43 protein-coding genes are annotated in these 42,932 nt (G+C 52.4%); 26 read left to right on the top strand and 17 right to left on the bottom strand.

What is annotated here, in order from left to right; all coding sequences use genetic code 11:
- From V3W49_RS12350 to V3W49_RS12325, 6 genes are all read left to right on the top strand, one after another.
- A partial coding sequence (locus V3W49_RS12350) for a type VI secretion system Vgr family protein (protein WP_500145816.1) occupies positions 1-1,590 on the top strand: 1,590 nt, incomplete at its 5' end.
- A 13-nt stretch (positions 1,591-1,603) separates the two neighbouring features.
- On the top strand, positions 1,604-1,987 hold the full coding sequence (locus V3W49_RS12345) for a hypothetical protein (RefSeq protein ID WP_500145815.1): 384 nt from the start codon (positions 1,604-1,606) through the stop codon (positions 1,985-1,987).
- 79 nt (positions 1,988-2,066) lie between these two features.
- Positions 2,067-4,607, top strand: a complete 2,541-nt coding sequence (locus tag V3W49_RS12340) for a DUF2169 family type VI secretion system accessory protein (protein WP_500145814.1) — start codon at positions 2,067-2,069, stop codon at positions 4,605-4,607.
- Complete coding sequence (locus tag V3W49_RS12335; RefSeq protein ID WP_500145813.1) at positions 4,604-5,674, top strand: pentapeptide repeat-containing protein; 1,071 nt, start codon at positions 4,604-4,606, stop codon at positions 5,672-5,674. The genes V3W49_RS12340 and V3W49_RS12335 overlap by 4 nt, the downstream gene beginning before the upstream one ends.
- A 10-nt stretch (positions 5,675-5,684) precedes the next feature.
- On the top strand, positions 5,685-6,290 hold the full coding sequence (locus V3W49_RS12330) for a DUF3540 domain-containing protein (protein WP_500145811.1): 606 nt from the start codon (positions 5,685-5,687) through the stop codon (positions 6,288-6,290).
- Positions 6,291-6,299: 9 nt separating this feature from the next.
- Positions 6,300-6,692: a DUF4150 domain-containing protein gene (locus V3W49_RS12325; RefSeq protein ID WP_138095123.1), complete on the top strand. Its 393-nt coding sequence runs from the start codon at positions 6,300-6,302 to the stop codon at positions 6,690-6,692.
- A 13-nt stretch (positions 6,693-6,705) separates the two neighbouring features.
- On the opposite strand, the gene V3W49_RS12320 is transcribed toward V3W49_RS12325, so the two are convergent.
- Both V3W49_RS12320 and V3W49_RS12315 read right to left on the bottom strand, forming a co-directional pair.
- A complete protein-coding gene (locus V3W49_RS12320) occupies positions 6,706-8,271 on the bottom strand; it encodes an ATP-binding cassette domain-containing protein (RefSeq protein ID WP_500145809.1) in 1,566 nt (521 codons plus the stop codon).
- Positions 8,272-8,535: 264 nt separating this feature from the next.
- Positions 8,536-9,399 (bottom strand): YicC/YloC family endoribonuclease, encoded by an 864-nt coding sequence (locus V3W49_RS12315; RefSeq protein ID WP_500145808.1) that lies wholly within the window; start codon positions 9,397-9,399, stop codon positions 8,536-8,538.
- Positions 9,400-9,523: 124 nt separating this feature from the next.
- Between V3W49_RS12315 and rph the strand changes: the two genes are divergently transcribed.
- Both rph and pyrE read left to right on the top strand, forming a co-directional pair.
- On the top strand, positions 9,524-10,240 hold the full coding sequence (rph, locus tag V3W49_RS12310; RefSeq protein WP_500145807.1) for a ribonuclease PH: 717 nt from the start codon (positions 9,524-9,526) through the stop codon (positions 10,238-10,240).
- Between the two features lie 93 nt (positions 10,241-10,333).
- Positions 10,334-10,975 carry an orotate phosphoribosyltransferase gene (pyrE, locus tag V3W49_RS12305; protein WP_500145806.1) on the top strand — a complete coding sequence of 214 codons (642 nt, stop codon included), beginning with the start codon at positions 10,334-10,336 and terminating at the stop codon, positions 10,973-10,975.
- A 17-nt stretch (positions 10,976-10,992) separates the two neighbouring features.
- Here pyrE and V3W49_RS12300 read toward each other — a convergent pair whose 3' ends face one another.
- The 5 genes from V3W49_RS12300 to coaBC form a co-directional block, all read right to left on the bottom strand.
- Positions 10,993-11,532 carry a zinc-binding dehydrogenase gene (locus V3W49_RS12300; RefSeq protein WP_500145819.1) on the bottom strand — a complete coding sequence of 180 codons (540 nt, stop codon included), beginning with the start codon at positions 11,530-11,532 and terminating at the stop codon, positions 10,993-10,995.
- 83 nt (positions 11,533-11,615) lie between these two features.
- On the bottom strand, positions 11,616-12,632 hold the full coding sequence (locus V3W49_RS12295; protein WP_500145805.1) for an SMP-30/gluconolactonase/LRE family protein: 1,017 nt from the start codon (positions 12,630-12,632) through the stop codon (positions 11,616-11,618).
- A gap of 152 nt (positions 12,633-12,784) precedes the next feature.
- Positions 12,785-13,381, bottom strand: a complete 597-nt coding sequence (slmA, locus tag V3W49_RS12290) for a nucleoid occlusion factor SlmA (protein WP_500145804.1) — start codon at positions 13,379-13,381, stop codon at positions 12,785-12,787.
- 116 nt (positions 13,382-13,497) lie between these two features.
- Complete coding sequence (gene dut / locus V3W49_RS12285) at positions 13,498-13,956, bottom strand: dUTP diphosphatase (protein WP_500145803.1); 459 nt, start codon at positions 13,954-13,956, stop codon at positions 13,498-13,500.
- Positions 13,934-15,145 (bottom strand): bifunctional phosphopantothenoylcysteine decarboxylase/phosphopantothenate--cysteine ligase CoaBC, encoded by a 1,212-nt coding sequence (gene coaBC / locus V3W49_RS12280; protein WP_500145802.1) that lies wholly within the window; start codon positions 15,143-15,145, stop codon positions 13,934-13,936. Before coaBC ends, dut begins: the two co-directional genes overlap by 23 nt.
- A gap of 183 nt (positions 15,146-15,328) precedes the next feature.
- Here coaBC and radC point away from each other — a divergent pair, with 183 nt between their 5' ends.
- The 4 genes from radC to mutM all read left to right on the top strand — a co-directional run bounded on the left by radC (position 15,329) and on the right by mutM (position 17,505).
- The gene (gene radC / locus V3W49_RS12275; protein ID WP_500145800.1) at positions 15,329-15,994 is read left to right on the top strand and encodes a RadC family protein; all 666 of its coding nucleotides are present in this window, start codon (positions 15,329-15,331) and stop codon (positions 15,992-15,994) included.
- A gap of 215 nt (positions 15,995-16,209) precedes the next feature.
- Positions 16,210-16,446 (top strand): 50S ribosomal protein L28, encoded by a 237-nt coding sequence (gene rpmB / locus V3W49_RS12270; RefSeq protein WP_000091955.1) that lies wholly within the window; start codon positions 16,210-16,212, stop codon positions 16,444-16,446.
- Between the two features lie 13 nt (positions 16,447-16,459).
- Positions 16,460-16,627 carry a 50S ribosomal protein L33 gene (rpmG, locus tag V3W49_RS12265; protein ID WP_013094893.1) on the top strand — a complete coding sequence of 56 codons (168 nt, stop codon included), beginning with the start codon at positions 16,460-16,462 and terminating at the stop codon, positions 16,625-16,627.
- Between the two features lie 68 nt (positions 16,628-16,695).
- A complete protein-coding gene (gene mutM, locus V3W49_RS12260; RefSeq protein WP_500145789.1) occupies positions 16,696-17,505 on the top strand; it encodes a bifunctional DNA-formamidopyrimidine glycosylase/DNA-(apurinic or apyrimidinic site) lyase in 810 nt (269 codons plus the stop codon).
- On the opposite strand, the gene coaD is transcribed toward mutM, so the two are convergent.
- Both coaD and waaA read right to left on the bottom strand, forming a co-directional pair.
- Positions 17,502-17,984, bottom strand: a complete 483-nt coding sequence (coaD, locus tag V3W49_RS12255; RefSeq protein WP_500145788.1) for a pantetheine-phosphate adenylyltransferase — start codon at positions 17,982-17,984, stop codon at positions 17,502-17,504. The two genes, mutM and coaD, sit on opposite strands and share 4 nt — an antisense overlap.
- 8 nt (positions 17,985-17,992) lie before the next feature.
- Positions 17,993-19,270, bottom strand: a complete 1,278-nt coding sequence (gene waaA / locus V3W49_RS12250; protein ID WP_500145787.1) for a lipid IV(A) 3-deoxy-D-manno-octulosonic acid transferase — start codon at positions 19,268-19,270, stop codon at positions 17,993-17,995.
- A gap of 410 nt (positions 19,271-19,680) precedes the next feature.
- On the opposite strand from waaA, the gene rfaQ reads away from it, so the two are divergent.
- The 5 genes from rfaQ to rfaY all read left to right on the top strand — a co-directional run bounded on the left by rfaQ (position 19,681) and on the right by rfaY (position 24,933).
- A complete protein-coding gene (gene rfaQ, locus V3W49_RS12245) occupies positions 19,681-20,739 on the top strand; it encodes a lipopolysaccharide core heptosyltransferase RfaQ (protein WP_500145786.1) in 1,059 nt (352 codons plus the stop codon).
- Positions 20,736-21,860 carry a glycosyltransferase family 4 protein gene (locus V3W49_RS12240; protein WP_500145785.1) on the top strand — a complete coding sequence of 375 codons (1,125 nt, stop codon included), beginning with the start codon at positions 20,736-20,738 and terminating at the stop codon, positions 21,858-21,860. The genes rfaQ and V3W49_RS12240 overlap by 4 nt, the downstream gene beginning before the upstream one ends.
- Positions 21,853-22,650, top strand: a complete 798-nt coding sequence (gene rfaP / locus V3W49_RS12235) for a lipopolysaccharide core heptose(I) kinase RfaP (protein ID WP_500145783.1) — start codon at positions 21,853-21,855, stop codon at positions 22,648-22,650. The genes V3W49_RS12240 and rfaP overlap by 8 nt, the downstream gene beginning before the upstream one ends.
- Positions 22,651-23,181: 531 nt before the next feature.
- Positions 23,182-24,195, top strand: coding sequence for a lipopolysaccharide 3-alpha-galactosyltransferase (waaO, locus tag V3W49_RS12230; RefSeq protein ID WP_500145781.1), 1,014 nt, complete (start codon positions 23,182-23,184; stop codon positions 24,193-24,195).
- An 18-nt stretch (positions 24,196-24,213) separates the two neighbouring features.
- Positions 24,214-24,933 carry a lipopolysaccharide core heptose(II) kinase RfaY gene (rfaY, locus tag V3W49_RS12225; protein WP_500145780.1) on the top strand — a complete coding sequence of 240 codons (720 nt, stop codon included), beginning with the start codon at positions 24,214-24,216 and terminating at the stop codon, positions 24,931-24,933.
- A 1-nt stretch (position 24,934) separates the two neighbouring features.
- On the opposite strand, the gene V3W49_RS12220 is transcribed toward rfaY, so the two are convergent.
- Positions 24,935-25,906 (bottom strand): glycosyltransferase family 52, encoded by a 972-nt coding sequence (locus V3W49_RS12220; RefSeq protein WP_500145778.1) that lies wholly within the window; start codon positions 25,904-25,906, stop codon positions 24,935-24,937.
- 436 nt (positions 25,907-26,342) lie between these two features.
- Here V3W49_RS12220 and V3W49_RS12215 point away from each other — a divergent pair, with 436 nt between their 5' ends.
- Positions 26,343-27,356: a glycosyltransferase family 8 protein gene (locus V3W49_RS12215; protein WP_500145776.1), complete on the top strand. Its 1,014-nt coding sequence runs from the start codon at positions 26,343-26,345 to the stop codon at positions 27,354-27,356.
- A 44-nt stretch (positions 27,357-27,400) separates the two neighbouring features.
- The gene (locus V3W49_RS12210; RefSeq protein WP_500145775.1) at positions 27,401-28,690 is read left to right on the top strand and encodes an O-antigen ligase family protein; all 1,290 of its coding nucleotides are present in this window, start codon (positions 27,401-27,403) and stop codon (positions 28,688-28,690) included.
- Positions 28,691-28,704: 14 nt separating this feature from the next.
- Here V3W49_RS12210 and V3W49_RS12205 read toward each other — a convergent pair whose 3' ends face one another.
- From V3W49_RS12205 to rfaD, 4 genes are read right to left on the bottom strand one after another with little or no spacing between them, the layout of a single operon-like run.
- Positions 28,705-29,697, bottom strand: a complete 993-nt coding sequence (locus V3W49_RS12205) for a glycosyltransferase family 2 protein (RefSeq protein ID WP_500145774.1) — start codon at positions 29,695-29,697, stop codon at positions 28,705-28,707.
- Between the two features lie 25 nt (positions 29,698-29,722).
- The gene (rfaC, locus tag V3W49_RS12200; RefSeq protein WP_500145773.1) at positions 29,723-30,691 is read right to left on the bottom strand and encodes a lipopolysaccharide heptosyltransferase RfaC; all 969 of its coding nucleotides are present in this window, start codon (positions 30,689-30,691) and stop codon (positions 29,723-29,725) included.
- Between the two features lie 3 nt (positions 30,692-30,694).
- Positions 30,695-31,741 (bottom strand): ADP-heptose--LPS heptosyltransferase RfaF, encoded by a 1,047-nt coding sequence (gene rfaF / locus V3W49_RS12195; protein ID WP_500145772.1) that lies wholly within the window; start codon positions 31,739-31,741, stop codon positions 30,695-30,697.
- 15 nt (positions 31,742-31,756) lie between these two features.
- Positions 31,757-32,689 carry an ADP-glyceromanno-heptose 6-epimerase gene (gene rfaD, locus V3W49_RS12190; RefSeq protein WP_500145770.1) on the bottom strand — a complete coding sequence of 311 codons (933 nt, stop codon included), beginning with the start codon at positions 32,687-32,689 and terminating at the stop codon, positions 31,757-31,759.
- Positions 32,690-32,919: 230 nt separating this feature from the next.
- On the opposite strand from rfaD, the gene kbl reads away from it, so the two are divergent.
- The 3 genes from kbl (at position 32,920) to V3W49_RS12175 (ending at position 36,464) form a co-directional block, all read left to right on the top strand.
- Positions 32,920-34,116, top strand: a complete 1,197-nt coding sequence (gene kbl / locus V3W49_RS12185) for a glycine C-acetyltransferase (protein ID WP_500145769.1) — start codon at positions 32,920-32,922, stop codon at positions 34,114-34,116.
- Between the two features lie 16 nt (positions 34,117-34,132).
- Positions 34,133-35,158, top strand: coding sequence for an L-threonine 3-dehydrogenase (gene tdh / locus V3W49_RS12180; protein ID WP_500145767.1), 1,026 nt, complete (start codon positions 34,133-34,135; stop codon positions 35,156-35,158).
- 268 nt (positions 35,159-35,426) lie between these two features.
- Entirely contained in the window at positions 35,427-36,464 is a 1,038-nt protein-coding gene (locus tag V3W49_RS12175) for a glycosyltransferase (protein ID WP_500145766.1), read from the top strand.
- On the opposite strand, the gene V3W49_RS12170 is transcribed toward V3W49_RS12175, so the two are convergent.
- The 3 genes from V3W49_RS12170 to gpmM are packed head-to-tail and all read right to left on the bottom strand — an operon-like array spanning position 36,447 to position 40,283.
- Positions 36,447-37,436, bottom strand: coding sequence for a divergent polysaccharide deacetylase family protein (locus V3W49_RS12170; RefSeq protein WP_500145765.1), 990 nt, complete (start codon positions 37,434-37,436; stop codon positions 36,447-36,449). The genes V3W49_RS12175 and V3W49_RS12170 overlap by 18 nt on opposite strands.
- Before the next feature lie 3 nt (positions 37,437-37,439).
- Positions 37,440-38,726, bottom strand: coding sequence for a murein hydrolase activator EnvC (gene envC / locus V3W49_RS12165; RefSeq protein WP_500145764.1), 1,287 nt, complete (start codon positions 38,724-38,726; stop codon positions 37,440-37,442).
- 9 nt (positions 38,727-38,735) lie between these two features.
- Entirely contained in the window at positions 38,736-40,283 is a 1,548-nt protein-coding gene (gpmM, locus tag V3W49_RS12160) for a 2,3-bisphosphoglycerate-independent phosphoglycerate mutase (RefSeq protein ID WP_500145762.1), read from the bottom strand.
- A 251-nt stretch (positions 40,284-40,534) separates the two neighbouring features.
- On the opposite strand from gpmM, the gene V3W49_RS12155 reads away from it, so the two are divergent.
- From V3W49_RS12155 to gpsA, 4 genes are all read left to right on the top strand, one after another.
- Entirely contained in the window at positions 40,535-40,972 is a 438-nt protein-coding gene (locus V3W49_RS12155) for a rhodanese-like domain-containing protein (RefSeq protein ID WP_500145761.1), read from the top strand.
- A gap of 23 nt (positions 40,973-40,995) precedes the next feature.
- The gene (gene grxC / locus V3W49_RS12150; RefSeq protein WP_500145759.1) at positions 40,996-41,247 is read left to right on the top strand and encodes a glutaredoxin 3; all 252 of its coding nucleotides are present in this window, start codon (positions 40,996-40,998) and stop codon (positions 41,245-41,247) included.
- A gap of 125 nt (positions 41,248-41,372) precedes the next feature.
- Entirely contained in the window at positions 41,373-41,843 is a 471-nt protein-coding gene (gene secB / locus V3W49_RS12145; RefSeq protein ID WP_500145757.1) for a protein-export chaperone SecB, read from the top strand.
- Positions 41,843-42,856, top strand: coding sequence for an NAD(P)H-dependent glycerol-3-phosphate dehydrogenase (gene gpsA / locus V3W49_RS12140; RefSeq protein ID WP_500145755.1), 1,014 nt, complete (start codon positions 41,843-41,845; stop codon positions 42,854-42,856). Before secB ends, gpsA begins: the two co-directional genes overlap by 1 nt.
- Positions 42,857-42,932 lie beyond the last annotated feature (76 nt).

Raw genomic sequence — 42,932 nt, 5'->3', positions numbered from 1 at the left:
GTAAGCCTGGACGACTACGACTTCCGCAAGCCCAACGCCTGGCTGTTCCAGGCGCGGCAGAACCCGGCGTCGCCGACGCCGGGCAGCATCGACGTGTACGACTGGCCGGGACGCTACGTGGAGCACGGTCACGGTGAATTCTATGCCCGCATCCGTCAGGAGCGCTGGCAGGTGGAGCATCAGCAGATTCAGGGTACCGGAACGGCGATCGGGCTGGCACCGGGGTATACCTTCGCGCTGCTGAACGCGCCGTTCTTCAGCGATAACGGTGAATACCTGACCACGGCGGTGGATTACCAGTTTGAAGAGAACCGCTACGCCAGCGGGGACGGCGGAGAAACCGTCCACCGGCTGGACTTTATGGTGATCCCGTCGTCGGTGGTGTTCCGCCCGGCGCAGGTGACGGCGTGGCCGCGCACCTACGGCCCACAAACTGCAAAGGTGGTGGGGCCGAAAGGGGAATCGATCTGGACAGATAAATATGGCCGGGTGAAGGTGAAGTTCCACTGGGACCGTCAGGCGAAAGGGGACGACACCAGTTCGGGCTGGGTGCGGGTATCCAGCGCCTGGGCGGGTCAGGGCTTTGGCGGGGTACAGATCCCACGGGTGGGTGACGAAGTGGTGATTGACTTTATCAACGGCGACCCGGATCGCCCCATCGTCACAGGCAGGGTGTATAACGAAGCCAGTATGCCGCCGTGGGCGTTACCGGCGGCGGCCACCCAGATGGGCTTTATGACCCGCAGCAAGGACGGGCATATGGATAATGCCAGCCATCTTTACTTTGAAGATAAACCCGGCGCTGAAATGCTTTCGATGCACTCGGAAAAGGATATGCGGGTGACTGTCGAGAACAATCAGGATGTGACCATTGACGGCAACCGTACCACCACCATTCTGAAAGAGCAGAAGGATGAGGTGACGAAGGCGGCGACCTTTGATTATTTCGATACCCGTACCACGACGGTGGTGAAGAAAGAAACTAAAACCTTTAAAGACGGTGAGAAAACGACTATTACCAATGGGCGTGAGCTGGAGATCACCAGTGGAGGATATCAGAGTAAAATTAAAGGGGATAAAACCCTGAAACTGGATGGTAATAAATCTAGCAAAATTAATGGACACGAACATAGGACCATAAAAAAGAAAAGAGATATTACTATAGATGAAGGCGATAAGTTAACAGTAAGTGCTGGTGGACAAAAACAGGATATAACTGGAGATGTTAAAGTGAACATTTCCGGGCTGATGTCTTATAAAGTGTCAAAGAAAATCAAGATTGATTCTGATGCAGATGTTTTAATAAAGAGTGCGACTAAGGTTATTATCGATTCACCTCATTTTGAACGCACTGATATTAACAAGAAAACTTTTGCGCAAAATGTTACTGATTTTCTTGGGCAGCATATATCTGTATCATCAGGTAGCTTAACTTTTAAGGGTATTAGTTACGCCATGACTGGTGCTAACATTTCTCATAATGCATTTTCTTTTGGCAAAACAATAATAAATGCACAAAAAGTTGAAGCTGCTAGAGTTGAAAGTGGTAGTTTGCGTACAGCCCTTTTCGCACTAACCATGATCATGTGAATAAAGAGGAATTATGTCAATTTCTGGTATTGTTAACATTGTTCTGACAGTATTAATTATTGCTGGTTGCTATTATTTGGCTAATAGAGTAATTCGCAACTCCCAACAGCATGAGCAGAGTGTTATGAATATAGGGGAGGATGTGTATGTTACTATATTGTCAATGAAGCAGAATGGTTTATTCTTAAATAATAACCCTGTGATTGAAATGAGTTTGCGCATTGAGGATCCCAATACAAAAGAAACATGGATGCTTGAAAAGTATAATGAAACTGTTTTATTAATTGCTCTTGATGCTTATCAGGTTGGACATAAATATCAGGCGAAAATTGATGATAAGAAGAACATTATCTTTGTTAAAGATAATAGTGGAAAACCGCTCCCTGTTGAGCAGTGAAACTATATGCTTAAGTTGGAAGTGGATGGATTTTATTACATCTATCTGTATTAAATATGCCAGCCAGTGATGATCACCAATGAAAATCATTAAACCCCTGCGCCTAAGCGTATTAAATCGACCTTACCGCTGGCAGGGCCATAATCACCTGGGCGTGTCGGTGATGGCGCTGGCGGATATGGGCGATGCGCCGCAACTGCGCCCAGAGGTCGAGCTGTGGCAGTTGGCTGCCGATGAGCTGCAGACCAGCGGTGGGGTGATCGATATGGCGATCCCCAAATCCCGGGCGGAGTTTTTAGCCACGGGATATGCATACAGCCATCACCAACCTGACAAAACTGTCGTTGCGGCGCGTATTGATATTGAAGGCCTGAGTAAAACTCTGGAAGTGTATGGCGATCGCTTCTGGGCGGGGGATAAGCCAACGCCGCCGCAGCCCTTTGAGCAGATGCGCCTTGACTGGAGCCGCGCCTGGGGCGGCGAAGGCGATGAAGAAAATCCTCACGGTATTGGCCGCCATCCGGTGGCGGTGGGCGGCTACCAGTTGCGTCCGCTACCCAATATTGAGTCGCCGCACGAGCGTATGACGGCTGTGCATCAGCATCCGGAGCCAGCGGGTTTTGGCGCGCTGGATCTGCTGTGGCCGCGGCGCTTTAAGCGGATGGGTAAAAAATATGATGCCCGCTGGCTGAAGCAGGAGTTCCCCGGCTTCGCCCGGGATATCGACTGGCGGGTATTTAATGCGGCCTCTCCCGACCAGTGGTGGCACGATCGCGATGCGTTGCCGCCCCGGGCTCGCTGGCGCATCTGGAATATGCATCCGGAACAGCCGCTTCAGGAAGGGACGCTACCGCCGTGGCAGGCCCGCTGTTTTATCAACCGGCAGCGCGGTGACGAGACGCTGTTTGAAGAAGTCGCGCTGCGTGCCACCACCGTCTGGTTCTTTCCCCATCTGCAACAGATGATCCTGATCTGGCAGGGGAATATCCGTATCAATGAAGATGATGCTGCCGATGTGTTGCAACTGATGCCGGCACTGGAAAACATCGGCGCTCCCCGTTCGACCAGCCACTATCGTAAAGTGCTGAGCCAGCGTATGGATAAAGAGCGCGGCGCGCTGTTTGCCTTTCGGGAAAAAGATCTGGTGCCGGAAGCGGCTATTGGCCCCTGGATTGATAGCGAGGTAGAACAGGGCGAGAGCCCGATGCGTGATAACATGAAAAATCGCGCGAATCTGTTACGCGAACAGCATCGGGCAAGGCTGGAAGCTCAGGGGGGTAGCGTAGATGAGCTATTGCCAGCGTTTGAAGAGCCGGAAATCCCGCCGCTGGATGAACTGCCGGAATTTATCGACAAACTGGAGCGGCAGGCGGAAGAGCAGCGCCTTGAAGCCGAAGCGCGTAAGCGTGAGATGGAGGCTCGCTTCCCGGACGCGGCAGATGATGAAAACCGGCCCCGGGGGCCGGAATCGATGCAGCGTATGCAGCAGATGCTGCATCAGAATAAGGATGCCCTTAGCGAGAAGAAACTGGCCCAGAGTCAGGCGGCATTGCACCAGATGTATCTGCTGTCGGTACAGAGCCAGCCTCCGGCTCGACGCCTGAAGGGCGACCTGGCGCAGATCATTCGCGACCGCGCTCAGCGAACCCTGGCGCAGGGAGGCGATTTTAGCGGAATGGATCTGACCGGCGCTGATTTTTCCGGTATGGATTTACGCGGCGCTAACTTCAGTCGTGCGCTGCTGGAGTGCGCGGATCTCAGCCACTGTCAACTGGATGGCGCTAATTTTCATGAGGCAATGCTGGCGCGCTGCGAACTTCATCACAGCTCGCTACGGGAATGTAGTCTGGAAGGGGCCAGCCTGGCGCTGGCCCAGTGTTGCCACAGCGACTTCAGCGGCGCGCGCTTTAAAGAGACTCAGCTTCAGGAAACTCTGTTCGATGACTGCCTCTTTGACGATGCGGTTCTGGATGGTCTGCTGCTGCGTGAAACCTGGATGACCCGCTGCCGGTTCCGACAGGCGCGGCTCGATGGCTGCGTGTTTATGGAACTGACGCTACCGGCGCTCGATTTCAGCTCGGCCCGTCTGCATAAAACCACGTTTCTGAAAACCACGCTGGAAGCGGTCAGCTTCCGCGGCGCCAGTCTGGAAAGCTGCTCCTGGGTGGAAAGCCGCGCAGAGCAGGCGTGCTTCGACGGCGCCAGCCTGGTAACCTGCGCGGCGGCATCAGAGAGCGTGCTCGACGGTGCCGATTTCAGCAATGCCACTCTGAAGCAGTGCAACCTGCGTCAGACGTCGCTGCGCGGCGCCAGGTTCACGCTGGCATTGCTGGAAAATAGCGATCTCAGCGAAGCCTGTTGTCAGGGGGCCGACTTCCGGCGAGCGAATCTGGTAGGCAGCCTGTTTGTGCGCAGCGATTTCCATCAGGCTGATTTTAGTGATGCCAATTTGATGGGCGCTATTTTGCAAAAGAGTTTGCTGGGCGGCGCTTGTTTTCGCGGCGCCAACCTGTTCCGGGCCGATCTTTCTCAGGCCGTGACTGATACTGAAACCAGCCTGGACGGCGCCTGGACCAAACGGATTAAAACCCTGCCCGGTCGTGATGGAGAAACGGTATGACCTCCCTTAGCGCTACAGATCTACAGCAGCGGGTGAAAGGCGGTGAAACGATCACCGAGCTGGCGCTGGACGGCCTGGACCTGCGTCACTGCGATCTGTCCGGCGGTATCTTTCAGGAAGTCACGCTAAACGGTGCCGATCTGCGGGGGGCTAACCTGCATGAAGCGGTATTTACCGAGTGCGAACTGAATGATATTCAGGTCAGTGGGGCAACGCTGACGCAGACGGTGTTTAACCAGTGTGTAATGGCAAACCTCCGGGCTGACAATACGGCGCTGTGCGAAAGTGTCTTTAACGAATGTGGGCTGGCGGGCAGCGACTTTTCTGACAGCAAGTTGGATAAAACCCAGTTTATGCGCTGTGAGCTGCAACGCAGCCGCTTTAGCCATAGCGAGCTGGATCGCAGCACCTTTTTTGAAACGCCGCTCGATGAGGCGCAGTTTGCGCAATGTCGTCTGCTGCTGACCACCTTTTATGGTATCGACCTGCGTCCTGTAGATTTCAGCGCTGCCACCTTCGAACGGGTGGTGTTCTTCGAATGCGATCAGCGTAATAAAAGCTATGCCCGCCAGCATTTTACCGGCTGCCAGTTTACCGATAACCGCCTCGACGAGGCTGATTTCAGCGGGGCGCAACTGACTCAGTGTAATTTTAAAGGCGCTTCGCTACAGCGGGCCAGCCTGCGCCAGGTCGATGCCCGCCAGGCGCTGTTTATGGAAGCCGATCTGAGTGGCGCACAGTGCCAGGCTGGCGTGTTTGATCAGGCCATGATGGTTGGCGCGCTGCTTAACGGAGCTGATTTCAGCCAGAGCCGACTGTTTCAGACCATTTTGCAGCAGGCGGTCGCTGTGGGAACCTGCTTCCGGCACTGTGATTTGACTTACAGCGATTTTTCCGGCGCCGATCTGCGCCAGGCGGATTTTACCGATGTCCGGTTTTCCCGGACCCGCTTTCACCGTGCACGCCAGGAAGGCGCGCACATCCCGAATCGCAGAGGGATGCTGGAATACGATGAAGAATTACTGGCCGCCGAAGCCTGGAGCGCACAGCGCCAGAGCCGCGGTTAAAGGAGAGGTGATGAACAATATTAATCATAAACTGGCTCCGGCTGCGCAGCCGCCGCTACAGGCCGCGGGGCGAGTAACCCACTGTTTTGCCGACGGCAGCCTGATGGTGGAAAGCGAAGGGCGCGGCTGGCACTGTCGTCGGGCGGCGAGCTGCCTGATTGTTCCGGCCACGGGTGACAGCGTGCTGATTGCCAGCGCTGCGGATCGGGCATGGCTACTGGCCGTGCTGGAGCGAGCCGATGAAAGCAGCGCCGAACTGTCGCTGCCGGGGGATCTGCATATCCGCAGCGCCGGAGAGCTGAACCTGAGCGGCGCCACCCTGAAGGTGGATGCACAGCAGGGGGACTGTCATATCAGCGAGATGAACTACAGCGGCGATAAGCTTTCCGCCTGGGTTGGCCTGACCCGGCTGGTCGGCAAACGCGTTGAATCGGTGTGGCAGACGGTGACCCAAATCAGCCACAACCTGTTTCGCCATACCCGTAATACCGAGCAGGTTCGGGCCGGGCAGGTGGATATCCGGGCCGATGATTACGCCCGTCTGCATGCGCACAATACGGTGATTACCTCTAAGGCGATCACCAAAGTCGATTCTGAACAGATCCATATGGGCTAAGGAGCCGTTATGTTCGCGAACTGTCAACTGAGCGGTATGGATCTGGCGTTCCCGGATGTCTGCCTGACGCCCACGCCCGCCCCAACGCCGATACCTTATCCGGATATCGCGCTGGGCCCGACGGCGATCCCCAACGCCCTGAACATTCTGTTTATGGGGATGCCGGCCCACAATATGGCCACGGTAACGCCGCTGACCAACGGCGATAACCCCGGGGTTGCTACCGGGGTGGCATCCGGCACCGTGATGGGGCCATCACGACATCTGACCGGCGCTTTTACCGTGCTGCTAAAAGGCACGCCAGCGACCCGTCTGACCAGCGTTTCACTTCAGAATTCCACCAATGCGGTGGGGATGCGTATCGTTCCCAGCCAGTTTAAGGTGTTGATGCTGGCGCCATAAGGCGCCAGCCATATTACGCCAGTACCATTTCCCCTGTCAGCTGGCATTCCCTGGCAAAGTCATCATCGTGGGTGACCAGAATCAGAGCCCCGGGCCAGGCGGCAAGCGCCTGAGCCAGAGCCGATCTGGCATCGAGATCGAGATGATTATCCGGTTCATCCAACAGCAGGAGCGGCGTGTCGGGCTGATGACTGACGATAAGCATCGCCAGTTTCATTTTTTCACCGCCGCTCAGCTCCGCGACTTGTTGTTGAACCTGTTCACGACGAAAACCCGCCTGGGCCAGTAGCGTCCGGCGCAGGCTCTCTGCCTTTATCATCCCTTCTGACAGGGCTTCCAGCAGGCTGAGTTGTGGATTCAGTAGCTGGTAATGCTGATCCAGATAGCTACACCCCCCGCCCAGCCACAGACTTCCTGCCTGTAACGATATCTCCTGCCTTAACACTTTTAACAGCGTTGATTTACCACAGCCGTTATTACCACGCAGACGCAGCTTTTCCCCCTGCCGTAGGGAAAAACTCAGGGGCGACTGTTGCCCGAAGGGCAGTATCCCCTCGCGCATTTGTACCAGCATGTGCTTCCCGGTTTCCGCTTCTCCTGGCGTTATTTTCAGCGCGGGCGTTGCTACCTGACGCGCTTTGAGTTCGGCGAGCCGTGATTGTAGCTGGCGCTGCTGGTTTTCGCTGCGGATTACCCTGGCGGCGGCGGCTGCGCCTGCCTGTTCCTTTTTACCATCAAGCAAAATCTTTGCCTGGCTGCCGCTGCGCGCCAGTTTGTTACCCTGGGCGGCGCGGCGCTCGGCTTTTTCTTTGCTGAGCTGCGCCTGACGGCGAGCCTGCTGTAACGCCTTGTCGGCGCTGGTAAGCTGCCTGTCGAGTGCCGCCTGCTGTTGATGCTTCTGGGTTGCGAAAATGTCGTAGTTGCCGCCATAGCGCTGAAGCCCGTGCTCATTCAGTTCCCAAATTTCCTCCATGGCGCGTAGCAGGAAGCGATCGTGGCTAATCAGCAGTATGGGGCCCGGGAACTGCTGAATTTGTGCCAGTAGCCAGTGCTTACCGGCGATATCCAGATGGTTGGAAGGCTCGTCGAGCAGTAACCAGATATCGGTTTGCTGAAACAGATTCCACAGGGTGATACGAGCCCGCTGGCCGCCGCTCAGGGTGCTGAACGGTCTGTCGGGAACTGGCGGTAGCGCCAGTTCCTGGCAACATTGCGTAAAGCGCTGACGGCAATCCCAGCGTTCGTTAATCATATCGAACCAGCGTTCGTCGGCACTGCCCTGTTCAATGTGCGTCAGCGCCTGCAGGGCATCCTCAAGCCCAAGACAGGCCGCCAGGCTGCGGTTCTGTTGTGATGTGGCGTTATGCTGGCAATAGATGCCGCACGGGGCATTGAGCCTGAGCGTACCGGAAGAGGGTGGGCGCTTGCCGCTAAGTACCTCGCCCAGCAGCGTTTTGCCGATGCCGTTACGTCCCGTGAGTCCGGTCAGCCTGACGGTCAACTGACAGCTCAGATCCTGGAACAGCGTATCGCCTGCTTCGGTGCGTAATGAAATTTGCTGTGCATGAAAAGCGTGCATAATAACCTCCCTGAGGCAGGGCGGCGTGCGCGGATAGCGGTCAGCAACGGGCTAAAGATAGCCAAAGAAGTTTATAAAGACGGAACCACGCCGACTAAACCCTGCCAGTTGCCTGATAAATAAAAATAAAGCGACTGGTGTAAGGGGTTAATCATTCATGTCGGCGAAGACTCCATGGAAGAGATGAGGTGAAATTATAACCGACGGCAGTGTTGCAGGTAAAGCGTGGTATAGGGCCCCGGTGGTTCGCCGGGGCTCCGGGATTTACTCGATGTTTTGGATCTGCTCGCGCATCTGCTCGATCAACACCTTTAACTCGATGGCGGAGTTAGTGACATCGGCATTGATGGACTTGGATGCCAGAGTGTTCGACTCGCGGTTGAACTCCTGCATCATAAAGTCCAGACGGCGGCCCACTGCCTCTTTCTTCTTAAGGATGTTCCTGGTCTCTTTCACGTGGGCATCGAGCCTGTCCAGCTCTTCCGCCACGTCCAGACGTTGGGCCATTAGCACCAGCTCCTGTTCCAGGCGATTGTTTTCCAGCTGGACTTCGGCTTCTTCCAGTTTGGTGACCAGACGTTCGCGCTGCCATTTGATAATTTCCGGCATATGGGCGCGAACTTTCACCACTTCGGCGCTCACGGCCTCAAGACGTTGTTCGATCAGGCTCTTCAGAGCCTGGCCCTCGGTTTCGCGCGCCACAACGAAGTCGTCCAGCGCGCCGTTCAGCGCGGTCAGCAGTTCTGAGGCAATAGCATCCAGATCCTGATCCTTCGCTGACATAACGCCTGGCCAGCGCAGAATATCTACCGGGTTAATTTCCCCTTCATCGCTCTGCATTTTTACCCAGTTAGCGGCCTGCACCAGCTGTTTCGCCAGGGCTTCGTTAAGAATGAGTTCGCTCTGGGCGCTGGCGTCCGGCTCAAAGCGCAGGTGGCATTCAACCTTGCCGCGCGTCAGACGGCTGCGGATCCGCTCGCGAACCACGGGCTCCAGGCTACGGAACTGTTCCGGCATTCGGAAATAAGTTTCCAGATAGCGTTGGTTTACCGAGCGCAACTCCCAGGTGGCGCTGCCCCATTCACCCTTAACTTCCCGCCGGGCGTAGGCTGTCATACTGCGGATCATAGTGATACCCATTTTTTGAAGTGGATGAAGGGATTATAGCCAGCGTGGCCCTGGCAGGATAGGAATAAGAGAGTGAAGGCCGTATAATGCGCAGCCACACTCGTTTCAAGCAGGAGTTTTCCCTATGCGTCCATCAGGTCGTAGCGCCGAACAGGTGCGCCCCGTTACCCTGACCCGTCATTACACTAAACACGCTGAAGGCTCCGTGCTGGTCGAGTTTGGCGAAACCAAAGTGCTGTGCACCGCAAGCGTAGAAGAGAGCGTTCCACGCTTCCTGAAAGGTCAAGGGCAGGGCTGGATCACTGCCGAGTACGGTATGCTGCCGCGCTCTACCCATACCCGTAACGGTCGTGAAGCCGCACGCGGCAAGCAGAGCGGCCGCACCATGGAAATTCAGCGTCTGATTGCCCGGGCATTGCGCGCCGCCGTCGATCTTAAGGCGCTGGGTGAATTCACCATCACCCTGGACTGCGACGTGCTACAGGCGGATGGCGGTACCCGTACCGCGTCTATTACCGGTGCCTGCGTGGCGCTGGCCGATGCCCTGAATGGTCTGGTGGCGAGCGGCAAGATAAAGAGCAACCCGATGAAGGGGATGGTCGCTGCGGTATCCGTGGGCATCGTGGACGGTCAGGCGGTGTGCGATCTGGAGTACGTTGAAGACTCCGCCGCAGAAACCGATATGAATGTGGTGATGATGGAAGATGGCCGCATGATTGAAGTGCAGGGCACCGCAGAGGGCGAGCCTTTCAGTCACGAGGAACTGCTTTCGCTGCTGGCGCTGGCCCGCGGGGGGATTGAATCGATCGTCGCGTCGCAGAAGGCGGCGTTGGCAGAGTAATTATTTCAGGCGACCGACGGGTCGCCTTTTTTATGACCGGACACGGTCGTTTAAGTCGTGCAGTGTATTAGTCAACATCTGAGGAGTGGATCCATGAAACCGTATCAGCGCCAGTTTATTGAATTCGCGCTTGGCAAGCAGGTACTGAAGTTCGGCGAGTTTACGCTGAAATCCGGGCGTATTAGCCCCTATTTCTTCAACGCCGGGCTGTTTAATACCGGCCGCGATTTGGCGTTACTGGGCCGCTTCTACGCCGAGGCGCTGGTAGATTCCGGTATCGATTTCGATCTGCTGTTTGGCCCGGCCTATAAGGGTATTCCCATCGCCACCACCACGGCCGTGGCGCTCGCGGAGCATCACGAGCGCGACCTGCCTTACTGCTTTAACCGTAAAGAAGCGAAGGATCACGGTGAGGGTGGCAGCCTGGTAGGCAGCCCCCTGACCGGACGGGTAATGCTGGTGGACGATGTGATTACTGCGGGCACCGCCATCCGTGAATCGATGGAGATAATCCAGGCTCATAACGCCACCCTGGCGGGGGTACTGATTTCGCTGGACCGCCGCGAGCGCGGCCGCGGCGAGATCTCGGCTATCCAGGAGGTGGAGCGTGACTACGGCTGTAAGGTCATTTCTATCATTACCCTGAACGATCTGATCGACTATCTGGCGGAAAAACCCGAGATGGCCGAACATCTGGCGGCAGTGCGCGCCTACCGCGAACAGTACGGCGTATAAGCCTTCTGCACCCGGCATTATTCCGGGTGCAGCACTATTTTGCCAATGACGGCGCCCGCTTCCAGCATCCGGTGAGCATCGGCTATCTCCTCCAGCGCGAACTGCGCGGCAATACGCGGGCGGTAGTTGCCCTGTTGCAGGCAGCGGGCGATATCCGCGATGGCCTGTTGTTTAGCCGCCTGTGGCGCATGGTAAATATAGACAAAGCGCAGCAGGCAGCCCTGCATCATGGCGTTGAGCAGCGGCACGGGAACGGCTGCTGTGGCATCTGGCGTGGCATAGGCGCAGATAACGCCATCCCGGGCCAGGCAGGCGAGATCAACGTTCAGGTTTTCCATCAGATTCACATCGATAATACGATCCACGCCCTGGCCCTCAGTGGCGGCGGCTATCTGCTGCACGATATCATCCTTTCCCTGATACAGCACCCGATCTGCACCATATGCCAGCGCGGCTTCGGCCTGTTCGGGATTGCTGACGGTCGTGGCGACCCGGGCGCCTGCCCATTTGGCCAGCATAATGGCCGCAGAGCCGACAACCCCTGCGCCGCCGTGAATAAGTACCCGTAATCTGTGCGGGGAGCCGTCGGTAAACAGACTGCGGGAAGCGGAACAGCAGTCAGCCGTTCCGCAGTGAACTTTTACACCAGAATTGCGCCCTGGGTATTAACGTACAGCGAATAAATTGAAGTGCTGGCTGCCATAAACAGCCGATTGCGCTGTTCGCTGCCGAAGCAAAGATTGGCGCAGCGTTCCGGTAGATGGATCATGCCAATGGCTTTTCCCTGGGGATTAAAGATCCGTACGCCGTCCAGTTCCGGACTACCCATGCCCCAGCCGCACCAAAGGTTTCCAGCGCTGTCGCAGGCGATACCGTCTGCGGTACCGTTGCCGCAGTCGATATGCACTCGCTTATTTTTCAACTGATGGTCTATTACATCCCAGGCCAGAATCAGGCGATTGGGTTGCGCCCGGCTTTCCACCACATACAGGATTTTACCGTCCGGAGAGAAGCAGAGACCGTTAGGGCCTTTAATGCCTTCCATCGCGACGGTCAGCTCCCCGGTATCGGGGACTATCCGGTAAAGATTTTCCGGCAGTTCCGGTTCGGCGCGGTGGCCTTCATAGAAACCGGCGATACCGAACGGCGGATCGCTGAACCAGATACTGCCATCTGCGCTGACCGCGATATCGTTCGGGGAGTTCAGGCGCTTACCCTGATAGCGGTCGGCCAGAACGGTCAGGGTACCGTCGTATTCGGTGCGAGTGACCCGGCGGGTATCGTGTTCACAGCTCAACAGCCGCCCCTGACGGTCGCGAGCGTGGCCGTTACTGTTATTAGAAGGTTTGCGAAAGGCGCTGACCTGGCCGGTGACTTCATCCCAGCGCATCACCGCATTGTTGGGAATATCGCTCCATAGCAGCATGCGGGCATCGCCGAACCAGACCGGCCCTTCGGCCCAGCGGCAGCCAGTGGCGATGCGTTCGATCTTCGCGCTGGGCAGCATAAGTTTACTGAAGCTGGGGTCCAGCGCGACGATGGCGGGGTCGGGATAGCGCAGGGAAGGCTGCCAGCTGGCGAAGCTGTTACGAGCAAGTAAGGTCGAGGCAGCGACGGCACCACCCAGCTTAAGCAGATCGCGACGAGATGAAGGCATAGTGTTTCTCCTGTCCTGTAGGGTGTCTTTGTTATGTTCAGGTTCAGAGTAGAGAAACGAGCCACGACGGGCATCTGGCAATTCCCCGAAGAGATTCGGGCAATTCACCAGGCGCTAAAGAGTGCGGCCCGGGGGCCGCCAGAATGATGGGATTACTGCAGTTGCGCAGCGACCAGCGGCCAGCGGGCGTCGAAGTCGTTAGTAGGGCGGTAGCGGAATTCGCTGCGCACGAAGCGCGACAGCATGCCTTCGCAGAAGGCCAGAAGCTGGCTGGCCAGCAGCGTCTCATCGGTGGCGTAGCTTTCGCCCTCGCGCATTTTGCGTTCGCGCAGCACCTGGCGCAGTTGGGCTTCGATGCGTTCGAATAACTGGTTTATACGCCCCTGCAGGCGATCCTGTTCAAACATCAGCGCGTGGCCGGTCATAATACGGGTCAGGCCCGGATTGCGTTCGCCGAAACCCAGAATTAGCAGCACAATAAGACGCAAGCGGGCGCTGGTTTCTTTTTCATCTTTCAGAATCAGGTTAATACGGGTGATCAGGCTGTCTTCAATAAACTCGATCAGGCTGTCAAACATCCGGGTCTTGCTGGGAAAGTGGCGATAAAGCGCAGCTTCAGAGACGCCTACGGACGCAGCCAGCTTTGCTGTAGTAATGCGCTGGCTTCCATCGCTGGATTCAAGCATCTGTGCCAGAGACTGAAGTATTTCTTCGCGACGATTCCTTTTCGCAGTCTGTTTTTCTGCCATGTTTTAAAATACCCCTGAAATGAACACGAGCGGCCACGCAGAATCCGCAGGCAATGAGCCTGCGGAGATATTTTTACGTTATTAACGCTGCGGGCGCGTCTGACTTCCGGACTGACTTATTGACGACCGGAATGGCCAAAGCCGCCTTCGCCACGGTCGGTGACGTCGAATGCTTCAACCAGGTTAAATTCTGCCTGAATAACCGGAACAAAAACCATCTGGGCGATGCGTTCACCCGGCTCGATAGTAAAGCTATCCTGGCCGCGATTCCAGACAGAAACCATGAGCTGTCCCTGATAGTCGGAATCAATCAACCCTACCAGATTACCCAGTACAATCCCGTGCTTGTGGCCCAGGCCGGAACGCGGAAGAATCACGGCGGCAAGGCTTGGATCGGCAATATGAATCGCCAGACCGGTCGGCAGAAGCGTGGTTGCACCCGGCGCCAGTTCTACGGCGTTGTCCAGACAGGCTCGCAGGTCAAGTCCGGCCGAGCCGGAGGTGGCATAGGTCGGCAGCGGAAACTGCTGGCCAACGCGCGGATCCAGAATCTTAACGTCGATTTTTTTCATCATAACGGGTAACAATCTCGTCGAGTAACAGGTGGCCAAGGAGAGACTTCCGCTCACGCGGCAGGATTTTATCTCCCCCCTGCCAGAAAAGATGCAGCGCATTGTCGTCGCTGTTAAATCCCTGATCGGACTGGGAAACATCGTTAGCGCAAATCAGATCGAGGTTTTTCCTCTCGCGTTTTTGCCGGGCATATTCTTCCACATTATTTGTTTCTGCGGCAAACCCAACAACATAGGGGCGTCTGGTTTTTAAGGCGGCGACCCCGGCGACAATATCCGGGTTTTTCACCATTTTTATTGTTAATTCATCGCCTTGCTTTTTGATTTTTTCGTCAGCGACCACCGCTGCGCGGTAATCGGCCACTGCGGCGCAGCCGATAAAAATATGCTGCTGTTGGACGTGCTGCTGTACCGCAGCCTCCATTTCCAGGGCGGAAGTCACATCGATACGTTTTACCCAGGGCGGCGTGGTCTGGGAAACCGGTCCTGCCACCAGGGTGACATTCGCGCCGCGTGCGGCGGCGGCGGCGGCAATGGCAAAACCCATCTTGCCCGAGCTGTGATTCGTGATATAGCGTACCGGATCCAGCCGTTCGCGTGTCGGGCCGGCGGTAATCATAATATTCAGATGCTGCAGGTCTTTTACGGGAGTGAAGTGATGTTCCACCATATCCACAATGGTCAGAGGATCGAGCATGCGTCCGGGGCCGATATCGCCGCAGGCCTGGCTGCCGCTGTCCGGCCCCCAGATTAACAGTTCGCGATCGACCAGTACGCCAAGATTATGCTGCGTGGCGGCGGCGCGATACATTTGCTGATTCATGGCGGGCACGACGGCGACTGGCGCAGGTGTTGCCAGACAGAGGGTAGAAACCAGATCGTTGGCCATACCTGCAGCGACCCGGGCGATAAGGTCGGCGGTGGCGGGAGCCAGAATCACCAGGTCGGCCCATTTTCCCAGCTCGATATGGCCCATGGCCGCTTCAGCGGCGGGATCCAACAGGCTGTCGGAAACCGGGTAGCCGGAAACGGCCTGCAGGCTCATTGGCGTAATAAAGGCTTTGGCCGCATCGGTCATGGCCACACGCACTTCTGCACCGCGCTCCCGCAGGCGACGTACCAGTTCGGGCGCTTTATAGGCAGCGATGCCGCCACTCACCCCCAAAACGATTTTCTTGCCGGACAGCCCCATAATTATTGGTTCCTGTAGTCATTTGCAGTCAGGGTAATGGCCTCATTTTACCATAACCCGGCGCTGTGGCCGGTACGTGCATTGCGAGGCGTGCCGCAATATGTTTGTTTTTTGCTCGACGAAGCGCGGTTTTTTGCGGCAATATAACTGTGATTATATACAGTATTTCGGGAGGGGGACAGTATGGATAGCGAAGTTCCGATTCTGCCACGGGAAAAGCTGGTGCGCTATGGCGCCAGCGCGCTAACGGATGTTGAGCTGTTGGCTATTTTTCTACGCACCGGCTGGCCGGGCATGCATGTGCTGGTATTATCGAACCGATTGCTTCGGCATTTTCGTTCGCTGCGTCGGTTGATGAATGCTGAACTGGATGATTTTAAAGCCGTTGGCGGTATTGGTCCCGCCAAATATTCCCAGCTCCGGGCTATTGCGGAACTGGCGCGGCGATATCATGCATCTCAAATGGAAGAGGAAAAGCCGCTGCTTAACCCTGAAATGGTGCGCAATTTTTTGCAGAGCCAACTGGCGGACGAAGAGCGGGAAATTTTTATGGCGCTTTTTCTGGATAATCGTCATCGGGTCATTAGCTATAACCGGCTGTTTTCCGGTACCCTGAACCACGTGGAAGTTCATCCGCGGGAAATTGTTCGTGAAGCGCTGAAACATAATGCAGCGGCGGTGATTCTGGCCCATAATCACCCCTCGGGTAAAGCGGAACCCAGCCGGGCCGACCGGTTGTTGACGGAAAATATCGTCAGGGGCTGCAATTTTATGGAGATTCGGGTGCTGGATCATCTGGTTATTGGTCGCGGAGAGAGCGTCTCTTTTGCAGAACGCGGGTGGATTTAAAGCAGATCGCGCGATCCTCCAGGATCTTTATCTGTTCGGGACTTGAGCACATCCCTGACACAGCGTATACTACGCCACCTTTGAGAATCTCGGGTTTGGCATTTGGGCCTGGCGTACACGAGTTCAAATGAACCGCAGGACCAGGCCAGCAGGCCTGACGAGGCTGCCAATACCCTATACGAAGCTCGAGCTAATTTGATTTTTGGAGAATAGACATGTCCCGAGTCTGCCAAGTTACTGGCAAGCGTCCGGTGACCGGTAACAACCGTTCCCACGCACTGAACGCGACTAAGCGCCGTTTCCTGCCGAACCTGCACTCTCACCGTTTCTGGGTAGAGAGCGAGAAGCGTTTCGTCACCCTGCGTGTATCTGCTAAAGGTATGCGTGTTATCGATAAAAAAGGCATCGACACCGTTCTGGCGGAACTGCGTGCCCGCGGCGAGAAGTACTAAGAGGAACTGAATCATGGCTAAAGGTATTCGCGAGAAGATCAAGCTGGTTTCTTCTGCCGGTACTGGTCACTTCTACACGACCACTAAGAACAAACGTACTAAGCCGGAAAAACTGGAACTGAAGAAATTCGATCCGGTTGTTCGTCAGCACGTGATGTACAAAGAAGCTAAAATCAAATAATTTTAGCGATTTGTATAAAAAACCCCCGCTTGCGGGGGTTTTTTGTTTCTGGGGTATGGGAGGAGAGCATGCCGGAATTACCGGAGGTGGAAACCAGTCGTCGCGGCATTGAACCGCACCTGGTGGGGGAGACTATTCTCCATGCCGTCGTCCGCAACGGGCGTTTGCGCTGGCCGGTCTCTGAAGAGATTTACAGGCTCAGCGATCAGCCAGTGCTGAGCGTGCGGCGGCGGGCGAAATATCTGCTGCTGGAACTGGTGGATGGGTGGATCATTATTCACCTGGGAATGTCTGGCAGCCTGCGTATTCTGCCTGCTGAGCTTCCCCCGGATAAGCATGACCATGTCGATCTGGTACTGAGCAACGGTAAGGTGTTGCGCTATACCGATCCGCGTCGTTTCGGCGCCTGGCTATGGGCATCGGCCCCCCTGCAACATAGCGTACTGGCGCATCTGGGGCCGGAGCCGCTTAGTGACGCTTTTAACGGCGCCTGGCTACATGAAAAGAGCGTGCGCAAGAAGATCGCGATTAAGCCATGGCTTATGGATAACAAGCTGGTGGTCGGCGTGGGAAATATCTATGCCAGCGAATCGCTGTTTGCCGCCGGGATCCATCCCGATCGTCTGGCGAGTTCACTTTCCATTCCCGAGTGCGAACGACTGGCGCAGGCCATTAAAATCGTCCTGCAGCGTTCGATTGAGCAAGGGGGCACAACGTTGCGTGACTTCCTGCAAAGCGATGGTAAGCCGGGATATTTCGCCCAGGAGCTTCAGGTTTACGGGCGGGAAGGGGAACCATGTCGTCACTGCGGAACGCCGGTTGCGGCCGGGAAGCATGGGCAGCGCCGTACATACTGGTGCCGACGCTGTCAGCGTTAGCCGTGTAGTTTTTCCAGCAGGGCTGCGCGCACGTGTTCGGGCAGGAAGTGCGTCACATCGCCATGGTGGCGCGCGACCTCTTTCACCAGCGAAGAAGAGACGAATGACCATTCCGGCGCCGGCATCAGGAAGACGCTCTCCAGTTCCGGCATCAGATGGCGATTCATATTCGCCAGCTGTATCTCGTATTCGAAGTCGGCGACGGCGCGCAGACCCCGAACCAGGATGTTGGCCTTCTGCTCCCGGGCGAAGTTAGCCATCAGATCGCTGAATCCCACCACTTCAACGTTATCCAGGGGCGCCAGCGCTTGCTTTGCCAGTGCAACACGTTCAGCGAGGGTAAAGATTGTTTTCTTATGCGGGCTGGCGGCAATAGCCAGAATCACGCTGTCGAACATCTTTGCCGCACGGCAGACAATATCGATGTGACCGTTTGTGATGGGATCGAAGGTTCCGGGGTAGATTGCGCGTCGTTGCATAGCTGCCCTCAGTGCATCCTGGTGGGTAAGTAGGGATCCAGTAACTGCAGGAGTCGCTGGAGCGCGCCCTGATTCTGGTATAACACCTCGACGGCGTGACGGCCATAGTAACTGCGGTAATCTTCATCAGACAGCAGAGAGCTCATCTCTTTTACCAGCGAGGCCGTATCGGTCACGGTAATAAGCCCGTTCGCCTGTTCCAGACGCGCGCAAATATCCTTAAAGTTGAAAATATGGGGCCCCATCAGTACCGGAATAGCGTGCGCTGCGGGCTCCAGAGGATTATGGCCACCGCGTTCAACCAGGGAGCCGCCAACGAAGGCCATGTCGGCAATACCGTAGAGCAGCATTAGTTCGCCCATAGTATCGCCAATCACCACCTGGGTGCTGGCGGACGGTACTTCGCCGGAAGAGCGGGTAATAAAACTCAGGCCGGCGTCACGCACCAGGTTGATTGCGTCGGGGAAGCGTTCTGGATGGCGTGGTACCAGAATAAGCAACAGATTAGGGTACTGCTGAAGCAGTTGCTGATGGGCCGCGACGATAATACTTTCTTCGCCTTCATGGGTGCTGGCGGCGATCCAGACCGGACGATGCGGCGCCCACTGGCGGCGCAGAGTGACGGAGCGAGCAGCCATCTGAGGCGTGACGGAAATATCAAACTTCAGACTGCCGGTAATGGCAAGCTGAGAGCGTTTGGCGCCAAGTTGAATAAAGCGTTCGCCATCTTCCTCGTTTTGAGCGGCGATAAGCGTAATACGGCGAATCAGTGCGCGTATGAAGCGCCCCAGTTTGGCATACCCTTTCGCCGAGCGTTCAGAAAGACGGGCATTGGCAATGACCAGTGGGATTTGACGACGATGCAGCGCGGAAATCAGGTTCGGCCACAGCTCGGTTTCCATAATCAGCACCAGCCGGGGATCGATTTTGTCGAGAAAGCGGTTTAACGCATCCGGCAGGTCGTAGGGCAGGTAAACGTGCTGGACGTCGTCGCCGAAGGCGGAAAGTACGCGCTCAGATCCGGTAGGTGTCATGGTTGTGACGGTAATCGGCAGAGAGGGGTGGCTGTGGCGTAAAGCGCGAACCAGTGGTATCGCCGCCAGGGTTTCGCCGACCGAGACTGAATGCAGCATAATCCCGCCGCCTTTCAGCGTCTTATTGTAAAAGCCGTAACGTTCTCCCCAGCGTTTGCGGTAGGCCGGCGCCTTACGACCACGCAGCCAAAGCCGAATCCAGATGAGCGGTTGGATTAGGTAAAGCAGCGTCGTGTAAAGCAATTGGAGCATAATACATTCTTGTGCTGGGAACTTGCTGGGGATTCTAAGTATTTCAACCGGTCATTGCCATTACTTTCGCCGCAAGCGGCTCTCTGGTTGATGTGTGTTGGTGTTAACTTATTATATTTAAAGGGTTATTAATGGGGTCTTCTGGTCTGGTGAAAAGCCGATAAAACCGTTTGCTTCTCTTTTCTGCGGTGTCTTTCTCTGAGGTGATGGAAAGGTTGTATCATTTTGTAATAAAAGAGAAATATGATGAATAGCACAAAAAACATTCAGCTCGGCTTAATGCACAGGAAGTGGTACACTAGCGGACTAAATTCGAGAAGCGGGTCAGTGAACAGGTAGCTGTAAAGCCTGGGGCGGTAGCGTACCCTTTTGTTACGACTGGCAGTGTCTGATTAGCTAAAGAGATGCTTGTGGAAAAGCCATTTAACAGAATTCTCATCATCAAAATGCGTTTTCATGGAGATATGCTGCTAACCACGCCGGTTATCAGCACGCTGAAGCGGCGCTATCCCGATGCGCAAATAGATGTCCTGCTTTACCAGGATACTATTCCGATTCTTTCAGAAAATCCGGAGATCCACGCCCTGTACGGTATGGCCAGGAAAGGCTCAGGAACGAAAGAGAAAATCAGTAATTTCCTGAGTCTGGTGAAGACACTGCGCGCCCGGCATTACGATCTGATTGTGAATCTGACCGATCAGTGGATGGTTGCACTGCTGGTGCGGTTGTTGCCGGCCCCCATGAAGATTTCGCAGGATTATTCGCATCGCCAGTCTTCTTTCTGGAAGAAGAGTTTTACACATCTGGCGCCATTTAGCGGTCAGCATGTTGTGGAGCGTAATCTCTCAGTCCTGGCACCGCTGGGTATCAGCGATATTTATCTGGATACCACGATGAGTTACCGCCCCGAGCACTGGGAAAAGCTTCGCGTCCGGCTTACAGAGCAGGGAATTATCGGACGATATGTTGTTATCCAGCCTACGGCCAGGCAGCTGTTTAAATGCTGGGATGACGAGAAATTTTCTGCCGTGGCCGATGCGCTGCAGCAGCGCGGTTATGCCGTTGTACTGACCTGCGGCCCTGGGGAAGAGGATTTAGCCTGTGTCAGGCGTATCGCTGAAGGGTGTCAGCATCAGCCTGTAACGGCGCTGGCGGGTAAAACACGCTTCCCTGAACTGGCGGCGTTAATCGATCATGCGGCACTGTTTATTGGAGTCGATTCAGCGCCGATGCATATTGCAGCGGCGGTCAAAACTCCCATTGTCTGCCTGTTCGGTGCTACCGATCATGTGTTCTGGCGCCCGTGGTCGGATAACGCGATTCAACTCTGGGCCGGCGATTATGAACCTATGCCGGAACGTCAGGAGCGGGAACGCAGTAAAAAATATCTCTCCGTTATTCCGGCACAGGATGTGATTGCCGCAGCGGATAAACTGCTGCCCGATACGCCGCAAGAGGCAACGTCATGATTGTCGCCTTCTGTCTCTATAAATATTTTCCCTTTGGCGGCTTACAGCGCGACTTCTTGCGTATTGCCAACACGGTAGCGGCTCGCGGCCACAAGGTTCGGGTTTACGTTCAGTCCTGGAGCGGTGAGAAGCCGGAATCGCTTGATATTATTCAGGTGCCGGTGACGTCCCGCACCAATCATGGGCGCAATGCACAATACTATGAGTGGGTACAGGCGCACCTGCGGCAGCATCCGGCGGATAGCGTGGTCGGCTTTAATAAAATGCCCGGGCTGGATGTCTACTATGCTGCCGATGTCTGCTACGCCGAAAAAGTGGAGCGCGAGAAAGGTTTTTTCTATCGCCTGACCGGGCGCTATAAGCACTATATGGCGTTTGAACGCGCGACCTTTCAGCATGGAGGGAAGACGGAGCTGCTGATGCTGACAGATAAGCAGGTTGCCGATTTCCGTAAGCACTATCATACCGAGCCGGAACGCTTTCATATTCTTCCCCCGGGGATTTATCCGGATCGCAAGTACAGCAATCAGCCGCTGGATGCCCGCCGGGCAGTGCGCGAAAAAAACGACATTGGTCAGGATGAGTATCTGGTGCTGCAAGTGGGGTCCGATTTTAAACGTAAAGGCGTGGATCGCAGTATTCGCGCCCTGGCGGCATTGCCTGAGTCGATACGCCAGCGCACGCGATTGATGGTGGTTGGGCAGGATAAACCGGGGCGCTTTGCCCAGCTGGCGGAGCAGCTTGCCGTTGCCGGCCAGGTTAGCTTCTTTGCCGGGCGAAACGATGTCTCGGAGCTGATGGCTGCGGCCGATCTGCTTATTCATCCCGCTTATCAGGAAGCCGCTGGCATTGTACTGCTGGAAGCCGTCGCCGCTGGTTTGCCAGTACTGGTCAGCTCGGTATGCGGTTATGCCCACTATATCGCTGACGGCCTGTGCGGGGCTGTGATTCCGGAGCCGTTCGATCAGTCTCAACTGAATGCGCGGCTGCTCGAAGGCCTGCAAAACGAAGAAATACGCCAAACCTGGGCAGCGGCGGCGCGTCATTATGCCGACACGCAGGACTTATACAGTCTGCCAGAAAAGGCGGCTGACATTATAGTAGGTAAGGGGCATGGTTGAGTTAAAGGCGCCTTTTGACACGCTCTGGCAGGGCAAAGATGCTTTTGCTGAAGCATCGCAGTTACAGGGCGATGTCTTTCGCGAACTGGAAAGTCGGCGAACGATACGCTTTGAAGTAAATAACGCCAGCTATTTCCTGAAATGGCATCATGGCACTAGCCTTAAAGAAGTGGTGAAGAATTTAATTTCTCTGCGGCTGCCGGTACTGGGGGCGGATAGAGAATGGAAGGCTATCCATCGGCTGAAAGCGCTCGGCGTTGATACTATGGAAGGCGTCGCTTTCGGTCAGAAGGGGCTTAATCCGCTACGGCGTACCTCATTTATTATTACTGAAGATTTATCACCGGCTATCAGCCTTGAAGATTATTGCGCTAACTGGATTGCCCATCCTCCCGCCCTGGCGATTAAGCGAATGCTGATTCACCGTCTGGCATCCATGGTGCGTCAGATGCATCAGGGAGGGGTGAATCATCGGGACTGCTATCTGTGTCATTTTTTACTGCGCCAGCCGTTTAACGGAACCGAACAGGATCTGAAACTTTCCGTTATCGACTTGCATCGGGCCCAGATTCGTCAACAGGTACCTCGTCGCTGGCGTGACAAGGATTTAATTGGGCTGTATTTTTCTTCACAGAACATTGGACTGACTCGCAGGGACGTTTACCGCTTCTTAAAAATTTATTTTTGCCGGCCTTTGCGCGAAGTGCTGGTTAATGAAGCGGAGTTAATCAGAAAATCGGATGCGAAAGCTGAGCGTATTCGTGAGCGTACGCTGCGTAAATCACTCTAAAGGCTATATTCGCACGTGGGTTTATTAATGCCTGGTGGCATGGAAATGATTATCCATAAGGTCATTAAGACATTTATGAGGGATACGCCGGCTACAGATTGCCGGATGTTTTTCTTCTGTCATAACGACTGTATGTATAATGGCTGCCAGAAGACGCAGGAGTGAGTTATTCATACTCCACAACAGAAATTAGTGTGCCAGGTTATATTCAGCATATTCGTAACTTCGCCAGTTGGTTACGCGCGAAACAACCTGATGCGGTGCTCTGTATTGATATGCCTGCCTGCGGGGGAATTGTGCTCGTGTGCGAACGGGGATGCGTTTTCCCCTGTTCTCCTGGCCCCATTTTTCACTGGATAATAAGAAGCACGCGGAATGCCTGATTCATACCGATTCACATTTAGTTATTAGCAGGGAAGGCTTGAAGGTCGATCGCGAAGCGATTAAAGCCTCTATACATCGTTGTTATGATTGGGTTTATTTCGAAAAACTGGAACAGATAATTGTTAACTATACAGAGAATGCCGTGTAATGAACCCTACCTATTTTAAAGAAGAGGAAGTAATCCGTTCGGTAATGGATTTTAATTATCGTTCCGATGATTCAATATCTTTCGATATTGCTTATGGCATTGATAAAAACTTTCTGTTTGGGTGTGGTGTATCGATAGCATCAGTGTTACTTGCTAATCCGCAGATAGACTTTACATTCCATGTATTTACAGATTTTCTTGATGTGGGTGACAGAGCTAAATTTGAGGCGCTGGCAAAACAATATCATTCCCGGGTTATCGTTTACCTAATTGATTGCGATCGGTTAAAATCATTGCCCAGTACCAAGAACTGGACTTATGCAACCTACTTCCGATTCATTATTGCCGATTATTTTTCGGGAAGATCTGAACGTGTCCTGTACATTGATGCTGATATTGCCTGCCAGGGCAGCCTGCAACCGCTGATTAACCTGGAATTTAACGACGAAATTGCTGCGGTTGTATCGGAAGGCGATCGCGAGTGGTGGCGTCAGAGAGCTGAAAGGTTGGATGCCCCTGCGCTGGCAGACGGTTATTTTAATGCAGGCTTTCTGCTTATCAATATTCCACGCTGGAATGATGCCCGAATCTCTTTACGAGCTATCGAAATGCTTAACGATCCGGAAATAGTAGCCAGGATCACTCACCTTGATCAGGATGTTTTGAACATCCTGCTAGCGGGGAAGGTCAGATTTATTGATTCGGTATTCAATACCCGATACAGCATTAATTATGAGTTAAAAGATAATTTTAAGCATCCTGTTACTGATAAAACGGTGTTGATTCATTATATTGGGCCAACAAAACCATGGCATTGTTGGGCGGATTATCCTGGGGCTGTCCCCTTCTTTCGTGCGAAAGAAGCTTCACCATGGTCAAACGCTCCTCTCCTTAAACCTCAAACTAGCCATCAAATGAGGTATTGTGCGAAGCATCAACTAAACCAAAAATTTATTTTTGATGGAATAATATCCTATATAAAATACTTTATATATAAGATAAAGAAATTATAACCAGAGTAAGTGATAAATATGATTTCCGAAAAGAAAATTAAAGGACTGACGGTCTTCATAAAAGATGGAGACAGTTTTTATGAGCAGGTTCTTAATGACTTCCTGAGTTATCGCTTGAAGGTTATAAAAATATTTAGATCAATTCCTGATACCAAAGTTTCACTCATTGATACTACGCGTGGACCTATGGTGCTGAAGGTTTTTGTACCCCAGGAGAAAAAAGCGGAACGTTTTTTCAAGTCATGTGTGAAAAAAGATTACTATGAGAACTTGATTAAGCAAACCGATCGTGTCAGGAATGAAGGTGTTACCAGCGTTAATGATTATTATCTCCTGGCGGAGAATAAGATATTAAATTATGCCAGGGTTTATATTATGCTAATAGAATATATTGAAGGGAAAGAACTCAATGAATATAAAGTTATTCCGGAAGAAATAAAAGATGGAATTAGGGAAGAGATAAATATATTACATCAACACGATATGGTATCAGGGGATCCCCATCATGGTAATTTTATCATCTCTGATAAGGGAGTTAGACTGATCGATCTCTCTGGGAAAAAATGCACTTCAGTTCGGAAGGCTAAAGATAGAATTGATCTGGAAAGACATTTTGGGATTGAAAATAAGCTGAAAGATCTTGGTTATTATAGGCTCATTTATAAGAAAAAAGTCCGATTTTTATTTAAGAGAATAAAGTATCGTATCGGACTCTCGAAGACACCACCTCATCGTTGAGCTATATCGTTATCAAATTAAAATTTTCATCGCAAAGATCTGTGATTTTAAAGTTATGACTATCTTTTAGATACGGGGATTGTAGGGCATAATTTTTAATGTTTTTGATTGAAGATAGATTAAACTGAGTGGTATTAGCAAAACCATACAGTTCAATGCTATTGCCTACTTTTAGTAGCTCCAGTATTTCTTCTTCTGCAATACGATTGGAAGATATTGTCTTTACGCCAGGAAAATATTTTTTCTCATCTCGCGGATGTGGAATATAAATATCAATTTTATATTCGTCGATGAATGCATATACCGCGTTAATAAGTTTTTGTGTATCAGCTTTACTTCGAGCTTCTTGTTGATAAACTGTACCTAAAAGTATTTTTATTACCTTCTTGGTGTTTGATTTCTCTTCATTTCTGAGTAATGTCCAGTTGGATGCCAGATTAATATATTTTGTATTTGAGATGAGATTATCTTTGTTTTCAAAGATAGTATAATGAGTTTTTATCTCTCTCATTATATCGGAAGCATGAATAGATCTCCCCATAATTGAATGGGATATTCTTTCCCACTTAGTCGGAGACTCAATGCGATAGATGGAACTTTGCTTGTTAAGATTACCAATTCCGTCATCGAAAGTGATCAAATTATCATATGTTATCTGTGATAATATATGATGTATCGATGATTTTTTTATATTCGCTAAATAGACAGTAGAAAAATGGTGAACGCCAAGTTTGTTTATAATTTTCTTAGCTATTAGTGTTTTTCGTATGGTTTTAAACCATCCATTTAAACGCGGATCTTCAAGGGCTACTCTGTTACTGGCAAAATGACTTAGCTGCTCAATATAATGTTGTGATTTTTTATTTTTTATATCACCAAAATAAATAAACATGGCGTTCTTTATATTTTCTTCTTCTATGATCCGCCGTGCTATTATCATTTGTAAATTAGTCATGCAGATAAAAAGATTCATCCTAATTTCCTTAATGGACGGAGAAAAATGTCAGATTAATAATGTTTTGGCGTTGGTGGCTGTTTAATCTGTTGATAACCATTTACGCAATTGTATTTCTGTATGTGTTAAAGTGATTGACACTTTATGCTATTTTGTAGAAAAGAGCAACCTTTGACAGATTTAGTCTATCAATGTGTTTTTTGTAACTCATTGTTTTTTATCTTGTTATTTGTGTTCTGGTATGTGGTGAGCAAATAATAATCCCTCTTGTTCCCGGAAGTTAGATCATCTTTACCTATAACCAGGTTTGGTAACCCATATGTACAGCTTAATTTTTCGATAGAGACTATGTTGAAAGTGATATAACAGGATGTTGTATTCTTATTGGCTGAATATGTTGGGCATAAGCAATAATATGAATTTTCAAGATTCAGAAGTCTGAGGACAGTGTAATATGCTGGAATTTATAAAAGAAAAATATAATTTAGGCCCGGATAAGGAATATCGCAACAAATCGGCTTTGAATATTTCTTATGGTGTAGATAAGAATTTCCTTTTTGGCGCAGCTATCTCTATGGCTTCTGTCTTTGTACATAATAAGCATGTTCCTGTCGTTGTTCATCTTTTCACCGATTATATTGATGATGATTACTTGCAACGCTTTGAGTCGATGGCGAGAGCATTCTCCGTAGAAATTATCATTTACTTAATAGACCCTGAATGCTTTTCTCATTTGCCTACTTCTTATGTATGGTCATATGCAACTTACTTCAGATTATTATCATTCGACTATTTGAGTCGATATATATCAAATGTTCTATATCTTGATGCGGATGTTATCTGTAAGGGAAAACTGGATTGTTTTCAACAATTATCATTTTTAGATGGGGAATATGCTGCGGTTATTCCTGATATTGAGTCAATGCAGGAAAAAAGTGCTATTCGTCTAAAATGGCCAGAAATCGAAGGTAAATATTTCAATGCTGGTGTTATATTCGTAAATCTTACTAAGTGGCATGAGGAAAAATTAACTTCACTTTCCTTGAAGTATTTATGCGGCGATAGCGAGTATGGTAGGTTGAAATATCTTGATCAAGATGTATTAAATATTATTTTTGGTATGAATAATATCTATCTTCCCAGAGATTATAATTGTATTTACACAATAAAAAATGAATTAAAAGCTAAGGATGAGTTTGCTTATCGAAAAACGATTAAGGATTCAGTGATTCTTATCCATTATACTGGGGCAACTAAACCATGGCATCAATGGGCTGATTATCCATCAGCAAAATATTTCCTGGATATATGGAAAGTTTCGCCATGGTCCGATGTTCCTTTAAAACAAGCTGAGAAACTTGTTGAATTCAAGAAAAAATATAAACATGAGCTTAGACAGAAGCGTTTTCTTTCTTCAATGATTAGTTGTATTCGATACAATTATATTAAATCGAAGAGTAAAAAATAAATTATCATTCAAGTAAAAATTTTAAGAACTAATGATCTTTAATTATGGGAGATGTGAAGTTGAGTGCTGGATTGCGATTACACTATGGGTTTCCTAAGATAAGTTATTTTTTGGGACTTGCTTCGATATTGTTATGTTATTTATCTATGCTTTTGATCGTTTACTTTCCTGGTGAGGCGGTAAAAGTATTACATTTTGGAGGTATCATTGCTTTTCTGGCTATACTTTCTTATCCTCAACAATATTTAAAAAATAGGGTATGGCTTATTTCTCTGCCTCTTTTTGTGTTAGCCATTGTTGACTTAAGCTGGTATGAGACGTTTAAGTTTTCTGGCTCTGTAAATTTAGACTCATATCGAGGGCATTTAGATTTTGGGAAAAATGCTCTTTTTAGTTCAGTTGCTCTGATGGTTGTTACAAACTCAAAAATAACAAAGATTATTGAGAAAAAATATTATCTTATTGTGGCAGTATTATCGCAGTTTATGGCCTTAGCCTATGCGGTATATCAGCATCACTTTCAGGGGATTGAGCGATCTGCGCTTGCTTTGGAAAATGGGGCAAATGCAACAGGAGCCGCCTATACTATTACGTTCTTAACTTTATTCTCAGTTATAGCTATATTGTATTCTGGGGTTAAGCATAAGAACTTATATTTTCTTTCTTCATTCGCTGTAGGTTTTTATACTGTTTCATTAACAGGCACTCGTGCGGCGTTAATTACATTACCTGTTTTATGTCTGGCAATGTTTATTTGCTATGCCAGAGTGTGGGGGAAGTTTGGTATAAAGAAAGGTATCATATCTACTTTAGTTATTATAGTGTGTTTATTCGCCACAAAAAACATTTTTGTAGAGCGCTATGATAACCTGATGTCTGATATAAATATGTATCATAATAATGATAGCAATACGTCATTTGGTGCTCGTTTAGCGATGTGGGAAGCTGGATATATTTCGGCTGATGGCCATTTGTTTTGGGAGTCAACCGAGAAAAGAAATGACAAAATAAAAAAACTTGCAAACCAGAATAGAATATATGAGGGAGCTTTGCCTCATATGCATGCACATTTGCATAATGATTTTATTGAGACTCTTTCGCTAAAGGGGTGGAGCGGCGTTTTTATCTGGCTGCTATTTTTTGCAGGTGCTATAAAGCTTATTTTTACTGTTCATGAAAAATATGCGCTACTGATTTATTTTCTTGGTGTATTTATCTATGGTCTGGCTGATGTTATGTTTTTCTCTAAAAATATAAGCCTTGGCTGGCTTGTTCCTTTAATTCTCATATTGTCATATCTTTCGAAGAAAAATGATAATAAAGGAATTGGTTAAATTAAAGGGGGATGTTATCCCCTTAATTTTTTCCTGTTAATACTAAGGAAGGAAACTATTCTCCATAAAATGGTACTTTGGGTTTTTAGGATTATGATTTTCTTTTTCCTTTTGCTATCATTTATTTTTGCAAGTACTTTTCGTGGCATATCAAGATAACCGTCATGAATTAATTGTTTTGCTAATTCAAAGTTATGGGTTAGCATGACTCGCCATAAGTAACTCAACTGGCTATCTAATTGCTCAAGCTGAAGCAATGTAATAATATCTTCTCTGTCAGGGTTACTATACAGAGAGGATATTTTATTGCGGATTGTACACATTGCAACTATGTTGTTTTTATAATCTTTTTCTTTCCATTGGGCGTTGGTCACAGAATCGTTACGATATAAGTGATGGTAGAGGTATTTTTCTACGGCATATATTCTTGTGTAACAGAGAATGGTGTAAATAAACAAAAGGTCTTCGCCCAGAGTTAAATCTTCATCAAATAATATGCTATGACTTGTTAGTAACTCCTTTCTTACCATGAGACAGCCAACATGAAAAGATAGCTCTTTTCGTAACCTTTTATGTAAAACGTTTGTTTCGCTAAATATCTGAGGCTGCCTGCGACTCCCTGTTTTTCCCCATTTGTAAAACCCGCAATAAATAACATCCCCGTTCGTTTCTTCTTGCCTTTTTACTAGTTCTGCGAGGAAATTGGGTTCCACTCTATCATCGCTGTCCACGAAAACGACAAATATCCCCTTAGCGTTACGAATACCGGTGTTACGGGCAGATGATACTCCGCGATTGGGTTGATTAATAATGTTGATATCGGAAAAATCTGATGTATGTTTCTCTACCGTTTCATATGTTAGATCGGTGGAGCCGTCATTCACCACGATGACTTCAAAATTTTTATATGTTTGTGTTTTAAGCGCTGTCAGAGGAACATGGATAAAATCCTGTGCATTAAATGCAGGAATGATGACAGACACTTTGGGTTGAGAAATCTCAGGCATAATCTATCCGGTAATCATATCCATGTTAGAATATGGCATAGGATGCCACTTTATCCATAACCTGTTGAGCGTAAATCGTCTGTGTTTCTCCCCCCTCCCCGCAACACGCCACCTGATTCTTCCCATAACCGCCAATCAATCCCGGGTCGGTAGGGCCATATAACGTAATATTGGGTCGATCGAGCGCAGCGGTCAGATGGCTCAGCCCGGTATCGACCGAGACTACGAAACGGGCACCAGCCAGCTCTCTGGCGACCTCTTCAAGACTCATTTTTGGCAGCACTTCTACGTAATCGAAGCCTTCCGCCAGCCGCCTGGCTCTTTCCTCTTCATGGGGGGCCCCCCATGGTAGCTTAATGCGCAGACCGCTGTCGGCCATCAGGGCGATCAGCTCGCGCCAGTGGGCTTCCGGCCAGTGTTTGTCATCGCGCGTGGTGGCGTGCAGGAAGACGGCGTAATGTCCGGCATCCGGATTCAGGTGGTTGAGGAAGTGCCGGGCAATGGCATAGTCGCCCTGGGTTGCCGGTTTGTCATAGCCCAGACTTTTGGCGAACAGCTCCCGTGTGCGCTCTACGGCGTGCTGCGGCTTCGCAATTCGATGGCGCTGGCTATAGAACAAACTGGCCAGCGGCTCGCGGGCGCTGTGCCAGTCCATACCGTGTTTGGTTCCATGGGCCAGACGTGTCACCAGCGCGGCGCTTTTCAGTAGTCCCTGGGCATCAATAACGGCATCGTAGTTAACCGCCTGCAGCCTGGTGCGAAATGCCTGGCGTTCGGCCTTTATCGGCGCGGAAAACCAGGCTTTGCGCCAGCGGCGTAGCGCTACCGGGATAACGTTATCCACGGCGTCATGCCAGCCCGGGATCTGCGCGAAACCTTCCTCCACCACCCAGTCAAAATGAATGCCTCTAATTGCCCGGGCGGCATCGGTTAATGCCGGCAGGGTATGCAGCACGTCGCCCATCGATGAGGTTTTCACAATCAGTACCCGCATCCGTTACGGCTCCTCGCTCTGCATCAGCTCATGAAGCTCTTTTAACACCTTTTCCGGCTGAATATCGATAAGGCTTTGATGATAGCCCTCTTCACCGTCTCCTTTGCGTACCCGGTAGTAGCCACTAATCAGACGAATCACCCGCGCCTTGTGGGAGAGCGGCGGCGTAAAGTCCGGGCTGCTGGGGCCGTAAAGCGCGACCAGAGGGCGATCGAGCGCAGCCGCGACATGCATTAAACCCGAATCATTCGTGACCACGGCCTGACAGGTGGCAATCAGTATCACCGCCTGATCCAGCTCGGTATCGCCAGCCAGATTATGGCACCAGGACTGCTGTTCCCGGGGCAGGGCGGCACAGATTTGATCGCCGGCTTCCCTATCTTTCGCCGAGCCGAACAGGGCAACCTGGAAGCCTTCGTTAATCAGTGATTCGGCCAGGCTGGCGTAGTGATAATGCGGCCAGCGCTTGGCGGGGCCAAATTCAGCGCCGGGACAAAAACCAATAAGCGGTCGCGTATCAGATAGCGAAAACGCGGAGCGCGTCTGACGCTTTTCGGCTTCGCTGACCTGTAGCTGGGGCCACAGCAGCGGTTGTGGCAGATCCCGGGCGGATTGCATCACGCCCTTATCGAAAGCCAGCGCCACGTAACGCTCTACCATTAGAGGCCAGGCCTGTTTGTCCAGCGCCCGGATATCGTTCAGTAGCCCATAGCGCATTTCACCGCGCCAGCCGGTACGCTGGGGAATACTGGCAAACCAGGGGACAAGGGCGGATTTCAGGGAGTTAGGCAGTACAAATGCCCGATCGTAGCGGCGCGCACGCAGGCTGATGCCCAGGCGACGACGCTCGCCGATAGCCAGCGCGCCGTGGCCCAAAGGCATTGGGATAGCCTCGTGAACCTCCGGCATGCGGGATAACAGAGGACGGCACCACGCGGGCGCCATCACATCGATTATCGCCTGGGGATAGCGCGCCCTGAGCGTGCGATATAGACTCTGCGACATCATCATGTCGCCCACCCATGACGGGCCGATCACCAGTATTTTCATAGACCAGGCTACCTGTTAAGCGTCGCGGTTCAGCCAGGCCATATACTCCGTTACCCCTTCGGCGACGGTCTTAAAGGGTTTGTCGTAGCCTGCGGCGCGCAGGTTGGTCAAATCGGCCTGGGTAAAAGCCTGATAGCGCCCTTTAAGCTTATCCGGGAACGCAATATATTCGACGCTTCCCTTCTTATGGAACGCCAGTGCAGCGTCTGCCACGGCCTGGAAGGATTCCGCCCGTCCGGTACCACAGTTGAAGATGCCGGAAACGCCATGCTCCAGGAACCAGAGGTTTACCGCCGCAACATCGCCCACATAGATGAAGTCGCGCTTAAAGCCGTCGCTGCCTTCAAACAGTTTCGGGCTTTCGCCGTTATTCAATTGGGTGTTGAGGTGGAAGGCCACGCTTGCCATGCTGCCCTTATGGCCTTCTCGTGGGCCATAGACGTTGAAATAGCGAAAGCCAACGATCTGCGATTCGGCTTCCGGAAGAATACCGCGTACATACTGGTCAAACAGGAACTTGGAGTAGCCGTAAACGTTCAGCGGCTGTTCGTATTCGCGAGACTCGATAAAGTCGCTGGAACGCCCGCCGTAAGTGGCCGCGGAAGAAGCATAGAGGAAAGGAATCTTACGTTCCAGGCAGTAGTGCAGCAGCTCTTTGGAGTACTGATAGTTGTTATCCATCATGTACTTGCCATCCCACTCGGTGGTGGAGGAGCAGGCGCCTTCGTGGAAGATGGCTTCGATGTCACCGAACTCTTCGCCCGCCATAATCTGGATCAGGAAATCTTCTTTATCCATGTAGTCGGCGATATTCAGGTCGGCCAGGTTGACGAACTTAGTGCCGTCCTTCAGGTTATCGACCACCAGAATATCGCTGCGGCCCTGGTCGTTCAGAGCTTTAACAATGTTGCTGCCGATAAAGCCGGCGCCGCCGGTTACAATGATCATAAGCATTAACCTTTAAGAAGTGGGGCCGGGGAACAGTTCCCGACGCTAATGTCTCTTATCATATCATCTCATCGGTTAGCCGACAGCCGCCGGAAAAAACGATGACGCTTAAGTTTTCCCGGGTAGTCGTGATTTATGCTGCAAAAAGCATAATCCCTGAAGCGTCATCTCGTATCAGGGTATAGCTTTGAGTAAGATGTGCCACAGTATGCCATGTATGGAGAATCGCAATGCGAGGGGATTTTTATCAACAGTTATCGGCCAGTCTGGATGCGGCGCGCGCAGAGGGGCTGTTCAAGGAAGAACGTATCATCACCTCCGCGCAGCAGGCGGATATTACGGTGGCGGATGGCAGTCATGTCATTAACTTCTGCGCCAATAACTATCTGGGGCTGGCCAATCATCCGGCGCTGATTGATGCGGCGAAGGCGGGGATGGATCGCCACGGCTTTGGTATGGCGTCGGTACGCTTTATCTGCGGCACCCAGGACAGTCATAAAGCGCTGGAGCAGCAGCTGGCGGCGTTCCTGGGAATGGAAGATGCCATTCTGTACTCTTCCTGCTTCGACGCCAACGGCGGTCTGTTCGAAACCCTGCTGGGGCCGGAAGACGCCATTATTTCCGATGCCCTTAACCATGCCTCCATTATCGACGGCGTACGCTTGTGTAAGGCGAAACGTTATCGCTACGCTAATAATGATATGCAGGAGCTGGAAGCGCGTCTGAAAGAGGCCCGCGCTGCCGGGGCGCGTCATGTGATGATCGCGACCGACGGGGTGTTCTCTATGGATGGCGTGATTGCCAATCTTAAAGGCGTATGTGACCTGGCGGATAGGTATGACGCTCTGGTGATGGTGGATGATTCCCACGCAGTGGGCTTTGTCGGTGCCAACGGTCGCGGTACTCACGAATACTGTGACGTGATGGGGCGGGTGGATATCATTACCGGTACCCTGGGTAAAGCGCTGGGCGGCGCTTCCGGTGGTTATACCGCGGCGCGTAAAGAGGTGGTGGAGTGGCTGCGTCAGCGCTCGCGCCCTTATCTGTTCTCTAACTCTCTGGCGCCGGCGATCGTTGCGGCCTCGATTAAAGTACTGGAGATGCTGTCGTCTGGCGATGAGTTGCGCAATCGGCTTTGGGCCAACGCGCGCCTGTTCCGCGAAAAAATGACTGCGGCTGGTTTTACGCTGGCAGGGGCCGACCATGCCATTATTCCGGTGATGCTGGGCGATGCGGTGGTGGCCCAGAAATTTGCCAGTGAGCTTCAGAAAGAGGGGATTTACGTGACCGGCTTCTTCTATCCGGTAGTGCCGAAAGGCCAGGCGCGTATCCGCACTCAGATGTCGGCTTCCCATACGCCGGCGCAGATTGAGCGTGCGATTGACGCATTTACTCGTATCGGTAAACAGCTGGGCGTAATTGCCTGATCCCGAGGATGACGCAATGAAAGCATTATCGAAACTGAAAGCGGAACAGGGCATCTGGATGACTGATGTTCCGGAGCCGGAACTGGGTCACAACGACCTGCTGATCAAAATTCGCAAGACCGCGATTTGCGGAACCGATGTTCATATCTACAACTGGGATGAGTGGTCTCAGAAAACCATTCCGGTACCGATGGTGGTGGGGCATGAATATGTGGGCGAAGTGGTCGGCGTTGGTCAGGAAGTCAAAGGTTTCAGTATTGGCGACCGGGTATCCGGGGAAGGGCATATCACCTGCGGACATTGCCGTAACTGCCGTGCTGGTCGTACCCATCTGTGTCGTAATACCATCGGCGTAGGGGTTAACCGTCCGGGCTGTTTCGCGGAATATCTGGTGATTCCCGCCTTTAATGCCTTCAAGATTCCGGACAATATCTCTGACGAGCTGGCTTCTATCTTCGATCCGTTTGGCAATGCGGTGCATACCGCGCTGTCGTTCGATCTGGTAGGAGAGGACGTGCTGGTTTCCGGTGCTGGCCCCATCGGGATTATGGCGGCAGCGGTGGCGAAACACGTCGGCGCTCGTAACGTTGTGATCACCGATGTCAACGAATACCGTCTGGCGCTGGCGCGTGATATGGGCGTGACCCGGGCGGTTAATGTCAGTCAGCAGAGCCTGGGGGAGGTGATGGCCGAGCTGGGCATGAGCGAAGGTTTTGACGTCGGGCTGGAGATGTCCGGCGCGCCTGCGGCTTTTCGCTCCATGCTGGATACCATGAACCACGGCGGCCGTATCGCGATGCTGGGGATTCCTCCGTCGGAGATGGCTATCGACTGGAATAAGGTTATCTTTAAGGGGCTGTTTATTAAAGGCATCTATGGTCGTGAGATGTTTGAGACCTGGTACAAAATGGCTGCGCTGATTCAGTCGGGGCTCGATCTCTCACCCATCATTACCCATCGTTTCTCTATCGATGACTTCCAGAAGGGCTTTGACGCCATGCGGTCGGGGCAATCCGGAAAAGTGATTTTAAGCTGGAATTAAATAAGAAAAAGCCGGAAGTTCCGGCTTTTTTATTGCGATAAATCTTAGTTGAATGATCTTTTTGTCAGTTTTTGTCATTGCTTTCAATAATAAGTAAGCCCGCCCTGCTCTTATATCTTTACTTTCTCATGGTCTATTAAATTAAGTTTTCTTAATAAAACATTCCTGACTCATACGAATGTTCTGGGAAACAGCAGGCTTAATATTTCTTTAATAAAGAACCTGTATTACTAAACGCACACTCACAGACCACCAGGATAAGAATTTAATGAATGATAGCCGAAAACTGAGCATTATTATGCCGTTATATAATGCCGGTAATGACTTCATCGTTTGTATGGATTCACTGCTGGCGCAAACCTGGCGCGACCTGGAGATTATTATTGTTAACGATGGATCGACCGATAATTCGGGTGAACTGGCGCAGCGCTATGCTGATGCGTATCCCCATGTTCATCTGATACACCAGTCCAATGGTGGGGCATCCGTCGCCCGTAACCGCGGGATGGAAGTCGCCAGCGGCGACTACGTGGCTTTTGTGGATGCCGACGATATCGTCTATCCCATGATGTACGAAACGCTGATGAATATGGCGCTGAAGGATTCACTGGATGTGGCCCAGTGCAATGCCGACTGGTGCGATCGCCGTACCGGCGATACCTGGCTTTCAATCCCCACTGAGCGTTTGCGTTCCACTGGCGTACTGAGTGGCCCTCAGTGGCTGCGTCGGGCGCTGGCCTCTAAACGCTGGACGCATGTGGTCTGGATGGGGGTTTATCGCCGGGAATTAATTAATCAGTTGAATTTGAAATTTATTCCCGGGTTGCATCACCAGGATATTATCTGGAGTACCGAATTTATGTATAACGCCAGGCGCGCGCGTTATATTGAACAGCCATTATATAAATATTTCCTGCACGAGCAGTCGGTCAGTCGGCTTAAGCGACGCGGTGGAAAAAATGTTGCCTATCAGCGTCACTATATAAAGATCACTCAGTTGCTGGAAAAAATGAACCGCGACTATGCGGGAAAAATCACCCTGTATCCGGAATTTCATCAGCAAATTACCCGCGAGGCGCTGCGGGTATGCCATGCGGTGCGTAAAGAGCCTTCGCCTTCCGCCCGTCAGGCGATGATTCGGGAAATTATTGAAAGCGGAACCCATCTGCGAATGCTGCGTAACGTACGCAGTCCGCAGATGGGTTATCAGGTTGTGCTGTGGCTGGCGCGCCTCTGGAATATACGTCAGGGGGGACGACGCGCCATGGCCCGGGCAATGCGCCGCAGGCTAGCTTCTTTTTGGTAGCTTCTGGTTTTCCGGCTGCCGGGGTGCGTTATTCATGGCGCGTCCCCAGCCTCGCCACTGATTCTGGAAATAGTTCACCAGCGAACTCTGACTGATGCTTTCGCTCAACACGTCGAAAAAGCGGGTCATCGGCACCGGTTGTGGCACCTGCCGGCTGTTGCAAAGCTTCGCGCTGCCGCGGAACGGGTTACGCGGCGCTTTGGCCGGTGACGGCGTGGCTGAGCCAGGCGCTGCGGTGCCAGGCTGTGGCTCATTGAGCAGATCGCTGGGCCGTACCAGCTGGATATCCGGCGGTAATCGATAAAGCTGCTGCTGGAGCACGCGAACGGTAACCGGGTGCGGATGACCGATAGCGATGGCGTGGCCGTGGCGCCGGGCAAAGGTGATGGCGCGATCGAACTGGTGGCGTACTTCGGCTTCGTCCTGCTTATCGTCAAGGAAGATATTACGCCTGATGACTTTGATGCCGGTTCCGGCAGCGGCACGCGTCGCCTGAGTGCTGCCGATAGTCACGCTATCCAGAAAATAGAGCAGGTTGTAGTTTTCCAGGGTCTGCATCACTTTCTGCATACCGAACAGGCTGGAGGTCATGGCGCTGCCCATATGATTATTCATGCCAACCGCCCCGGGCACCTTCTGGACGGCGCTGCGGATGATGCGTTCGATCTCGGCACTGCTCATATCCGGGCGCAGCGTATCTTTTTCCAGCGGCTGTTTGCTGATGGGGGCCATCGGCAGGTGAATCAGTACTTCGTGTCCCGCCTGATGGGCTTTCAGCGCCATCTCCCTTGCATGAGGGGCGTTGGGGAGTACCGCAACCGAGACCTGAGTCGGCAGGGCGATAACCTGATTTTCCTGATGCGGCCGATAGCCGAAATCATCGATGACGATGGCCAGTTTAGCGGCGTGGACAGGGGCCGCCAGCGAGAGCGCGGCGGTAAGGGCGAGCATGACGCGGCGAAATTGAAACAAAACTTATCTTCCCAGCCATGGTAGTGGATTGACGGCCTGACCCTGGCGACGGATTTCGAAATAGAGCGACGGTCGGCCCTGACCGCCACTATTACCCACCAGCGCGATAGGCTGGCCCGCACGCACCTGAGTGCCTACGTTGACCAGTGCGCTCTGGTTATAGCCGTAAAGGCTCATATCGCCTTTACCGTGCTCCACGACGACAACCAGGCCGTAGCCCTGTAGCCAGTCGGCGAGGATCACCCGGCCATCGGCGATGGCTTTAACTTCGGAGCCTTCGGAAGCGCCGATAACGATCCCCTTCCAGCGCAGCTCTCCCTGTAACTGTTCGCCAAAGCGATGCAGCAGCGAACCGCGCACCGGCCAGCGAGCCTGGCCGCGCGGCGACCCCAGACCGCCGGTACGCGCCATCAGAGAACGTTCGCTCTCCGTCGGCTTATAGGTACTGCCTTTGCGTGAAGCCTCTTTCTGGCGATCGCGCACTTTCTGCGCTTCCCGGGCTTCCCGCTCGGCTTTGGCTTTTGCGGCGGCCGCGGCGCGCGCGATACGATCGCGCATGCGCGCTTCGTTCTGGCGCAATTCGCTTAGCTGCTGCTGGCCTTTTTGAATTGAGGATTCCAGGCTGTCGACGGTTTTCTTACGTTCGTTACGGGCCGCTTCCAGCCGTCGCTGCTGGGCTCGCTGTTCATACAGCAGCGTTTGCTGACGCGACTGTTTCTCTTCCAGATCGCTCTTTTGCGCATCGACTTCGGCCCGGGTTTGCTGCAGGCTGGCGATGGTTTCCTGGCGGGCCTGATTCAGATACCCGAAATAGGCCTGCAGGCGCTGGCCGCGCTGGCTTTCTTCCCCGCTCAGGATCAACTGAATACCGGTATGCTGCCCCTGACGAAACGCGGCGTCGAGCTGTGCCGCCAGATCGCGTTCCTGCTCCTTGCGCTGTTTTTCCAGCCGGGCGATGGAAGCGTTCATTTCGTCGATCTGGCTATTGAGGGAGTCCAGCACTTTCTGGGTTTCACGCAGCTTTCGGGCGGCGGTGGCTATCGCTTTTTCCTGAGCCTGAAGCTGCTCAAGCAGTCTGGCGCGCTGCTGCTGCTGCTGGCGTACTGCGCGCTCTTTGGCGGCGATATCTTGTTGAATCGATTTAAGCTGATCGCGATCGCTTGCGTGGGCGGGCGAAAGACATAGCAATACGCCAGCGCAGATTGCACTGGCGTAACTGAGAGGCCAGCCAGAGAATCGTCGTCCCGGCTGACAGCCCCTGATGATTGCAAAAATCGTCTTTCCCCTCATGGGGAAAGATTATTCCACGATGAACAGCGGCTTACCAGTCATCTCTTGCGGGATTTCCATTCCCATCAGGCTGAGCATGGTCGGCGCGATGTCCGAAAGTTTACCGCCGGCAATGGCATCGACTGCGCGATCGCCGACGTAAATCAGCGGTACCGGCAGGTTGGTGTGTGCCGTGTGAGCCTGTCCGGTAGACGGGTCGCGCATCTGTTCGGCGTTACCATGGTCGGCGGTAATCAGTAGCTGGCCGCCTGCGGTTTCCACCGCTTTAACCACTTTATCAATGCACTGATCCAGGGTTTCCACTGCTTTGACCGCTGCGTCGAATACGCCGGTATGGCCGACCATATCGCCGTTCGGGTAGTTACAGATAATGGCATCGTACTTACCGCTGGCGATAGCGCCAGTCAGTTTTTCAGTCAGCTCCGCAGAGCTCATTTCCGGCTGCATATCATAAGTGGCAACCTGCGGTGAGTTGATCAAAATGCGTTCTTCGCCAGCGAAAGGCGTTTCAACACCGCCGTTAAAGAAGAAAGTCACGTGTGCGTATTTTTCCGTTTCAGAAATGCGCAGCTGAGTTTTGTCGTGTTTCGCCATCCACTCGCCAAAGGTATTGAGCAGTGAGGCTGGTGGGTAGGCACAGGCGGTTTTGATGTCGGCGGCGTATTCGGTCAGCATTACGAAGTCGCAGAATTTAACCACTTTTTTACGGGTGAAGCCGTCGAAGTCGGCGTTCACAAAGGCGCGGGTGATCTGGCGGGCGCGGTCGGCACGGAAGTTCATAAAGATCAGCGCGTCACCATCTTCCATTGCGACGGCTTCTTCACCCGCGCTGCGAATTACGGTTGGCTTCACAAATTCGTCGTTTTCGTCGCGGGCATAGGCTGCCTGCAGACCGGCGACGGCGCTGTCGGCCTGGTATTCGCCTTCGCCCAGGGTCAGCAGGTTATAAGCCAGCTCTACGCGATCCCAGCGGTTATCGCGATCCATGGCGTAGTAGCGTCCGATCAGGGTGGCGATACGGCCTTTACCCAGTTCGGTGAACTTACTGGAGAAACGCTGCAGGGAAGATTCCGCGCTGCGCGGCGGCGTATCGCGGCCGTCCAGGAAGGCATGAAGATAGATTTTTTCTGCTCCGCGCTCTGCGGCCAGTTCTACCATCGCCATAATGTGATCTTCGTGGCTGTGTACGCCGCCGGCGGAAAGCAGGCCCATGATATGCACGGCCTTACCTGCGCAAACGGCGCGATCGACCGCGCCCGTTAGCGCTGGATTAGCGAAGAAGGCGCGATCTTTAATTTCCACATCCAGGCGGGTGAGGTCCTGATAAACTACGCGGCCGGCACCCAGGTTTACGTGGCCCACTTCGGAGTTGCCCATCTGGCGATCCGGCAGCCCGACTTCCAGCCCTGATGCGTCGATAAGCGTGTGGGGGCGGCTGGCCCACAGACTATCCATGACCGGGGTGCGGGCCTGGGAGATTGCGTTATCCTGCTGGTCTTCGCGATAGCCGTAGCCATCCAGAATGACCAGCACCATGGGTTTTTTTGAAGCCGACATTGCAAAACCTCATACGTCAAAGATAAAAAATTGGCGTAACTTTACTACAGACCCGACGCAAAAATAGCCGCAGAAGATCAAAGAAAGGGGCCTGAATCGCGAAGATCCCTCGGTGAATGACGGTTTTTTTACGTAACAGGCCGCAGAAACGCGATTACCTCCTGCTCCCTGGCTGTATTTGACACAGCGCGCAGGTATACTCCCCAACGGGTTTTTTCATCTACATCATCAGTCGGGAGTTGTTACCCCCCATGCAAGAGATTATGCAATTCGTTGGTCGCCATCCCATACTCAGTATTGCGTGGATCGCGCTACTGGCGGCCGTACTGTACACCACGTTTAAAGGACTGACCTCTAAAGTGAAGGTCATCACCCGCGGTGAAGCGACGCGCCTGATCAACAAAGAAGACGCCATTGTGGTGGATCTGCGTACCCGCGACGAGTTTCGTAAAGGGCATATCCCCAGCGCGCTGAACCTGCAGACCGCCGAGATCAAAAACAATAACCTCGGTGAACTGGAAAAACACAAATCCAGCCCCATCATTATGGTTGATGCCAACGGTGTGAACGCGCAGGATCCCGCCGGTCTGCTGAATAAGGCCGGTTTTGAGCGCGTCTTCGTGTTGAAAGAAGGCATTGCCGGCTGGAGCGGGGAAAACCTGCCTCTGGTACGTGGCAAGGGGAAATAAATCAGTTTATTGAGGGGGAGCTCATGGCCCATATTGAAATTTACACTAAAGCTACCTGTCCGTTTTGCCATCGCGCGAAAGCGCTGCTGGAAAGCAAAGGGGCCGCTTTTGAAGAGCTGCCCATCGACGGCGATGCGGCAAAGCGTGAAGAGATGATCGAACGCAGCGGCCGTACCACGGTACCGCAGATTTTTATTGATGCGCAGCACATTGGCGGCTGCGATGATTTGTTCGCACTGGATGCGCGCGGCGGGCTGGACCCTCTGCTGCGCTGATGCGGCCACCTGGAACCTCACTCTGAAACGTTCCGGTCGCGTCTGGCGGCGGCGAAAAGCAGGCGCCGCGGGCGTGGCCTGAAGTATGACGAGGATATTAAGGACATTACTGTAAAGGGTTAATTATGTCAGAGCAAAACAACACCGAAATGACTTTCCAGATTCAGCGCGTTTATACGAAGGATATCTCCTTCGAAGCGCCGAATGCACCTCAGACCTTCCAGAAAGAGTGGGAGCCGGAAGTGAAACTGGATCTGGATACCGCCTCCAGCCAGCTGGCGGACGATGTCTATGAAGTGGTTCTGCGCGTAACCGTGACTGCGACGCTGGGCGAAGAGACTGCATTTCTGTGTGAAGTACAGCAGGCAGGCATCTTCTCTATCAGCGGTATCGAAGGGACTCAGATGGCCCACTGTCTGGGCGCTTATTGCCCGAACATTCTGTTCCCGTACGCCCGTGAATGCATCACGAGCCTGGTTTCCCGCGGTACCTTCCCGCAGCTGAACCTCGCGCCGGTAAACTTTGATGCGCTGTTTATGAACTACTTACAGCAGCAGTCTGGCGAAGCAGGTGAGCAAGAACATCAGGATGCCTGATGAACACCATTAATGCCTCAATGACAGTGATCGGTGCCGGCTCTTACGGCACCGCTCTCGCCATCACTCTCGCAAGGAACGGTCACGACGTCGTTCTGTGGGGGCACGATCCCAACCATATCTCAACGCTGCAGCACGATCGCTGTAATGCAGCCTTCCTTCCTGATGTTCCTTTTCCCGATACCCTGCACCTTGAAAGCGACCTTGCTACGGCACTCGCCGCCAGTCGCGATATTCTGGTGGTGGTGCCAAGCCACGTATTTGGTGAGGTATTAGGGAATATCCAGCCGTGGCTTCGCGCTGACGCTCGTCTGGTCTGGGCGACCAAAGGACTGGAGGCCGATACCGGCCGTCTGCTGCAGGATGTGGCGCGTGAAGTGCTGGGCAGCCAGATTCCGCTGGCGGTGATTTCCGGGCCGACCTTCGCTAAAGAGCTGGCTGCGGGGCTACCAACGGCGATTGCCGTTGCGGCGACCGATGACGGATTCGCCAGCGATTTGCAGGCGTTATTGCACTGTGGCAAGAGTTTTCGCGTCTATCGTAATCACGACTTTATCGGCGTACAGTTGGGCGGTGCGGTGAAAAACGTCATCGCGATTGGCGCCGGGATGTCCGACGGCATCGGCTTCGGCGCTAATGCCCGTACTGCATTGATTACCCGCGGGCTGGCAGAAATGTCGCGTCTTGGAAGCGCCCTGGGCGCCGATCCCGCTACCTTTATGGGGATGGCCGGCCTGGGCGATCTGGTGTTGACCTGTACCGATAACCAGTCGCGAAACCGACGTTTCGGTATGCAGCTGGGGCAGGGGGCAGACGTCGACAGCGCCCAGCAGCAGATAGGTCAGGTGGTGGAAGGCTATCGCAATACCAAAGAGGTGCGCGAACTGGCGGCCCGCTGTGGTGTTGAAATGCCAATAACCGAGGAAATTTATCAGGTATTGTATTGCGGAAAAAATGCGCGCGAGGCAGCATTAACGCTACTGGGTCGTGCGCGTAAGGACGAGAGTCACTAACGGAGCGCAAATCATATATACCCTCAATAATTCGAGTTGCAGGAAGGCGGCAAGGGAGTGAATCCCCGGTCACATA

The sequence above is a fragment of the Rosenbergiella sp. YN46 genome (genome assembly GCF_036620675.1).
Lineage (GTDB): Bacteria > Pseudomonadota > Gammaproteobacteria > Enterobacterales > Enterobacteriaceae > Jejubacter.
This window is presented reverse-complemented; position numbering and strand designations above follow the sequence as displayed.

What these genes read in the sequence shown, in the direction of transcription:
- V3W49_RS12345 (WP_500145815.1), top strand. Translation starts at nt 1,604, where the DNA reads ATGTCAATTTCTGGTATTGTTAACATTGTTCTGACAGTATTAATTATT.
- V3W49_RS12340 (WP_500145814.1), top strand. Translation starts at nt 2,067, where the DNA reads ATGAAAATCATTAAACCCCTGCGCCTAAGCGTATTAAATCGACCTTAC.
- V3W49_RS12335 (WP_500145813.1), top strand. Translation starts at nt 4,604, where the DNA reads ATGACCTCCCTTAGCGCTACAGATCTACAGCAGCGGGTGAAAGGCGGT.
- V3W49_RS12330 (WP_500145811.1), top strand. Translation starts at nt 5,685, where the DNA reads ATGAACAATATTAATCATAAACTGGCTCCGGCTGCGCAGCCGCCGCTA.
- V3W49_RS12325 (WP_138095123.1), top strand. Translation starts at nt 6,300, where the DNA reads ATGTTCGCGAACTGTCAACTGAGCGGTATGGATCTGGCGTTCCCGGAT.
- V3W49_RS12320 (WP_500145809.1), bottom strand. Translation starts at nt 8,271, where the DNA reads ATGCACGCTTTTCATGCACAGCAAATTTCATTACGCACCGAAGCAGGC.
- V3W49_RS12315 (WP_500145808.1), bottom strand. Translation starts at nt 9,399, where the DNA reads ATGATCCGCAGTATGACAGCCTACGCCCGGCGGGAAGTTAAGGGTGAA.
- rph (WP_500145807.1), top strand. Translation starts at nt 9,524, where the DNA reads ATGCGTCCATCAGGTCGTAGCGCCGAACAGGTGCGCCCCGTTACCCTG.
- pyrE (WP_500145806.1), top strand. Translation starts at nt 10,334, where the DNA reads ATGAAACCGTATCAGCGCCAGTTTATTGAATTCGCGCTTGGCAAGCAG.
- V3W49_RS12295 (WP_500145805.1), bottom strand. Translation starts at nt 12,632, where the DNA reads ATGCCTTCATCTCGTCGCGATCTGCTTAAGCTGGGTGGTGCCGTCGCT.
- slmA (WP_500145804.1), bottom strand. Translation starts at nt 13,381, where the DNA reads ATGGCAGAAAAACAGACTGCGAAAAGGAATCGTCGCGAAGAAATACTT.
- dut (WP_500145803.1), bottom strand. Translation starts at nt 13,956, where the DNA reads ATGATGAAAAAAATCGACGTTAAGATTCTGGATCCGCGCGTTGGCCAG.
- coaBC (WP_500145802.1), bottom strand. Translation starts at nt 15,145, where the DNA reads ATGGGGCTGTCCGGCAAGAAAATCGTTTTGGGGGTGAGTGGCGGCATC.
- radC (WP_500145800.1), top strand. Translation starts at nt 15,329, where the DNA reads ATGGATAGCGAAGTTCCGATTCTGCCACGGGAAAAGCTGGTGCGCTAT.
- rpmB (WP_000091955.1), top strand. Translation starts at nt 16,210, where the DNA reads ATGTCCCGAGTCTGCCAAGTTACTGGCAAGCGTCCGGTGACCGGTAAC.
- rpmG (WP_013094893.1), top strand. Translation starts at nt 16,460, where the DNA reads ATGGCTAAAGGTATTCGCGAGAAGATCAAGCTGGTTTCTTCTGCCGGT.
- mutM (WP_500145789.1), top strand. Translation starts at nt 16,696, where the DNA reads ATGCCGGAATTACCGGAGGTGGAAACCAGTCGTCGCGGCATTGAACCG.
- coaD (WP_500145788.1), bottom strand. Translation starts at nt 17,984, where the DNA reads ATGCAACGACGCGCAATCTACCCCGGAACCTTCGATCCCATCACAAAC.
- waaA (WP_500145787.1), bottom strand. Translation starts at nt 19,270, where the DNA reads ATGCTCCAATTGCTTTACACGACGCTGCTTTACCTAATCCAACCGCTC.
- V3W49_RS12240 (WP_500145785.1), top strand. Translation starts at nt 20,736, where the DNA reads ATGATTGTCGCCTTCTGTCTCTATAAATATTTTCCCTTTGGCGGCTTA.
- rfaP (WP_500145783.1), top strand. Translation starts at nt 21,853, where the DNA reads ATGGTTGAGTTAAAGGCGCCTTTTGACACGCTCTGGCAGGGCAAAGAT.
- waaO (WP_500145781.1), top strand. Translation starts at nt 23,182, where the DNA reads ATGAACCCTACCTATTTTAAAGAAGAGGAAGTAATCCGTTCGGTAATG.
- rfaY (WP_500145780.1), top strand. Translation starts at nt 24,214, where the DNA reads ATGATTTCCGAAAAGAAAATTAAAGGACTGACGGTCTTCATAAAAGAT.
- V3W49_RS12220 (WP_500145778.1), bottom strand. Translation starts at nt 25,906, where the DNA reads ATGAATCTTTTTATCTGCATGACTAATTTACAAATGATAATAGCACGG.
- V3W49_RS12215 (WP_500145776.1), top strand. Translation starts at nt 26,343, where the DNA reads ATGCTGGAATTTATAAAAGAAAAATATAATTTAGGCCCGGATAAGGAA.
- V3W49_RS12210 (WP_500145775.1), top strand. Translation starts at nt 27,401, where the DNA reads ATGGGAGATGTGAAGTTGAGTGCTGGATTGCGATTACACTATGGGTTT.
- V3W49_RS12205 (WP_500145774.1), bottom strand. Translation starts at nt 29,697, where the DNA reads ATGCCTGAGATTTCTCAACCCAAAGTGTCTGTCATCATTCCTGCATTT.
- rfaC (WP_500145773.1), bottom strand. Translation starts at nt 30,691, where the DNA reads ATGCGGGTACTGATTGTGAAAACCTCATCGATGGGCGACGTGCTGCAT.
- rfaF (WP_500145772.1), bottom strand. Translation starts at nt 31,741, where the DNA reads ATGAAAATACTGGTGATCGGCCCGTCATGGGTGGGCGACATGATGATG.
- rfaD (WP_500145770.1), bottom strand. Translation starts at nt 32,689, where the DNA reads ATGATCATTGTAACCGGCGGCGCCGGCTTTATCGGCAGCAACATTGTT.
- kbl (WP_500145769.1), top strand. Translation starts at nt 32,920, where the DNA reads ATGCGAGGGGATTTTTATCAACAGTTATCGGCCAGTCTGGATGCGGCG.
- tdh (WP_500145767.1), top strand. Translation starts at nt 34,133, where the DNA reads ATGAAAGCATTATCGAAACTGAAAGCGGAACAGGGCATCTGGATGACT.
- V3W49_RS12175 (WP_500145766.1), top strand. Translation starts at nt 35,427, where the DNA reads ATGAATGATAGCCGAAAACTGAGCATTATTATGCCGTTATATAATGCC.
- envC (WP_500145764.1), bottom strand. Translation starts at nt 38,726, where the DNA reads ATGAGGGGAAAGACGATTTTTGCAATCATCAGGGGCTGTCAGCCGGGA.
- gpmM (WP_500145762.1), bottom strand. Translation starts at nt 40,283, where the DNA reads ATGTCGGCTTCAAAAAAACCCATGGTGCTGGTCATTCTGGATGGCTAC.
- V3W49_RS12155 (WP_500145761.1), top strand. Translation starts at nt 40,535, where the DNA reads ATGCAAGAGATTATGCAATTCGTTGGTCGCCATCCCATACTCAGTATT.
- grxC (WP_500145759.1), top strand. Translation starts at nt 40,996, where the DNA reads ATGGCCCATATTGAAATTTACACTAAAGCTACCTGTCCGTTTTGCCAT.
- secB (WP_500145757.1), top strand. Translation starts at nt 41,373, where the DNA reads ATGTCAGAGCAAAACAACACCGAAATGACTTTCCAGATTCAGCGCGTT.
- gpsA (WP_500145755.1), top strand. Translation starts at nt 41,843, where the DNA reads ATGAACACCATTAATGCCTCAATGACAGTGATCGGTGCCGGCTCTTAC.